Origin of the sequence: Pseudomonas sp. KNUC1026 (assembly GCF_021650705.1) — a bacterium.
Lineage (GTDB): Bacteria > Pseudomonadota > Gammaproteobacteria > Pseudomonadales > Pseudomonadaceae > Aquipseudomonas.
In genome coordinates, this window is the sequence record NZ_CP087138.1 from 2,285,398 (window position 1) to 2,343,068 (window position 57,671).

A 57,671-nucleotide genomic window follows, 5' to 3' on the forward strand; every position below is an offset into this window, starting at 1 on the left:
TCACGCCGCCGTATTCGACACCGCGCACGCGAATGCCGTCGGCACCATTGCCGGCGACTTCGCCGCTGATGACGTTGACGAAGCCATTGCCGGCCTTGCCGTCACGGTGCAGATCGATGCCGTCGCCGCCATTGCCAATGCTGTCGTTATCGGCCAGGGTCAACGGTTGGCCGCCGACCACCACATCGAGGCCGTTGCGGCCGTTGTTCACGGCGCGGTTGTCTTGCACGGTCGCGCCGGTCAGGTCGCTCAGGGCGAAGCCATCGAGGCCATTGCGCAGCGCGGTGTTATTGCCCAGGTACAAGCCCATGGCGCCGTGGGTGGCGGTGAACCCTGTGCCGCTGGCATCGTGCACGGTCACCCCATCGACGCGCAGGCTGCTGCCCTGCAGGCTCAACCCGGTCACATTGCCCTGGGTGTTAGCGCTATTGCCATCGATCTGCAGGTTGGACACCCCTGCGCCAGTCGCCGAACTCGAACCCACCGCCACCACCGACAGATCACCCTGCGAGCCATCGGCCAGCTTCAACGTGCTGGCACCCAGGCCAGAGTCGACCAGAGTCACGCCCGACAGCAGCTTCAGCGCAGCGCCGTCACCATTGCCATCGCTGACCAGCCAGGTGCCCTCGGGGACGACAACACGCCCGCCTCCGGCTGCGGCGGCTGCGTTGATCGCCTTCTGAATCGCCTGAGTGTCGTCGGTCTGGCCGTCGCCCTTGGCGCCATAGGCAGTGATGTCGTAGAGGGTGGGTGTCATCGGGTCGCTCCTGTAGGTTGATCAACCGCTTGAAGCGCTTGGACCTGAAGATTGTCGATTTGTTGACGCACAGGCGCAGGGTTCCGACGAAGGGTGTTGGGAACTTGGCGAAGCCTGCGTCGGCGGGGCGAGTTCCTAAACATCTGTAGGATTTTTCACTTCGACTCCCAGACCTGGAGATTGCCCTCGCGAGCTGCGCTAAGGTAGCGCCCTAGCCTCTCCTGTGAGTATCGCCATGCCCCCGTTGCAACGTATCACCTGGCTTGCCCGCGGTGCCCTCGCGCTGGTGTTCGCCTGGCATGGGCTGGTGCCCAAGATCCTGTTCCTCAGCCCCGGGGAGGTGCAGATGATCCAGGCTCATGGGCTGGCCGAACCGCGTTGGCTGGCGATGGGTTTCGGAGTGCTTGAGGTAGGCATCGCGCTGTGGCTGATCAGTGGGATTGCCCGGCGGCTATCGCTGCTGGTGTGTGCAGCGATGCTGCTGGGCCTGCTGGTGGATGTCGCCGTGGTGTTGCCAGGCCTGCTGGTGCAGGCGTTCAACCCGGTGAGCCTGAACCTTGCGTGCCTGGCCTTGTGTGCGGTGGTGTGGGTGGCCGAGGGGCACCGGCTCGGTGGCAGAGGCGCCATTGCGTCGCCCGGCTAGCCTGCCTCCCACGGATCAAGTGGGAGGGCGGCTTGCCGCGCGACAGGCGAGCAGCCCAGGTTCAGAAAAGGTGCTGCACTCGCTCCAGCACGCCACGGTCCATCTGGCCGGTGCGTACATGCAGGCTCACGTAGCTGGTGAGCATGTCGAGCTTGCTGTTGAGCAGGTCACGGCGGGCTTCGAACAGGCGCTGCTGGGCGTCGAGGATGTCGACGGTGGAGCGCACTCCGCCCTGGTAGCCTTTTTCGGTAGAGATCAACGCCTTCTGGTTCGATTCCACCGCACGCTGCAGCGCCTTGCACTTGGCGAAGCCGGCGACCACGCCCATGTAATCGGTTTCAACGTCCTCGGTCAGCTGCTGGCGCTCGGCGTCGTAGTCGGCCTGGGCGCCGGCGAGGTTGGCAGTGGCCTTGCGCACCGAAGCGCTGGTACTGCCACCCCGGTACAGCGGGATGTCCAGCGACAGGCCTACGTAGTAGCTGTCCTGGCGAGGTGAGAGTTCCTGATACTGGCTGTTCTCGCGGCGGCTCACCTGGGTAGTCAGCGACAACGTCGGGTAGTGCCCGGCGCGCTGGCTCTCGGTCTGGGCCTCGGCGACCCGCACCTGTGCTGCCCGCGCAGTCAGCTCGGGGCTGGCATTGCGCGCAAGGTTGGCCCAGTACTCGAGTGTGCGCTGGGGCTCCAGCGGAGTACTCGCCGGTGGCAGCTCTTGCATTGGCGCCACCTCGAAGACCGGCAACCCACCGCGCCCTGCCAAGGTGCGCAAGGCAGCGACGCGGTTGGCCTGGTTCTCGGCTTCCTGGGCTTCTACCAGGTCGAGGCGCGCCTGCGCTTCGTCGATGTCGGTCACAGCGCCCTGCCCGGCGGCGTACAGCCGTTTGGTCTGTTCAAGCAAGCCGCTGATCGCGGCCTTCTGCTGGCCAATCAGCTTGAGCTCGTTCTCGAGCCGAGCAACGATGAAGTAGGCCTTGCTGACCCGATCGAACAGCGACTGGCTGGCCACATCGTACTGGCTTTCCCCAGCGAGCCGCGCGCCTTGCCTTCCTGGTAAGCCGCCCAGCGGCCCTTGTCGTAGATCGGCTGCTGGGCAACCAGCGCCATGCTGTTGGACTGGTAGTCATCACTGTTGACGAATTCGGAGTCACTGCCGCCGTCTGTGCGGCCGCTGCGCCCGTAGCGCGAATTCAGCGAGACCTGCGGCAACAAGCCACCAAAACCGATCGCCTCTTCGTTTTGCGAAGCACGGTGAGCGAAGTCGGCGGAGCGCATCACCGGGTCATTGAGCCGGGAGGCGTCATACAGCTGGGTGAGCGTCAGCGGTTGCGGTTCGGCAGCCTGTACCGAGGCGCAGAACAGCGCCACGGCGATCCACAAGGTTCGCATTCATTCTTCCTTGAAAGCAGCCAGCAAACGCTCGCGCAACGGTTTCATGAGGTAGTTGACCAGGGTGCGCTCGCCGGTGACCACGGTCACGTCGGCGAGCATCCCCGGCTTGACCGGCAAGCCACTGTCGCGCAGCTTGGCCAGGCTGTCCGGCGGCAGCTCGACGCGGGCCGAGAAATACGGCTGGTGCGTCTGCTGGTCGACGAGCTGGTCGGCCGAAACGGTGGTCACCTTGCCCACCATCACTGGGGTATCCACGCGCTGCAACGCAGTGAAATGGACCTGCACCGGCAGCCCGGGCTTGAGCTTGTTGGCCATCATCGGCTGGAAGCGCGCGGTCACGCTCAGCGGTGAATCCAGCGGCACTACCGACATCAGCGCCTGGCCGGCAGTGGCGACACCGCCGATGGTGTGCACAGTCAAGTCCAGCACCTGGCCATCGACCGGCGCCCTGAGCGCGCCGTTGGCCACTTCGAATTCCAGCGCAGCGATCTGATCGGCGTAGCCGGAGGCCTGGGCGGTTATGTCGCTCAACTGGCTCTCGGCATCGCGGCGGAATTCCTGATCCTGTTGCAACAGCTTGAGCTTGTTCTCGTTCATCGACTGCTGGGTCTTACCGATGTCGCCGATGCTGGTGGCAAGTTGCCCGCCATCTGCGCCGAGTTGCGCTCAGCCTCGAACAGCTTGGCACGCGGCACGTAGCCGTCTTTGGCCAGGTCGCGCAGGCCCACCAGCTCTTCCTGCTGGAACTTGAGCTGCGTGCCGTAATTGGAGCGGACTTCCTGATAGGCCTTGAGCTGCTGGCCATCGGCATTGATCTGATGCTCGACGATGCCCTGGCGGCTCTTGAGCTCGGCGGCGCGGGCGGCGAAGAGGTTTTGCTGCAACGCCATCGCCGCCTGGGCGCGTGGGTCATCTTTCATTGCCAACAGCTCGGGTGGCCAGGTGATCTGGCTCTGGCGCAGGCGCTCTGCGGTCAGCCGGGCCTCCGTGGCGCGCGCGGTGATCAGCTTGCCGCGGTTCACGTCCAGTTGCGCCTGGGCCTGCACAGTATTGAGCTGCACCAGCAACTGGCCCTGTTTGACCAGGTCACCTTCGTTGACCAGGATCTTCTGCACCACACCAGCCACCAGGGGCTGCACGGTCTTGCGTTCACCGGCCACCACCACGGTGCCCTGGCCGACCACGCCCTGATCGAGCGGCGCGAAAAAAGCCCAGGCGAGAAACCCGCCCAAGGCGATGAGCAGAAACCACAGGCCACGCCGGGCAGTGCTGGCAGCATCGATGCTGGCCACCTCGCGGCTGGGCTTGGGCACTTCCACCAGAGGGCGTTTGGGGGCGAGATCAGCCATCCTGGCGGGCTCCTTTGATCACGGTTGGGGTTTGCTGAGGCGGCATCACCGCCTTGAGCACCTGTTCTTTCGGGCCATACAGCTGCTGGCGGCCGTTATTGAGCACCAGGATGCGGTCGACCACGCCCAGGATGCTCGGGCGGTGGGTAATCATCACCACGGTACTGCCGGCATTCTTTAGCGCGCGCAGGGCTTGCACCAGCGCCGCTTCACCGGCCTCGTCGAGGTTGGAGTTCGGCTCATCCAGCACAATCAGTTTGGGCATGCCGAACAGCGCGCGGGCCAGGCCCAGGCGTTGCTTCTGGCCGCCGGAAAGGCCAAGGCCACCCGGGCCAAGGCGGGTGTCGTAGCCATTGGGAAAACGCAGGATCATGTCGTGGATGCCGGCGTGGCGCGCCGCCTGGATGATCGGCTCGGCCGCCAGGTCGCCGAAGCGGGCGATGTTTTCCGCCACGCTGCCGTCGAACAGCTCGATGTCCTGAGGCAGATAGCCCAGATGTGGCCCGAGGTGCTCGGCGGCCCACTGGTCCAGTGGCGCGCCATCGAGGCGCACGGCGCCGGCGCTCGGGCGCCAGATCCCCACCAGCGCGCGTGCCAGGCTCGACTTGCCCGAGGCACTCGGGCCGATCACCGCGAGCACTTCGCCAGGCTGCAGCGCGAACTGCACCCCGCGCAGCACAGGCTCAGGCGCGCCGGGCGGGCCGATGTCCAGCTGTTCGACGCTGAGCGCACCGGTCGGCGCCGGCAACGGCAGCGGCGGCACACGCTCGGGCTCCTCATGGAGCAGTGCGGTGAGGCGGTGATAGGACTGGCGCGCACCAACGAAGGTCTTCCACGAAGCGATGGCTACCTCCACCGGCGCCAGCGCACGGCCCAGCAACAGCGACATGGCGATCATCATGCCGGCGCTGATCTGCCCTTCCAGCACCAGCAAAGCGCCGAGGCCCAACGACAGCGACTGCGCGGCGATGCGCACGAAGCGGGTCATGGCAGTGATGCGCGCACTGCGATCACTGGCGTCTGCCTGGGCACTGATCATGTGCTGTTGCAGGCTGTACCAGCGCTGGCGCAGCGCAGGCAGCAAGCCCATGGCCTGGATCACCTCGGCGTTCTGCAGAGTCGCGTTCACATAGTTGCCGGCCTTGGCGGAATAACCATTGGCTTCCATCAACAGCGGGCGGGTCGCCATTTCGCCCCACAGCGCCAGGCCGATCAGCAACAGTGCGACCACCATCGAAAGGATGCCGAACCAGGGGTGAAAGAGAAACGCGATGATCATGAACACAGGTAGCCATGGTGCATCCAGCATTGCCAGCATGCCTTGGCCGGTGATGAATTGGCGCAGTTGCGTCAGGTCGGTGAACACCTGGGCCGGGTTGCCATCGTGGGTGCGCAGGCTGCGGGCGAAGGTGGCGTCATACAGCCGCCCCGCCAATTGTTCGTCGATGCCGGAGCTCATACGAATCATCACCTGCCCCCGCAGCCATTCGATCAGGCCACTGATCCAGAACAGGCCCAGGGCAATCACCGTGAGCATGATCAGCGTCGTTTCATTACGGCTGGTGAGCACACGGTCGTAGACCTGCATCATGTACAGCGAAGGCACCAGCACCAGCAGGTTGATCACGCCACTGAAGATCGCCAGCGACCAGAACACCTTTCGGTAGGCCAGCAAGGCGGCATCGATGTCGTTGCGAGGGTCGAGGGAGAAGCGCATAGGGGCACCTGAAGTCCGAATCGGCACATGTGACCGTGGAAGTTCCGTTTCATTCCGCCATCATGGCGAAGTCCCATCACCGGCTCGAAATCGCCGGGGAACAACAGGTTGGCGGCCGAGAAGGCCCGAACGCGACCCTAACGCCATTGCACTGACGCAGCCAGATGCAGCCGACGAAGGGCGGCAAAGTTATGCAGCGGGGCGGCAAACGGTTGCCGGCCACGTCGCTCGAAAGGCCCGCAAACCCTTGCAGGGCTTGGCTTTGAAAGGTTGGCTCAGGCTTTGCTACAGGCTGCTGATCATCAAGGAGAACCGCGCATGAGCATTACCGATATCAGCAAGGTCCTGCGGGTCAGCAGCCTGACCGGAAACCGCAAAACGGACGACAACGACAGCACCACGGGCGCAACGGCAGAGTTCGCTGCATTGATGTCCATGACCCCGGCACAACGCATGCGGGCCCTGATTCTAGAGCAGTTGGGGCTGAGTGAAGATTCATTACGAAAAATGCCGGTTGATCAGCGCGCCCAGATCGAAAACAAGATCGCGCAGATCATGAAAGAGAAGCTCGGCATCAAGGATGAGCAGACGGCCAGCACTGCTAACGGCATCGAAACAGAAGCGGCCAGCACCAGTAGCACTGTGGTGGCGAGTGTGGCTGCGAGCGCTGGAAGTGGAGGCACCGCCAACGCCGGCAGTGACGGGAAGCCCGCCACCGACCAGGCAGAGCGCCTGCTGGCGATGATTCGGCACTCGGCGCTCGGTTGAGCGCCGCGCCCTTCAGGAAAGCTCTGCGCCTTCGAACCAGGCGAGCTTCTCGCGCAGGGTAACCACTTCGCCCACGATCACCAGCGTGGGTGCGTGCACTTCGTGCTCGGCCACCAGCGCCGGCAGGTTGCCCAAGGTGCCGGTGAACACCCGCTGGTGTGCGGTGGTGCCCTGCTGAATCAGCGCCGCCGGGGTATCGGCCGCGCGGCCATGGCGGATCAGCCCTTCACAGATCGCCGGCAACCCTACCAGCCCCATGTAGAACACCAGGGTCTGCGCCGGGGCGACCAGGTCACGCCACGGCAGGTCGGTGGTGCCGTCCTTCAGGTGGCCGGTGATGAAACGAACCGATTGGGCGTGGTCACGATGAGTCAGCGGAATGCCCGCGTAGGCCGCACAGCCGCTGGCCGCCGTGATACCGGGCACTACCTGGAAAGGGATGCCGTGGGCGGCCAGCTCTTCGATTTCCTCGCCACCACGGCCGAAGATGAACGGGTCGCCGCCCTTGAGCCGCACTACACGCTTGCCTTGCTGCGCCAGCTGCACCAGCAACTGATTGATCTCACCTTGCGGCACCGCATGCTCGGCGCGCCGCTTGCCGACATAGATGCGCTCGGCATCGCGGCGGCACAGGTCGATGATCGACGGCGCGACGAGGCGGTCGTACAGCACCACATCGGCCTGCTGCATCAGCCGCAATGCGCGGAAAGTCAGCAGGTCGGGGTCACCCGGCCCGGCACCGACGAGGTACACCTCGCCCGGCGCATGGGGCGGCGCGCCTTCGACACGTTCGGCGAGCAGCCGTGCGGCCTCCTCGGCCTGCCCGGCCAGCTGGCGATCCGCGACCGGCCCCTGAAACACCTCTTCCCAGAATGCGCGGCGCTGGTTGGTGTTCGGGATACAACTGCTTGACCCGGTCACGAAAACGCGCAGCCAGCGCCGCCAGCTCGCCGTAGCGCGCTGGAATCCACGCTTCGAGCCGAGCGCGGATCAGCCGCGCCAGTACTGGCGCGTCGCCGCCGCTGGACACCGCCACCACCAAGGGGGAGCGATCGACGATCGCCGGGAAGATCACCGAGCACAGCGCCGGCGCATCCACCACGTTGACCGGCACGCCGCGCCGGTGCGCCTCCGCTGAGACCTGTGCGTTGAGCTCGGTGTCGTCGGTGGCGGCGATCACCAGTTGGCAACCGTCCTGGTCCGCGTGCTGATAGCCCCGCAACACCCCGTGACCGCCCTGCTCGGCCAGCAACTGCGCCAGCTGGGGCTCGATCTCGGGTGCTACCACACGCAATCGCGCACCGGCATTGGCCACCAGGCGTGACTTGCGCAGCGCGATTTCACCGCCCCCGACGACCAGCACCTGGCGCCCGGCAAGGGCGTGAAACAACGGCAGGTATTTCATTCAGCCGATAACCTCGAGGCCGCCCATGTAGGGCTTGAGCACCTCGGGAACACGAATGCTGCCATCGGCCTGCTGGTAGTTCTCCAGCACTGCCACCAGCGTACGGCCCACAGCCAGGCCCGAACCGTTGAGGGTATGCAGCAGCTCAGGCTTGCCGGTTTCCGGGTTGCGCCAGCGCGCCTGCATGCGCCGCGCCTGGAAGTCCCCGGTGTTGGAGCACGAAGAGATCTCGCGATATTTGTCCTGGCTGGGGACCCACACTTCCAGGTCGTAGGTTTTCACGGCCGAGAAGCCCATGTCGCCAGTGCACAGGGCCAGCACCCGATAGGGCAGCTCCAGTGCCTGGAGCACGCGTTCGGCATTGGCCGTCAGGCTTTCCAGGGCTTCCATAGACTTGGCAGGCTCGACTACCTGAACCATCTCGACCTTGTCGAACTGGTGCTGGCGGATCATGCCGCGCGTGTCACGGCCCGAAGCGCCGGCTTCGCTGCGAAAGCACGGGGTGTGTGCGCAGAGCTTGAGCGGCAGCTCCTTGGCATCGACGATGCGGCCGGCGACCAGGTTGGTCAGCGACACTTCGGCGGTAGGGATCAGGTAAAGGTCGGCCTCACCTTCGCGAGTGATCTTGAACAGGTCTTCCTCGAACTTGGGCAACTGGCCGGTGCCTTGCAGCGCCGGCGCCTGCACCAGGTAAGGGGTGTAGCACTCTTCGTAGCCGTGCTCATTGACGTGCAGGTTGAGCATGAACTGCGCCAGCGCGCGATGCAGGCGGGCAATCGGGCCCCGCAGCACGGCGAAGCGGGCGCCAGACAACTGCGCGGCGCTCTCGAAGTCGAGCCAGCCGTTCTTCTCACCCAGAGCAACGTGGTCGAGGATCGGGAATTCGAAGGCAGCCGGGCTGCCCCAGCGGCGCACTTCGACGTTGCCCTCTTCATCAGCGCCCACCGGCACCGATTCGTCCGGCAGGTTGGGAATGCCCAGCACGATGGTATCGAGTTCGGCCTGGATCTTTTCAAGCTCCGCCTTGGCGGCGGTGAGCTCATCGCCCATGCGTTCTACATCAGCCATCAAGGGGGCGATGTCTTCACCGCGGGCCTTGGCCTGGCCGATGGATTTGGAGCGCGCGTTACGTTCGGCCTGCAGCTGCTCGGTGCGGGTTTGCACGGCCTTGCGCTGGGTTTCCAGGGCATCGAGGCGGGCAACGTCAAGGCTGTAGCCGCGGGTCGCGAGGCGAGCGGCGACGTCCTGAAGCTGGCCACGTAACAGTTTCGAATCGAGCATGTCGGTCTCTCGTGTGTTCATCAGGCCGGCACGCACGGGTGCCGGGAAAGGCTCAGGGTTTGCGCCGCTGGCGAGGGCTGGCGCGGTCGAGGGCGGCCAGGTGGCCGAGCTTTTCGCGAATCTTCAGCTCAAGGCCGCGGGGCACGGGTTGATAGTACTGCCGTGGGTCAAGATTTTCCGGAAAATAATCCTCGCCCGCAGCATAGGCGTCCGGTTCATCGTGGGCGTAGCGATAGTGTTCGCCATAGCCCAATTGCTTCATCAGCCTGGTCGGCGCGTTGCGCAGGTGCAGAGGCACTTCCCGAGAACCCTGTGCAGCGGCGTCACGCATCGCCGTATTGAAGGCGTTGTAGACCGCGTTGCTCTTCGGCGCGCAGGCGAGGTAAACGATGGCCTGCGCCACTGCAAGCTCACCCTCGGGGCTACCGAGGCGCTCCTGTACATCCCAGGCTGACAGGCACAGGCCCAAGGCTCGGGGGTCGGCGTTGCCGATGTCTTCACTGGCCATGCGCACCACCCGGCGGGCGATATACAGCGGGTCGCAGCCGCCATCGAGCATGCGCGCGAACCAGTACAGCGCCCCATCAGGGCTGGAGCCGCGCACCGACTTGTGCAACGCCGAGATCTGGTCATAGAACGCCTCGCCACCCTTGTCGAAGCGACGTCGCGTGTCGCCCAGCAGGCTTTGCAACAGCTCCAGCGGGATGGGCTCGCCGTCTTCGGCCAGGTCCGACGCATTTTCGAGCAGGTTCAGCAGGCGGCGGCCGTCGCCGTCGGCGGCTGCCACCAACAGCGCAAAGGCCTCGTCGCCCAGCGAGAGCTGGCGCTTGCCCAGGCCGCGTTCTTCATTGAGCGCACGGTCGACCAGGCGGCGCATGGCCGCTTCATCCAGGCTTTTGAGCACATCAGACTCGCGCTCGCGACAACAACGCGTTGTTCAGTTCGAACGAAGGGTTTTCGGTGGTCGCGCCAATGAAGATCAGCGTGCCATCCTCCACGTACGGCAGGAAGGCATCCTGTTGCGACTTGTTGAAACGGTGCACCTCATCGACGAACAGGATGGTGCGCCGGCCATACTGCGCGGCCTGTTGGCGAGCGATCTCCACCGCCTGGCGAATCTCTTTCACTCCGGCCAGCACCGCCGAAACGGTTTCGAAATGGGCATCGGACACCTTGGCCAGCAACTGCGCCAGGGTGGTTTTGCCCACACCCGGCGGCCCCAGAAGATCATCGAATGCAGTGCGCCCTGCTCCAGGGCCTCACGCAGCGGCTTGCCACGGGCGAGCAGGTGGTCCTGCCCCACGTACTCGTCCAGGTTGCTTGCGCGAAGCCGCGCGGCCAATGGCTGAGCCACCGGCGCGCTGCCGAACAGGTCCGCCACGGCGGGTTATTCCTGGATCACGTCGGCACCCTTGGGGATGTCGAAGGTGAACTTGCTTGCCGGGATCGCCTGGTTGGCCTGGATGCCGGTGAACAGGATGTTGGTGCGCTGGCCGACGTTGTCGATCAGCTGCATGTCGTTGATGGTGCCACGGCGGAACGACAGGCGCAGCGAATCGAACAAGGTGTCCTTGCTGCGAGGCTTGAGGGTGAAATCGATCACGTCGCCGGCTTGCCTGGAGGTGATGTCGAAGCTCTGGCTGATCTTGGAGGTGTCACCGGAAAGCAACAGCGCTGGCGTCTGGGTCAGACGCTGGTCGAGCTTCTTGATGGTCACCTGTTCCAGGTCCGGGTCCCACAAGGAGACTTTCTCACCGTTGGAGACCATCAGTTGCTCCTGCGGAGCGTCGGTATGCCAATAGAACAGGCCAGGGCGCTGCAGGGCCATCTGGCCACGGGTTTCCTGCAGTTGGGTGCCACTGCCGTCCAGGGTCAGCTGGGAGAAGTTACCGGTCAGGGTCTTGGACTGGTCGAGCAGTTGGGTCAGGGATTTGACCGCTTGCTCATCGGCCTGGGCAGCGGCGCTGCCGAGGGCGAGAGCCGAAACCAGCAACAGGCGAATCAGGCGCATGGAGTTCCTCAGGTGGAGCGTCAAGGTGAATGGCCCGCAGGTGGCGGGCCGGGAATCGAATCAATCGCGCATCTGCCCCGGCGCGATCACATCGCGGGAGCCGTTGCTGTTCATCGGCGTGACCACGCCAGCCATTTCCATGGCTTCGATCATCCGTGCAGCCCGGTTGTAACCGATCTTGAGCTTGCGCTGCACCGAAGAAATCGAAGCGCGACGGCTTTCGAGAACGAAGTTGACCGCTTCATCGTACAGCGGGTCGCTTTCGCTGTCGTCCCCGTCGCCACCACCGCTACCGCCGTCGAAGCCGCTGCCGGCCTCTTCGACACCATTGAGGATGTCGTCGTTGTAGTTCGGCGCGCCGCGTTGCTTCCACGCCTCTACCACACGGTGTACCTCATCATCGGAGACGAACGCGCCGTGCACCCGGATCGGCAGGCTGGTGCCCGGCGGCATGTACAGCATGTCACCGTGGCCAAGCAACTGCTCGGCACCGCCCTGGTCGATGATGGTGCGCGAGTCGATCTTGCTCGATACCTGGAATGCCATGCGCGTAGGGATGTTGGCCTTGATCAGGCCGGTGATCACGTCCACCGACGGGCGCTGGGTGGCCAGGATCAGATGGATGCCGGCGGCACGGGCCTTCTGCGCGATCCGGGCGATCAGCTCTTCGACCTTCTTGCCGACGATCATCATCATGTCGGCGAATTCGTCGACCACCACCACGATGGTCGGAAGCGTATCGAGCACCGGGGCTTCGTCATCCATGCTTTCACGGCGGTACAACGGGTCGGGGATGGACTGGCCCGCTTCCTCGGCGTCCGTGACCTTGCGGTTGAAACCCGCCAGGTTGCGCACGCCCATGGCTGCCATCAGCTTGTAGCGGCGCTCCATCTCGGCCACGCTCCAGCGCAATGCATTGGCGGCGTCCTTCATGTCGGTGACCACCGGGCACAGCAAGTGCGGGATGCCTTCGTAGATCGAAAGCTCGAGCATCTTGGGGTCGATCATGATCAGCCGCGCATCCTTGGGCGACGACTTGAACAGGATCGACAGAATCATTGCGTTCACGCCTACCGACTTACCCGAGCCGGTGGTACCGGCAACAAGCAGGTGAGGCATCTTGGCGAGGTCGGTGATGACCGGCTTGCCGCCGATGTCATGGCCCAGCGCCAAAGTGACCGGCGACTTGGCCTCGTCATAGGCGTTGGACTCCAGTACTTCGGAGAAGCGCACCATCTGGCGGTCATCATTGGGAATTTCGATACCGACGGTGGTCTTGCCGGGGATCACTTCAACCACACGCACGCTCATCACCGCCAGCGAACGGGCCAGGTCCTTGGCGAGGTTGGCGATGCGACTTACCTTCACGCCCGCGGCCGGCTGGATCTCGTAGCGGGTAATGACGGGCCCTGGGTGGATGGAGTCGACCGTCACCTCTACGCCGAACTCCTTGAGCTTGATCTCAAGCAGCTCACCGGTGCGCGCCAGTGCTTCGTTCGAGTATTGAACGCGCTTGACTTCTGCAGGGTCGAGCAGAGTCAAGGGCGGCAGGGTGCCTTCGAGGGATGCATCGAACAGCGGCGCCTGTTTCTCCTGCTGCACGCGCCTGCTCGGCTCCTCAGGCGTGCCAGATGACAGCGGCACGATCGGTGGGGTGTGCGGCCGCGGTGCGACGGCAGCGGCCGGTGTGATGGGCTTGGGGAGAAAGGTTCAGGCTCTGCCTCGTCGTCGTCCCATGGCGGCAGGATCGGCTCGATACGCGGCGGCTCACGCTTGACCGGCACAGGCACCGACACAGGCGCAGGGAGCGGTGCCGGTTGAGCGGCCCGCGGCTCGATGCGCGGCTCGGCACGCAGGGCCGGTGTTGCCTTCAGGGGCGGTTCTTCTTCGAAATCGAAATCCGGTTCGGCCTCGAAGACCGCCTTGCCGCGCTTGCCTGGCTTGGCCGCAGGCGCTTCAGGTGCCTCGGCCAGGCGCAATTGGGCAACCAGTTGCCGCCGCTCGGTGCGCGCAGCCCACCAGCGGCTGAACATGCCGGTGAACAGCTCCAGCAGGTCGAGGGTGATCTTGCCGGTGATGTCCATCACCTTGAACCATGACAGGTCAGTGAAGACGGTGAGGCCAAACAGGAACAGCGCGATGAACAGCAATGTGCTGCCCTGCACATTCAGCGCGCCACGTGCCAGGTCGCCCAGGCTTTCACCCAGGGCCCCGCCCGCAGCGGCCGGCAGGCCACTGGCTCCATGAAAATGAATGTGCGCCAGCGCAGCGCCGGAAAGCACGAGAAACACAAGGCCTATCAAACGCCATGAAAACAGCCAGCCACTCCACTGCCAGGGCTGGTGACGCTCGCGAAAGATCTGCCAGGTCTTGACCGCCAGCAGCAAGGGGAAGATGTAGGCGAAGTAGCCCAGGACCATGAACAGAATGTCGGCAGCGTAGGCACCGGCACGGCCGGCTGCGTTCTGCACCTGCAGGGCGTTGCTCGGGTGGCTGAAGCCTGGGTCGGTGGCGTCGTAGCTCAACAGCGCCATCCACAGGTACAGGCACAAGGCGCCCATGGCGATGAGCGCGCCTTCCTTGAGGCGGTAATGCAATTGCAGGCGCCAGGCTGGAAGCGGTTGGGAGGTTGCAGCGGTCGACTTCTTCAAAACAGGTGCGTTCCTGCGCACGGGGCGCTTAAGCGGATGAAAACAACGCCGCGGGCCGGGCGGCAACAATGTGAAGGCCGGGTACATTGTACGGGTTTGCCGAGCGCTTGCCACGGGCAAGGCCGCGAGCGCGAATTGGAGCATGCAAAACCTTGGATGACAAAGGCTTATGCCAGATATCTGCAACAATTTCTGAACCCGTCCGGCGTTGACCGCGTGCCCCTCGCTCAGTTCCGGCAGCGCTCGATGAAATCATTGCGTGCCACCACAGCCAACCGCGATACTGCCGCCCTCCCCTTCTGGCAGAGGCACTTACATGCTGACTTGGCTGGCCCGCGGCGACCTGGCTTTTCCTCCGGTCGAGCGAGCGCTGCGCGAACCCAACGGCCTGCTCGCCGCCGGCGGGGATCTCAGCCCACAACGGCTGGTCAACGCTTATCGCGCCGGCATCTTCCCCTGGTTCGAGCAAGGCCAACCCATTCTCTGGTGGTCGCCTGACCCGCGAACGGTGCTGCGGCCTGATGAGGTCCATGTTTCGCGCAGCCTGGCCAAGGTCATGCGCCAGGGCCGCTTCCAGGTCACCTTCGACCAGGCATTCGCCGATGTCATCACCGCCTGTGCCGCGCCCCGCGATTACACCGACCAGACCTGGATCACAGATGCCATGCGCCAGGCATACATTCAACTGCATGCGCTTGGCTACGCGCACTCGGTCGAAGTATGGGACGGCGAGCAGCTGGTGGGCGGGCTGTACGGCATGGCCATCGGCCAACTGTTCTTTGGCGAGTCGATGTTCAGCCGCGCCGACAATGCTTCGAAGTCGGTTTCGTGACGCTGGCGCGCCACCTGGCTGCTTCGGGGTTCGTGCTGATCGATTGCCAGATGCCTACTCGCCATCTGGAAAGCCTGGGCGCCGCGCCCATACCGCGCGCCCGCTTCGTCGAGCTGTTGCGCCAGCACATCGATGCACCGAGCATCGCCGGCTGGCAGCGCTAGGCGAACTTCCCGCCCACGGCTTACACTCAAAGCTGAACGCTTCATCCCGAGGGCCGATCATGACTGAGCTGGCGCGCCTTAAGTTCTATGCCACTCAACCGCACGCTTGCAGCTACCTGCCCGACGAACAGGCGACCACGCTGTTCCTCGACCCCAGCCAGCCTATGGACGCGAGTGTGTACGCCGACCTTTCGGAGATGGGCTTTCGCCGTAGCGGCGATCACCTTTATCGCCCCCACTGCCAACGTTGCAGCGCTTGCGTGCCCGCGCGCATTCCGGCTGAAGCCTTCGCACCCACCCGTGCGCAACGGCGAATTCTCAAGCGCAACGCCGATCTCACGGTGCACGAGCGCGCACCACGCTTTACCGAGGAATACTTCGACCTCTACCGGCGCTACATCGAGCAACGTCACGCCGATGGCGACATGTACCCACCCAGCCGCGAGCAATTTTCCACCTTCCTGGTACGGGAGCTGGCCTTCAGCCGCTTCTTCGAGTTCCGCCTGGCCGGAACGCTGCTAGCGGTCGCCGTCACCGACATCCTGCCCAACGGCCTTTCTGCCGTTTACACCTTCTACGAACCGGAGCAGGAACAACGCAGCCTGGGGCGCTTCGCGATCCTCTGGCAAATTGGCGAAGCCTTGAGGCTGGAGCTGGATGCGGTCTACCTGGGCTACTGGATAAAGAACTGCAAAAAGATGAACTACAAGACGCAATACCGGCCTATCGAGCTGCTGATCAACCAGCGCTGGGTCACTTTGAACTGAATACCTTGGCTAATGGTCAGTTTTCAGGCACAATACGCGCCACTTTTTGCCTGGCGCGGTTGCACCGGGCCATCAAAACACCGAGGGTTTTACTGCATGTCGAAAGAAGACAGCTTCGAAATGGAAGGCACTGTCGTCGACACCCTGCCCAACACCATGTTTCGCGTGGAGTTGGAAAATGGCACGTCGTTACCGCGCACATCTCTGGCAAGATGCGCAAGAACTACATCCGCATTCTCACTGGCGACAAGGTTCGGGTCGAGCTGACCCCATACGACCTGAGCAAGGGCCGCATCAACTACCGCGCCCGCTGACCATGCAGATGAAAACGCCCGGCTTCAAGCCGGGCGTTTTCATTGCGGGCGTAAAACACCGGGGCCCGAAAGCCCCGGCGATATCAGCTACGCCATTTCGACAGCGACCTCGAAGTCGAACGTCAACTCCCCAGCCTGCAGGTCCACGTGCACCGTGCCACCGTGCTCGGCCAGCTCGCCAAACAGAATTTCCTCCGCAAGCGGCCTCTTGATCTTGTCCTGGATCAAGCGCGCCATCGGGCGCGCACCCATTTGCGCGTCATAGCCCTTGTCCGCCAGCCAGGCACGTGCAGCGTCGGTGACCTCAAGCAGTACGCGCTTGTCCTCGAGTTGGGCCTGAAGCTCGGTAAGGAACTTGTCGACCACGCTCTTGATGACCTCGGTAGACAACCGACCGAACTGGATGATGGTATCCAGACGGTTGCGGAACTCCGGCGTAAAGCTTTTCTTGATCACTTCCATCGCGTCGGTGGAATGGTCCTGGTGCGTGAAGCCGATCGACGCGCGCGATGCGGTCTCTGCACCGGCGTTGGTGGTCATGATCAGTATCACGTTGCGGAAATCCGCCTTGCGCCCGTTGTTGTCGGTCAAGGTGCCGTGGTCCATCACCTGCAACAGCAGGTTGAAGACTTCCGGGTGAGCTTTTTCGATTTCATCGAGCAGCAGTACGCAGTGCGGCTGCTTGGTGATGGCTTCGGTCAGCAAACCACCCTGGTCGAACCCGACATACCCGGGCGGCGCACCGATCAGGCGTGAAACGGTGTGGCGCTCCATGTACTCGGACATGTCGAAGCGAACCAGCTCGATCCCCATGGCCTTGGCCAACTGCCGCGCAGCTTCGGTCTTGCCCACCCCGGTAGGGCCAGCGAACAGGAACGAACCTACTGGCTTGTCTGGAGCCTTGAGGCCCGCACGGGACAGCTTGATCGCTGTGGCCAACGAATCGATGGCAGCGTCCTGGCCGAACACCGTGAGCTTGAGATCACGCTCCAGGTTACGCAGCAGCTCCTTGTCGGAGGTGGTGACGTGTTTTGGCGGGATCCGCGCGATCTTGGCTATGATGTCTTCGACCTGCGGAACCTCGATACGCTTGACCCGCCGCTCGACTGGTTGCAGGCGCTGGTAAGCACCGGCCTCGTCGATAACGTCGATAGCCTTGTCGGGCATATGCCGGTCGTTGATGTAGCGTGACGCCAGCTCCGCAGCAGCGCGCAGCGCTTCATCGCTGTATTCGATTTCATGGTGCTGCTCGAAGCGCCCTTTCAGGCCACGCAGAATACCGATGGTGTCCTCGACCGACGGCTCGCTGACATCGACCTTCTGGAAGCGACGAGCCAAGGCGCGGTCCTTCTCGAAAATCCCACGAAACTCCTGGAACGTAGTCGAGCCGATGCAGCGGATCTCACCACTGGACAACAGCGGTTTGAGCAGATTGGACGCATCCATCACCCCGCCGGACGCGGCGCCTGCACCGATGATGGTGTGAATTTCGTCGATGAACAGAATCGCATGAGGCCGCTTGCGCAACTCACCGAGCAGCGCCTTGAAGCGTTTTTCGAAATCACCGCGATACTTGGTGCCCGCGAGCAGAGCACCAAGGTCGAGGGAATAGACCACGCTGCTGGCCAGAAGCTCTGGTACCTGGCTGTCGACGATTCGCTTGGCCAAGCCTTCGGCGATGGCGGTTTTGCCAACACCCGCCTCGCCTACCAGCAAGGGGTTGTTCTTGCGACGGCGGGCGAGGATCTGAGCGACACGCTCGACTTCGCTTTCACGGCCGACCAGCGGATCGATGCGGCCCTGACGCGCCTGCTCATTGAGGTTGCTGGCATAGGCATCGAGTGGATTGCTGGAACCTGAAGCTTCACCGCCTTCTTCGTCAGGCATCTCCTGATCCCCTTCTGGCTGATCGCCAGCACCCGGCACCTTGGAGATACCGTGAGCGATGAAATTGACCACATCGATGCGGGCAACGCTCTGCTGCTTGAGCAGGAACACTGCCTGGCTTTCCTGTTCACTGAAGATGGCTACCAGCACATTGGCGCCAGTGACTTCACGCTTGCCCGAACTCTGGACGTGGAATACGGCGCGCTGCAACACACGCTGGAAGCCAAGGGTAGGCTGGGTCTCGCGATCTTCATCGTGGACCGGGATCAGAGGTGTAGTGGAATCGATGAACTCTTGCAGATCATGCTTGAGCTTGTCGAGGTTGGCGCCGCAGGCCCGTAGTACGGTCGCGGCTGCCTCGTTATCCAACAAGGCCAGAAGAAGGTGCTCGACGGTCATGAATTCATGACGCTTCGAACGGGCCTCCTTGAAGGCCAGGTTGAGGGTGACTTCGAGCTCGCGGTTTAACATGGCTTCACCTCATACCCAAGTGGTCGGCGTTTAACCGTCCTTCTCGATTTCACAGAGTAGCGGATGCTGGCTTTCCCTGGCGTATTGATTGACCTGCATGGCTTTGGTTTCAGCGATATCCCGGGTATACACCCCGCACACTGCTCGCCCCTCGGTATGCACAGCAAGCATGACCTTGGTTGCGAGTTCGCGATTGAGGTTGAAGAAGGTCTCCAGGATCTCGACGACAAAATCCATCGGCGTGTAGTCGTCATTGAACAGCACCACCTTGTACATGGGCGGCGCCTGCAATAACGGCTTGGACTCCTCGACCGCGACACCGGCGCCGCCGTCCTCGTCGGACAGCGGATCGTCCTGATTTGAGGCCAGTCGAGTCGTATTGGTTGCATGCATGAAAGGACGATTCATCGTTAAGCGAGTTCAGGTAGTGGGTAGACGAGTGGTTCAGGGTCTAAATTCGGCCGCCGCCTGACCTTGACTATCGGCAAAACGGTGTTACAAACAGTAGAACCCACATTGGGGAATAAAGGTCCATGACGTCAAACAAAATTTTTTTGGCGCCAAGGACGGTTTGGATGATACCCCACTGGTGGGGTGCTTGCAGAGGGATATGGGTATGCTGAAAGGCAAAGTCAAGTGGTTCAACAATGCCAAGGGCTACGGTTTCATCAATGAGGACGGCAAGACCGACGATCTGTTCGCTCACTATTCGGCGATCCAGATGGACGGTTACAAGACCCTCAAGGCTGGCCAACCCGTGCAGTTCGAAATGCTTCAAGGGCCCAAGGGCATTCACGCCGTGAATATCCAGGCAGCCGCCGAAGCCGTTAGCGCCCCGGTAGAAATACGAGAGCAGGCTACCGCCTGATTCCGATGCTTCACTGAATACCGGCGTCGGCCGGTGCATCGCAGTCTGCGGGGTACCATCCCGGCCACTGCGTTGCTGCGCGTCAATTTCTCTTGCCCTCCGTTCTATTCCCGCCCTCTGTGCACACCTTCCGCCTTTGGTCTTGATGCTTAAGACGCAAGGTTTGATATACTGCGCCGGTGACCGCCGGGTCATAATGTCGCAGGGCGCAAGCCTCGCACCTCGCGCCAGCGCCCGCCGGCTCATTCGTTTCATCAGGTTTAGCCGCTATCACGGCCTGGCCACTTGACGCTCGACTGATGCACTCACCATCACCGCGAAGCGATCTCGACTTCCCACTGCGGCCCCGGCCTCATCCGGAAGCGCCTACCCTGCGCACCTCGAGTCGCCTGGCATGCTCAGCAAAAAGAGAGTTAACCCGTATGCCCACCCGTTCGAAAATCATCTACACCTTCACCGACGAAGCCCCTGCCCTGGCCACCTACTCCCTCCTGCCGATCATCGAGGCGTTCACCGCCTGCGCCGGCATCGAGGTCGAGACGCGTGACATCTCTCTGGCCGGCCGCATCCTGGCGAGCTTCCCCGAGCAACTGGGCGACAAGGCGGTGGGCGACCATCTGGCCGAGCTGGGCCAACTGGCTACCACGCCAGAAGCCAACATCATCAAGCTGCCGAACATCAGCGCTTCCGTGCCGCAGCTCAAGGCGGCCATCAAGGAGCTGCAAGCCAAGGGCTACAACGTGCCGGACTACCCGGACAACGCCACCACCGACGCCGAGAAAGACGCGCGCGCCCGCTACGACAAGGTCAAGGGCAGTGCCGTGAACCCGGTGCTGCGCGAAGGCAACTCCGACCGCCGCGCCCCGTTGTCGGTCAAGAACTACGCACGCAAGCACCCGCACAAGATGGGCGCATGGGCCTCGGACTCCAAATCGCACGTCTCCCACATGGACAACGGCGATTTCTACGGCAGTGAGCAAGCCGCGCTGATCGAGGCCGATGGCAGCGTCAAGATCGAACTGGTTGCCGCAGATGGCAGCAGTACCATCCTCAAGGAAAAAACCAAGGTCCTGGCGGGCGAGATCATCGACTCGGCAGTGTTGAGCAAGAACGCCCTGCGCGCTTTCATCGCCGAGCAGATCGAAGACACCAAGGCCAAGGGCGTACTGTTTTCCGTGCACCTGAAGGCCACCATGATGAAGGTCTCCGACCCGATCATGTTCGGCCAGATCGTCGAAGAGTTCTACGGCCCGGCGCTCACCAAGCATGCTGCAGCACTGCAACAGGCGGGCTTCAACTCCAACAACGGCATCGGCGACCTGTACGCCACCGTGCAGAAGCTGCCAGCCGACCAGCGTGAAGCCATCGAGTCAGACATCAAGGCTGTCTACGCCGACCGCCCGGCACTGGCGATGGTCAACTCCGACAAGGGCATCACCAACCTGCACGTGCCGAGCGACGTGATCGTCGACGCCTCGATGCCGGCGATGATTCGCGACTCCGGCCGCATGTGGAACGCTGCCGGCGAACTGCAAGATGCCAAGGCCATCATTCCTGATCGCTGCTACGCAACCATCTACCAGGCCGTTATCGAAGACTGCAAGCAGCACGGCGCCTTCGACCCCACCACCATGGGCAGCGTGCCGAACGTTGGCCTGATGGCGCAGAAGGCCGAAGAATACGGCTCGCATGACAAGACTTTCCAGGTTACCGCCGAAGGCGTTGTCCGCGTGACCGACACCAGCGGCAAGGTGCTGATGGAGCAAAAGGTCGAAGCTGGCGATATCTTCCGCATGTGCCAGACCAAAGACGCGCCGATCCAGGACTGGGTGAAGCTTGCCGTCAACCGTTCGCGCCTTTCAGCCACCCCTGCCGTGTTCTGGCTCGACCCTGCCCGCGCTCACGATGCGCAAGTGATCGCCAAGGTCGAGAAATACCTGAAGGACCACGACACCAGCGGCCTGGACATTCGCATCCTCGCTCCGGTCGAGGCCATGGCGCTGTCGCTTGAGCGCATTCGCGCCGGCAAGGACACCATTTCGGTGACCGGCAACGTGCTGCGCGACTACCTCACCGACCTGTTCCCGATCATGGAGCTGGGCACCAGCGCCAAGATGCTGTCGATTGTGCCACTGATGAACGGTGGTGGCCTGTTCGAGACCGGCGCTGGCGGTTCAGCGCCCAAGCACGTACAGCAACTGGTCGAGGAAAACTTCCTGCGTTGGGATTCGCTGGGCGAGTTCCTGGCGCTGGCAGCCTCGCTGGAGCACCTGGGCGAACTGAACGGCAACGCCAAGGCCAAGGTACTCGCCGCTGCGCTGGACAAGGCAACCGGCCAGTTCCTGGACAACAACAAATCGCCTTCGCGCAAAGTCGGTGGCATCGACAACCGCGGCAGCCATTTCTACCTGGCCACCTACTGGGCTCAGGCCCTGGCCGAGCAGAAGGACGACGCCGCCATTGCCGAACTGTTCACGCCGCTGGCCAAGGCCCTGGCCGACAACGAAGAGAAGATCGTTGCCGAGCTGGGCGCAGTGCAAGGTAAACCGGTCGACATCGACGGCTACTACTTTGCCGATGCGCAGGCTGCTGCCAAGGTGATGCGCCCGAGCGCCACCCTCAACGCTGCGATTGCCTCACTCAAGTAAGCGACCGCTGAACCAAAGCCCCGGCCCTGCGCCGGGGTTTTCTTTTTTGAAGGAGCCTTGTTCATGCACTGGCAACCCCATGTCACCGTCGCCACCCTGGTTCAGGACGGTGAACGTTTTCTGTTCGTCGAAGAACACAAGGCTGGGCGCGACGTGCTCAATCAACCGGCCGGGCACCTGGAGGCCAATGAAACCCTGCGCCAGGCTGCGCTTCGAGAAACACTCGAAGAAACCGGATGGGAGGTGGAGCTCACCGGTATCACCGGCATCTACCTTTACACCGCGCCCAGCAATGGCATCACCTACCAGCGGGTATGCTTCATTGCGCGGCCCCTGCGCCACCACCCTGAGCGCCCACTGGACACCGACATCCTGCGCACCCATTGGCTGACCCGCGACCAACTCGCGGCCGAGCCGAACCGCTGGCGCAGCGAACTGGTGCTGCGGTGCCTCGATGACTACCTGCAAGGTGGCCAGTATCCGCTTGAGGTCGTGCGCGACTAAGCGTTTTTCCATGGCGCTGCCGACCTGCTAGAATCCGCGTCTTTTCACCCCAGAGCCTCTCGCACATTCTATGTCCGCTTCCTCCCTTCCCGACCCGAAACACACCCGCGTGATCGTCGGCATGTCCGGCGGCGTCGACTCCTCCGTGTCCGCCTTGCTGCTGATGGAACAGGGCTACCAGGTCGAAGGGCTGTTCATGAAGAACTGGGAAGAGGACGACGGTACCGATTACTGCACCGCGCGCGAAGACCTTGCCGACGCCCAGGCCGTGTGCGACCGGATCGGCATCAAGCTGCATACCGCCAACTTCGCCGCCGAATACTGGGACAACGTCTTCGAACATTTCCTGGAGGAATACCGCGCCGGCCGCACGCCGAACCCGGACATCCTCTGCAACCGCGAAATCAAGTTCAAGGCCTTCCTGGACTACGCCCTGAGCCTGGGCGCCGACTTGATCGCCACAGGCCACTACGTGCGCCGCCGTGATCGCGAGGGGGTCACGGAGTTGCTCAAGGGCCTGGACCCGAACAAGGACCAGAGTTACTTCCTGCACGCCGTCGGCGGCGCGCAGATCGCCCGTACGCTATTCCCGGTCGGTGAGCTCGAAAAGCCCGCGGTGCGCGCCATCGCCGAACGGCACGGCCTGGCCACGGCCAAGAAGAAGGATTCGACCGGTATCTGCTTCATCGGCGAGCGGCGCTTCAGCGACTTTCTCAAGCAGTACCTTCCAGCGCAGCCGGGTGAAATCCACACGCCTGACGGCCAGGTGATCGGCCAGCACCATGGCCTGATGTACCACACCCTCGGCCAGCGCCAGGGCCTGGGCATCGGCGGCATGAAGGACGCAAGCGACGAGCCGTGGTACGTGGTTGCCAAGGATGTCGCACGCAATGTGCTGGTCGTCGGCCAGGGCAACGAGCACCCGCTGCTGTTCTCCCAGGCGTTGCAGGCCTCCACGATCTGGTGGGTCAACCCGCTGGATCTCTCGACACCTCGCCGGCTCACCGCCAAGGTGCGTTATCGCCAGGGCGACCAGGCATGCACCCTGGAACAAACCGCCCAAGGCTATCGCGTGAGTTTCGACGAGCCGCAGCGTGCGGTTACCCCTGGGCAATCGGTGGTGTTCTACGACGGCGAAATCTGCCTGGGCGGTGGCGTGATCGAATCGACCGAGGTCTCGCCATGAGCGGCTCGACTCAGGAACAGCTGATTGCGCTGGGCGGGGTATTCCACGCCGCCGTGCTGGTCGACCGAATCGCCAAGACCGGCCAGGTCGCGGAGGCAGACCTCGCCTGCCTGCTCGGCAGCCTGCTGGTGCGCGACCCCGAAGACACGCTGGACGTGTTCGGCGGCAGTGATCGGCAGTTGCGCGAAGGCTATGGGGCGCTGGCGGGCGCGCTGGAGCGAGACCCCGGTGCGCTGCAACGTGAACCTCTGCGTTACGCGCTGTCGATGATCGGCCTGGAGCGGCAACTGGCCAAACGCGGCGAGATGCTCGAACTTATCGGCCGGCGATTGCCCCAGATTCAGTCGCAGGTGGAGCATTTCGGGCTGGTTCACGAAAATGTGATCGCCGCCAGCGGCGCACTTTATCAAGACACCTTGAGCACCCTGCGCCAGCGCATTCAGGTGCAGGGCGACATGCGCCACCTGCAGCAGCCCAGCAATGCCTCCAAGATTCGCGCACTCTTGCTCGCCGGGATCCGCTGCGCGCGCCTCTGGAGGCAGCTTGGGGGCACACGCTGGCAGCTGCTGGTCAGCCGGCGCAGGCTGTTGCGCGAGCTGTATTCGGTGATGCGCCAGGGCGGCGCCTGAGCCCGCGCCCGTCCATTTCACAAGCATGGCCTGGCGGCTTCGTGTATGCTGTGCGCCCTTTTCGTAGCCCGACTGTCCGAGAACACCCCATGCAGCTTTCCTCGCTCACTGCGGTTTCCCCTGTAGACGGCCGTTATGCCGGCAAAACCCAGGCCCTGCGCACTATTTTCAGCGAATACGGCCTGATCCGCTTCCGTGCTCTGGTCGAGGTGCGCTGGCTGCAGCGCCTGGCAGCGCACCCGCAAGTGCCGGAAGTGGCCGCGTTCAGCAGCGAGGCCAACGCCCTGCTCAACGCACTGGCCGATGACTTCGCGCTGGAGCACGCCGAGCGTGTGAAGGAAATCGAACGCACCACCAACCACGACGTCAAGGCCATCGAATACCTGCTCAAGGAGCAGGCTGCCAAGCTGCCGGAACTGGCCAAGGTTGGCGAATTCATTCACTTCGCCTGCACCAGCGAAGACATCAACAACCTGTCCCACGCCCTGATGCTGCGCGAAGGCCGCGACACTGTGTTGCTGCCGCTGATGCGCCAGATCGCCAGCGCCCTGCGCGAGCTGGCCATCCGCTTCGCCGAAGTGCCGATGCTGTCGCGCACCCACGGCCAGCCTGCTTCGCCCACCACCTTGGGCAAGGAGCTGGCAAACGTGGTCTACCGCCTGGAGCGCCAGATCGCCCAAGTGGCAGCAGTACCGCTGCTTGGCAAGATCAACGGTGCGGTCGGCAACTACAACGCGCACCTCTCTGCTTACCCGGATATCGACTGGGAAGCCAATGCTCGCGCATTCATCGAAGGCGAGCTGGGGCTGACCTTCAACCCCTACACCACCCAGATCGAGCCGCACGACTACATCGCAGAGCTGTTCGACGCAATCGCGCGTTTCAATACCATCCTGATCGACTTCGACCGTGATGTCTGGGGCTACATTTCCCTGGGGTATTTCAAGCAGCGTACGGTGGCCGGCGAAATCGGCTCGTCGACCATGCCGCACAAGGTCAACCCGATCGACTTCGAAAACTCCGAAGGCAACCTCGGGATCGCCAATGCACTGTTCCAGCACCTGGCAAGCAAGCTGCCGATCTCGCGCTGGCAGCGCGACCTTACCGACTCCACCGTGCTGCGCAACCTGGGCGTTGGCTTTGCCCACAGCGTGATCGCCTATGAGGCCAGCCTGAAGGGCATCGGCAAGCTGGAGATCAACGCCGCTCGTCTTGCCGAAGACCTGGACGCCTGCTGGGAAGTGCTGGCCGAACCCATCCAGACGGTCATGCGCCGCTACAACATCGAGAACCCGTACGAGAAGCTCAAGGAGCTGACCCGCGGCAAGGGCATCAGCCCAGAGGCTTTGCAAACCTTCATCGACGGCCTGGACATGCCAGCCGCCGCCAAGGCAGAGCTCAAGCAGCTCACGCCCGCCAGCTACATCGGTAACGCCGCCGCACAGGCCAAGCGCATCTGACGCCTGCCTGCGCCTGACGCCCGGCCCAGGCCGGGCGTTTTTCATTGCGTTAAAAAAATTCCATTTTTCAATGGCTTGAATATGAATCATGACACTCCACTTGAACTGCTCGGCGGCCTGACTGCGAGCCAATTTCTGCGCGACTACTGGCAGAAGAAGCCCCTTCTGATACGCCAGGCCTTCCCTGATTTCCAGAACCCGCTGGAGCCCGATGAGCTGGCAGGGCTGGCGCTGGAGGATGAAGTTGAATCGCGCATCGTGCTCGAGCACGGCGCACACCCTTGGGAACTGCGCCGCGGCCCGTTCAACGAAGATACCTTCGGCAACCTGCCCGAAAAGGATTGGACGCTGCTGGTTCAGGCAGTCGATCAGTTCGTTCCCGAAGTGAACAGCTTGCTGGAACCGTTTCGTTTTCTGCCCACCTGGCGTATCGACGATGTGATGGTCAGCTATGCCGCACCTGGTGGTGGCGTGGGCCCGCATTTCGACAATTACGATGTGTTCCTGCTCCAGGGCCATGGCCGTCGCACCTGGAAGCTGGGGCAGATGTGCGACAACCAGAGCCCGCTGCTCGCGCACGCAGACCTGCGCATCCTCGATGGCTTCGAACAGGCCGACGAGTTCACGCTGGAGCCTGGCGACATGCTCTACCTGCCGCCGCGCCTGGCTCATTACGGCATTGCCGTGGATGAATGCATGACCTACAGCGTGGGCTTTCGCGCGCCCAGCGCCAGTGAAGTGCTTACCCATTTCACGGACTTTCTCGGCCAGTTCATTCCTGACGAGGAGCGCTACAGTGATGCAGACGCCCTCCCCGCTGTCGACCCGGGCATGATCCAGCAGGACGCACTGGTGCGCCTTAAAGAGCTCATCGCCCGCCACATGAACGATGACCATCTGCTGCTGACCTGGTTTGGCCAGTTCATGACCGAGCCGCGCTACCCCGAGCTGGTCAACGGCGAAGCACTGCCGCCCCAGGAGTTGCTGGATGCGCTAGCCGAGGGCGCAATTCTGATCCGCAACCCCAGCGCACGGATGGCCTGGGCGGAAATGGACGGGTACGTTACCCTGTTCGCCAGCGGCCAGAGTCGCCTGCTGGCACCGGAGCTGCGCGAGCTGCTCAAGCTGCTCTGCAGCGCGGATGCCCTGCATCAGGACAACCTCCAGCCATGGCTGGAGCATGACGAGGCTGTGGTATTGATTGCCCAGCTGATCGAGCAAGGAAGCCTGGGGTTTGCCATCGATGAATAAGATCAGCGTGCGAATTGCCGAATGGCACCGCGACTACAGCGACATCCGAAGGATTCGCGAAGCGGTGTTCGTGACCGAGCAGGCCGTTCCGGCCGAACAGGAGTGGGATGGCGAAGACGACAGCGCCGTGCACTTGCTGGCCTGCGAAGGCGACTTCGCCGTCGGTACCGCACGCCTGACTGCCTTGGGAGAGATCGGCCGCGTGTCGGTGCTCAGGGATTGGCGAGGGTTGAAGGTTGGCGAGGCGCTGCTGGCCGCGCTGATCGCCGAAGCTCGCCGGCGCGGCATCGAACAACCCAGGCTGACCGCTCAAGTGCAGGCCTGTGCGTTCTATGAGCGGCAAGGTTTCGAGATCATCAGCGATGAATTCCTCGAAGCCGGCATCGCTCACGTCGAGATGATCCTGCGTAGCTGACCGCAGCGCATGGCTGAGCCATACTTCGCCTAGCCCCTACGCGGAGTACCACAGCCATGCCGCTACGCCCCCTTCTCGCTGCCCTCGGCCTTGCCATCGCCTGCCAGGCCCAGGCCGCCACCCAGGTGCTGGACCTGCACTACCGCACCAGCACTGACATCCTCCCCATCGCCCAGCAGTTTCTTGGCAGGGATGGCAATGTCCAGGCCTATGGCAACCAACTGATCGTCAACGCAGAGCCTGATCGCATAGAGGCCCTCACCACATTGCTCGAACGTATCGACAGGCCAGCAAGGCGGTTGTTGATCAGCGTTGACACCACTGACAGCAATCATCAGGACGCCAGCGGCTACACGATCAACAATGGCGCCCAGGGCCGGGTGATTCGCTATGGCACCGCCAACCGCAGTGGCGGCGTGCAACAGGTGCAGGCCAGCGAAGGCGTACCCGCCCTTATCCAGATGGGCCAGAGCGTGCCGATCACCAACACCCGCACCGACAACTATGGCCGCGTGGAAACCGATACCCAATACCGCAACGTGACCCGCGGTTTCTACGTGACGGCCAGCGTGACGGGCAACGTTGTGCACCTTACCCTGAATACCAACAACGACAGCCTCAGCCAGGAACGGCCCGATGTCATCAACGTGCAAAGCACCGGCACCCAGGTGAGTGGGCCGCTGGGGCAGTGGATCACCGTGGCTGGCAACAATGGCTACAGCCAGGCCGATCAGAACGGCTGGGCGCAACGCTATGGCACCTCCGGGCGCGACGACATGACATTGCGCGTCAAAGTGGACGCACTCGAATAAAAACCGCGACTTACGGGCCTCCAACCGACTACCCGGTCATCTCCGACTTTCGTTGTAGTGTGTGTATTTTTCCACTACAAAACGTTTGACGTGCTTTTCCTCCCTAGGCATGATGGCCTCGCTCCCGCTGATCAGGGGCTCCGAAAAGGGGCCTCAGGTGCACTGGTCGACACCCTGACGAGTGCATCGCGTCTGCACGGCCCACAAGGCGGTCCGACGGGATGGCGACTGGAACGAAGTTGTCCCGAGGGACGGAAGCATCGAAGGGTTCTCCACGCAGGGCCCGGGCAATTTGAAGTGGTTTAGAACTGGCACTACATAGCTGCCGGCTCCACCTCCACGCCCATCGTTCGCCTCCCCTTCGCGACCCGCAGCGTCCAGCCTTCATCCTGCCGAACACGGACTCGACCTCCCTGTGGCGGAGCCAGGAGACTTTATCTACGACCTATGCGAGAGGGCTCATCCCATGGCACTGACACGCGAACAACAGATTGCGGCACTGGAACAAGACTGGGCACAGAACCCTCGCTGGAAAGGCATCACCCGCACCTACTCCGCCGCCGATGTAGTTCGCCTGCGTGGCTCGGTTCAACCCGAGCACACCCTGGCACGGCTCGGCGCCGAGAAGCTGTGGAAGATGGTGACTCAAGGCGCTCACCCGTCATTTCGCCCAGACAAGGATTTCGTCAACTGCATGGGTGCCCTCACCGGCGGCCAGGCCGTCCAGCAGGTAAAGGCAGGCATTCAGGCGATCTACCTGTCCGGCTGGCAAGTCGCGGCCGACAACAACTCGGCCGAGTCGATGTACCCGGACCAGTCTCTGTACCCGGTCGACTCTGTGCCAACTGTCGTCAAACGCATCAACAACTCGTTCCGGCGCGCCGACCAGATCCAGTGGAAAGCCGGCAAGAACCCTGGCGATGAGGGCTATATCGATTATTTTGCGCCCATTGTCGCAGACGCCGAGGCAGGCTTTGGCGGCGTGCTCAACGCCTATGAACTGATGCGTGGAATGATCGAGGCAGGTGCCGCAGGCGTTCACTTCGAAGACCAACTGGCTTCGGTGAAAAAATGCGGGCACATGGGTGGCAAGGTACTGGTACCGACCCAGGAGGCGGTGCAAAAGCTGGTAGCGGCCCGCCTGGCCGCAGACGTGGCCGGCGTGCCGACCATCATCCTCGCGCGCACCGACGCCAACGCAGCAGACCTGCTGACCAGCGACTGCGACCCCTATGACCAGCCGTTCGTGACCGGCCAGCGCACGCCTGAAGGCTTCTACAAAGTGCGTGCCGGCCTCGACCAGGCCATCGCCCGCGGCCTGGCCTACGCGCCGTATGCAGATATGGTCTGGTGTGAGACCGCCAAGCCCGACCTTGACGAGGCGCGCCGTTTTGCCGAGGCGATCAAAAAGGAGTACCCGGACCAGATCCTCTCCTACAACTGCTCGCCCTCCTTCAACTGGAAGAAGAACCTGGACGATGCAACCATCGCCAAATTCCAGCGCGAGCTGTCCGCCATGGGCTACAAGCACCAGTTCATCACCCTGGCTGGCATCCACAACATGTGGCACGGGATGTTCAACCTGGCCTACGACTACGCGCGCAACGACATGACTGCCTACGTGAAACTGCAGGAACAGGAGTTCGCTGATGCCCAGCGCGGCTACACATTCGTAGCGCACCAGCAGGAAGTCGGCACCGGCTATTTCGACGACATGACCACCGTGATCCAGGGTGGAGCCTCGTCGGTCACTGCACTCAAAGGCTCGACCGAGGAAGAACAGTTTCATTGAAGCTTCTAGCTTCTAGCGGGACCCTGAAGCCATGGCCCGGCGCTCGCCGACGCCATGGCTTTTTCTCAGATACACGTGTGAAACTTTGATCTACCCCAACGCAGACGAAAGAAGGATCGCTTATAAACGCCAGCGGTCTATATTGTTGGAAAGGAGTTTTACCAAACAACAATAATACTCATACGCGATTCATTATCATTTAAAGTTGTGCGTTTCCTTATCTCACCTCACCTGAACAGTCTCCACCCGACACGCTGCAACGCCCGTAATTCGCGGCCTGGGGCGGTCATAGCTGCAAGGAATGGGGGTAATGAGGTAAATTAATTTGATTAGGCAAATTTACTTGCAGCGGCTTTACTCATAGAATTCCGCCGATTGATTCGGCTGCGACATATAGTCACTGCGCTACTTTGACACAACCACAGAGTGAATCCGGCGCGCCGCCGGCTCTGTTAAGGACTACAGCATGACCCCTTCAGCAGGATTTCTGGCCCACAACTGGGGCTTTGCCATCTTCCTCCTGGGTGTAGCTGGGCTCTGCGCCTTCATGCTCCTTCTCTCAAGCATTCTGGGTAGCAAGGCCTGGGGCCGCGCAAAGAACGAACCGTTCGAGTCCGGCATGCTCCCGGTGGGCAGCGCCCGCCTGCGCCTATCCGCAAAATTCTATCTGGTCGCGATGCTGTTCGTGATCTTCGACATCGAAGCCCTGTTCCTCTTCGCCTGGTCCGTTTCGGTCCGTGAGAGCGGGTGGGCCGGCTTTGCTGAAGCTTTCATATTCATAGCAATTCTGTTGGCAGGTCTTGTCTACCTTTGGCGAGTAGGGGCGCTCGATTGGGCACCCGAAGGTCGTCGCAAGCGGCAGGCGAAGCTCAAACAATGAGGCTTTGGCAATGCAATACAACCTTACCCGTATCGATCCGGACGCTCCCAACGAGCAATATCCCATCGGCAACCGGGAAACCGTCGCCGACCCGCTAGAGGATCAGGTCCACAAGAACGTCTTCATGGGGAAACTCTCGGACGTGCTCAGTGGCGCAGTCAACTGGGGCCGCAAGAACTCTCTCTGGCCGTACAACTTCGGCCTTTCGTGCTGCTACGTGGAAATGACCACGGCTTTCACGGCGCCCCATGACATCGCGCGCTTCGGCGCCGAGGTGATCCGGGCTTCGCCGCGCCAGGCCGATTTCATGGTCGTGGCGGGCACCTGCTTCATCAAGATGGCGCCGATCATCCAGCGCCTGTATGAGCAGATGCTCGAACCCAAATGGGTAATCTCCATGGGCTCGTGCGCCAATTCCGGCGGCATGTATGACATCTACTCGGTCGTTCAGGGCGTGGACAAGTTCCTGCCTGTCGACGTGTACGTGCCCGGCTGCCCTCCTCGCCCCGAGGCATTCCTGCAAGGCTTGATGCTGCTGCAGGAGTCGATCGGCCAGGAGCGCCGCCCGTTGTCCTGGGTCGTGGGCGATCAAGGCATCTACCGTGCCGACATGCCTTCGCAACGGGAACAGCGCCGCGAACAGCGTATCGCGGTCACCAACCTGCGCACCCCCGACGAAGTCTGAACCGCGACTGCCAGGCGCCAATGCGCCTGCCTGCACGGGTTTCATTCTTTGACGTTGACCGAAAGCGACCAGAATCATGACAACAGCGGACACCGCTCTGTATATCCCGCCCTACAAGGCCGACGACCAGGACGTGGTCGCCGAGCTGGCCCAGCGTTTCGGGCCTGACGCATTCACCGCCCAGGCCACCCGCACCGGCATGCCGGTGCTGTGGGTTGCGCGTGCCCATCTCAAGGAAGTCCTGAGCTTCCTGCGAGGTGTGAGCAAGCCCTATTCGATGCTCTATGACCTGCACGGCGTCGACGAACGCCTGCGCACTCAGCGCCGCGGCCTGCCCGGCGCAGACTTCACCGTGTTCTATCACCTGCTCTCTGTAGAACGAAACAGCGACGTAATGATTAAGGTTGCCTTGCACGAAGGCGACTTGAACGTGCCCAGCGTTACCGGCATCTGGCCGAATGCTTCGTGGTACGAGCGCGAAGTCTGGGACATGTTCGGCATCAACTTCGAAGGCCACCCGCACCTGACGCGCATCCTGATGCCGCCTACCTGGGAAGGCCATCCGCTGCGCAAGGATTACCCTGCCCGCGCCACCGAGTTCGACCCGTACAGCCTCACCCTGGCCAAGCAAGAGCTCGAGGAAGAAGCCGCGCGCTTCAACCCCGAGGCCTGGGGCATGAAGCGCCACGGCGCCAACGAGGATTACATGTTCCTCAACCTGGGCCCGAACCACCCTTCGGCCCACGGTGCGTTCCGCATCATCCTGCAGCTCGACGGCGAAGAAATCGTCGATTGCGTGCCAGACATCGGCTACCACCACCGTGGTGCGGAAAAGATGGCCGAGCGCCAGAGCTGGCACAGCTTCATCCCCTATACCGACCGGATCGACTACCTGGGCGGGGTGATGAACAACCTGCCCTACGTACTGGCGGTCGAGAAGCTTGCTGGCATCAAGGTGCCGCAAAAGGTCGACACCATCCGCGTGATGCTCGCCGAGTTCTTCCGCATCACCAGCCACTTGCTGTTCCTGGGTACCTATATCCAGGACGTCGGGGCAATGACGCCGGTGTTCTTCACCTTCACCGACCGCCAGAAGGCCTACACGGTAATCGAAGCCATCACCGGCTTTCGCCTGCACCCGGCCTGGTATCGCATTGGCGGCGTTGCGCACGACCTGCCGCGCGGCTGGGACAAGCTGGTCAAGGACTTTGTCGAATGGCTGCCCAAACGCCTGGACGAATACGAGAAAGCCGCGCTCAAGAACAGCATCCTCAAGGGCCGCACCATCGGTGTTGCCCAGTACAACACCAAGGAAGCACTGGAATGGGGCGTCACCGGTGCCGGCCTGCGTTCTACCGGTTGCGACTTCGATTTGCGCAAGGCGCGCCCCTACTCGGGCTATGAGAACTTCGAGTTCGAAGTGCCGCTGGCGCACAACGGCGATGCCTATGACCGCTGCATCGTGCGCGTGGAAGAAATGCGCCAGAGCATCCGCATCATCGACCAGTGCCTGCGCAACATGCCCGAAGGCCCGTACAAGGCGGACCACCCGCTGACCACACCGCCGCCCAAGGAGCGCACCCTGCAGCACATCGAAACCCTGATCACTCACTTCCTGCAGGTTTCCTGGGGCCCGGTCATGCCGGCCAACGAAGCTTTCCAGATGATCGAAGCGACCAAGGGCATCAACAGCTATTACCTGACGAGCGACGGCGGCACCATGAGCTACCGTACCCGTATCCGGACTCCCAGCTACCCGCATCTGCAGCAGATCCCCTCGGTGATCCGCGGCAGCATGGTCGCCGACCTCATTGCGTACCTGGGCAGTATCGATTTCGTCATGGCCGATGTGGACCGTTGAGCATGAACAGCACGCTTATCCAGACTGACCGTTTCGCCCTGAGCGAAACCGAGCGCTCGGCCATCGAGCACGAAATGCACCACTACGAAGACCCGCGCGCGGCGTCCATCGAAGCCCTGAAGATCGTCCAGAAGCAGCGCGGCTGGGTGCCGGACGGCGCCATCCCCGCCATCGGCGAACTGCTCGGCATCCCTGCCAGCGACGTCGAAGGCGTGGCCACGTTCTACAGCCAGATCTTCCGCCAGCCAGTTGGGCGCCACATCATTCGCGTGTGCGACAGCATGGTCTGCTACATCGGCGGCCACGAGTCGATCGTCGGCCGCATCCAGACCGAGCTGGGCATTGGCCTGGGGCAAACCACCGCTGACGGCCGCTTCACATTGCTGCCGGTGTGCTGCCTGGGCAACTGCGACAAGGCACCTGCACTGATGATCGACGATGACACCTTCGGCGACGTCCAGGCGGACGGCGTCGGCAAACTGCTGGAGGGCTACGTATGACCCTGACCTCCTTCGGGCCGGCCAACCGCATCGCCCGTGCCCCGGAAACCCATCCACTTACCTGGCGCCTGCGCGAAGACGCAGAGCCGGTGTGGCTCGACGAATACCAGGCCAAGAACGGCTACGCAGCGGCGCGCAAGGCCCTGGGCGAGTTCGCCCCTGACGATATCGTGCAAGCGGTGAAGGACTCCGGCCTCAAGGGCCGCGGCGGTGCCGGCTTCCCCACCGGGGTGAAGTGGGGCCTGATGCCCAAGGATGAGTCCATGAACATCCGTTACCTGCTGTGTAACGCCGATGAGATGGAGCCCAATACCTGGAAAGACCGTATGCTCATGGAGCAGCAGCCACACCTGCTGATCGAAGGCATGCTGATCAGCGCCCGCGCACTGAAGGCCTACCGTGGCTACATCTTCCTGCGCGGCGAATACGTCACGGCCGCTGCGCACCTGAACCGCGCCATCGCCGAAGCCAAGGCCGCCGGCCTGCTGGGCGAGAACATTCTGGGCAGCGGCTTCAACTTCGAGCTGTTCGTGCACACCGGCGCCGGCCGCTATATCTGCGGCGAAGAAACCGCGCTGATCAACTCGCTCGAAGGGCGCCGCGCCAACCCGCGTTCCAAGCCGCCCTTCCCTGCCGCCGTGGGCGTGTGGGGCAAGCCGACCTGCGTGAACAATGTCGAGACCCTGTGCAACGTGCCGGCGATCGTGCTCAACGGCAACGACTGGTACAAGGGCCTTGCCCGCGAAGGTAGCGAAGACCACGGCACCAAGCTCATGGGTTTCTCCGGAAAGGTGAAAAACCCCGGCCTCTGGGAGCTGCCGTTCGGCATCACTGCCCGTGAACTGTTCGAGGATTACGCCGGCGGCATGCGCGACGGCTACACCCTCAAGTGCTGGCAGCCCGGTGGCGCCGGTACTGGCTTCCTGCTCCCAGAGCATCTTGAAGCGCAGATGTACGCAGGCGGCATCGGCAAGGTCGGCACCCGGATGGGTACCGGGCTGGCGATGGCGGTGGACAACACAGTCAACATGGTGTCGCTGCTGCGCAATATGGAGGAGTTCTTCGCCCGCGAGTCGTGCGGCTGGTGCACCCCCTGCCGCGACGGGCTGCCGTGGAGCGTGAAGCTGCTGCGCGCACTGGAGAAAGGCCAGGGCACTCGCGAGGACATCGACACCCTGCTGGGCCTGGTGAATTTCCTCGGCCCTGGCAAGACCTTCTGCGCCCATGCCCCTGGTGCCGTGGAGCCCCTTGGCAGCGCGATCAAATATTTCCGGGAGGAGTTCGAAGCAGGCGTTGCACCGCTCGCCACTCCCGGCTTCGGCCAGCCACGCCCGATACCGGCCGGCGCCTGAAGCACCGATGCAAAGGCGGAGCGTGCTCCGCCGCCTGCGCCTGAAGCCGCGATACGCGCCAGGCACAGAACAGGATTTCCATTAGCCTCGCCCGCTCACGCGGGCCAACGAAGACCTTTGAACCATGGCCACTATCCACGTAGACGGCAAAGCGCTCGAAGTCGATGGTGCAGACAACCTCTTGCAGGCATGTCTGTCCCTGGGCCTCGACATCCCCTACTTCTGCTGGCACCCCGCGCTTGGTAGCGTCGGTGCCTGCCGCCAGTGCGCGGTGAAGCAGTACAACGACGAAAACGACACGCGCGGCCGCATCGTCATGTCGTGCATGACGCCAGCAGCCGACAACACCTGGATCTCCATCGACGACGACGAATCCAAGGCGTTTCGCGCCAGCGTCGTCGAATGGCTGATGACCAACCACCCTCACGACTGCCCGGTTTGCGAAGAAGGCGGCCATTGCCACCTGCAGGACATGACGGTGATGGTCGGCCACAACGAGCGCCGCTATCGCTTCACCAAGCGTACTCACCAGAACCAGGAGCTCGGCCCGTTCATCGCTCACGAGATGAACCGCTGCATCGCCTGCTACCGCTGCGTGCGTTACTACAAGGACTACGCCGGCGGCACCGACCTGGGCGTTTACGGCGCGCACGACAACGTCTATTTCGGCCGCATCGAAGACGGCGTGCTGGAAAGCGAGTTCTCCGGCAACCTCACCGAGGTCTGCCCAACGGGCGTGTTCACCGACAAGACTCACTCCGAGCGCTACAACCGCAAGTGGGACATGCAGTTCGCACCCAGCATCTGCCATGGCTGCTCCAGTGGCTGCAACATCAGCCCGGGCGAGCGCTATGGCGAGCTGCGCCGCATCGAGAACCGCTTCAACGGCTCGGTGAACCAGTATTTCCTGTGTGACCGCGGCCGCTTCGGCTATGGCTACGTCAACCGCAAGGATCGCCCGCGCCAGCCTTTGCTGGGCCAGCAGAAGCTGACCCTGGACGATGGCCTGGACAAGGCTGCCGAACTGTTGCGCGGCCGCAACATAGTCGGTATCGGTTCGCCCCGCGCCAGCCTTGAAAGCAACTACGCGCTGCGTGAACTGGTGGGTTCGGCCCACTACTACACCGGTATGGAAGCCGGCGAACTGGCCCGGGTTCGCCTGGCGCTGGAAGTCCTGAAGAACAGCCCGCTGCCGATCCCGACCTTGCGCGACATGGAAGACCACGACGCCGTGTTCGTGCTCGGTGAAGACCTGACTCAGACCGCTGCCCGCGTGGCCCTGGCCCTTCGCCAATCGGTCAAGGGCAAGGCTGAAGCCATGGCCGAGGCCATGCGCGTGCAGCCCTGGCTGGACGCGGCCGTGCGCAACATCGGCCAGCACGAGCTCAACCCGCTGTTCATCGCCAGCGTCACCGATACCCGCCTGGACGACATCGCCGAAGCCTGCGTTCACGCAGCGCCGGATGACCTGGCTCGCATCGGTTTCGCCGTGGCTCACGCCATCGACCCGAGCGCACCCGCCGTCGCCGGCCTGGACGACGAAGCCAAGGGCTTCGCTCAACGTATCGCCGATGCCCTGCTGGCTGCCAAGCGGCCGCTGGTAGTAGGTGGTGTGTCACTGGGCTCCAGCGCGCTGGTGGAGGCTGCTGCCAACATCGCCAAGGCCCTGGCCGCACGTGCCAAGGCCGGCTCGCTGAGCCTGGTGGTGCCGGAAGCCAACAGCCTGGGCCTGGCCCTGCTGGGCGGCGACTCGCTCGACGCTGCGCTGCAACAGGTCATCGACGGCCATGCCGACGCCCTCGTGGTGCTGGAGAACGACCTCTACACCCGTACCGACCGTGCCAAGGTCGATGCTGCCCTGGCGGCAGCGAAGGTGCTGATCGTGGCCGATCATCAGATGACCGAAACCGCCGAACGCGCCCACCTGGTGCTGCCGGCGGCCAGCTTCGCCGAAGGCGATGGCACCCTGAGTCAGCCAGGAAGGCCGCGCACAGCGGTTCTTCCAGGTTTACGACCCCGCTTACCTTGATGCAAGCAACCTGATCCACGAAGGCTGGCGCTGGCTGCATGCCCTGCGCGCCACGCTGCTGGAACGCCCGGTCGACTGGACTCAGCTGGACCACGTCACTCAGGCCTGTGCCAACGCTGCCAAACCGTTGGCTCGTATCGTCGATGCTGCGCCTTCTGCTGCCTTCCGCATCAAGGGCATGAAACTCGCCCGCGAACCGCTGCGCTACAGCGGCCGCACCGCCATGCGCGCCAACATCAGCGTGCACGAGCCGCGTACCCCGCAAGACAGCGACACCGCCTTTGCCTTCTCCATGGAAGGCTATTCGGGCTCGGCCGAACCGCGCCAGCAGGTGCCGTTCGCCTGGTCGCCGGGCTGGAACTCGCCGCAAGCCTGGAACAGTTTCAGGATGAAGTCGGCGGCAGCCTGCGTGCCGGCGACCCGGGCGTGCGCCTGATCGAAAGCCAGGGCGACAACCTTGCCTGGTTCGAGGCGCCGCGCGCATTTGCACCGGCCCAGGGCACCTGGCAGGCCGTGCCGTTCTATCACCTGTTCGGCAGTGACGAGAACAGCGCCAAGGCAGCTCCGGTGCAAACGCGCGTTCCCGAGGCCTACGTGGCACTGGCCAAGGCCGAGGCCGATCGCCTGGGCGTGAACGAGGGCGCCCTGCTCTCGCTGAACGTCGCCGGGCAGGCCCTGCGCCTGCCGCTGAAAATCAATGAAGAACTGGGCGCAGGCCTGGTCGGGCTGCCCAAGGGCCTGGCCGGCATTCCTGCCGCATTCAGTGGCCTCTCGGTTGATGGCCTGCAGGAGGCAGCACAATGACCTGGCTTACCCCGGACCTGGTGGACATCATCATCCAGGTAATCAAGTGCATCGTCATCCTGCTCGCCGTGGTGGTCTGCGGCGCGCTGCTCTCGTTCGTCGAACGGCGCTTGCTGGGCTGGTGGCAAGACCGCTACGGCCCTAACCGCGTCGGCCCGTTCGGCATGTTCCAGATCGCTGCCGACATGCTGAAGATGTTCTTCAAGGAGGACTGGAACCCACCCTTCGTCGACCGAGTGATCTTCACCCTGGCGCCGGTGGTGGCCATGAGTGCGCTGCTGCTTGCGTTCTCGGTCATCCCGATCACCGCGACCTGGGGCGTTGCCGACCTGAACATCGGCCTGCTGTTCTTCTTCGCCATGGCCGGGCTTTCGGTGTATGCGGTGTTGTTCGCCGGTTGGTCGAGCAACAACAAGTACGCCCTGCTTGGCAGCCTGCGCGCCTCGGCGCAAACCGTGAGCTACGAAGTGTTCATGGGCCTGGCGCTGATGGGCGTGGTGGTGCAGGTGGGCTCGTTCAACATGCGCGACATCGTTGAATACCAGGCGCAGAACCTGTGGCTGATCATTCCGCAGTTCATCGGCTTCTGCACCTTCTTCATCGCAGGCGTCGCGGTCACTCACCGCCACCCGTTCGACCAACCCGAAGCCGAGCAAGAGCTGGCTGACGGCTACCACATCGAATACGCCGGCATGAAATGGGGCATGTTCTTCGTGGGCGAGTACATCGGCATCGTGCTGGTGTCGGCGCTGCTGGTCACGCTGTTCTTCGGCGGCTGGCACGGCCCGTTCAACATCCTGCCGCAGCTCTCGTTTCTGTGGTTCGCCCTCAAGACCGGTTTCTTCATCATGCTGTTCATCCTGCTGCGCGCGTCGATCCCACGCCCGCGCTATGACCAGGTGATGGAATTCAGCTGGAAGTTCTGCCTGCCACTGACCCTTGTAAACCTGCTGGTGACCGCCGCGATCGTGCTACTGCACGCCCCGGCCGGCGCGGTTCAGTGAGGAGAGACGCACATGTTCAAATATATCGGCAACATCATGAGCGGTACCTATACCCAGCTACGCAGCCTGGTGATGGTGTTCGGCCATGGTTTCCGCAAGCGCGACACGCTGCAATATCCCGAAGAAGCCGTGTACCTGCCGCCGCGCTACCGCGGCCGCATCGTGCTCACGCGTGACCCCGACGGTGAAGAGCGTTGCGTTGCGTGCAACCTGTGCGCGGTGGCCTGCCCGGTAGGCTGCATCTCGCTGCAGAAGGCAGAAACCGACGACGGCCGCTGGTACCCGGAATTCTTCCGCATCAACTTCTCGCGCTGCATCTTCTGCGGCCTCTGCGAAGAGGCCTGCCCGACCACCGCAATCCAGCTCACACCGGATTTCGAGATGGCCGAGTACAAGCGCCAGGAGCTGGTGTACGAGAAAGAAGACCTGCTCATTTCTGGCCCTGGCAAGAACCCGGACTATAACTTCTATCGCGTCGCGGGCATGGCGATCGCCGGAAAGCCGAAAGGCGCCGCGCAGAACGAAGCCGAACCGATCAACGTGAAGAGCCTGCTGCCTTAAGGACGAACGATGGAATTCGCTTTCTACTTCGCATCCGGTGTCGCGGTGCTGGCTACCCTTCGGGTGATTACCAACACCAATCCCGTGCATGCCCTGCTCTACCTGATCATCTCCCTGATCGCCATCGCGATGACGTTTTTCGCGCTGGGTGCGCCCTTTGCGGGCATCCTGGAAGTCATCGCCTACGCCGGCGCCATCATGGTGCTGTTCGTGTTCGTGGTGATGATGCTGAACCTGGGCCCTGCCCAGGCAGCGCAGGAAAAAGCCTGGTTCAAGCCCGGCATCTGGGCCGGCCCCATGCTGCTGGGCGTGCTGTTGCTGATGGAACTGGGCATCGTCTTGTTCAGCCATCCCAGCACCGCCGCCATCGGCACCACCACCGTAGACGCCAAGGCCGTGGGCATCAGCCTGTTCGGGCCTTATCTGCTGGTGGTCGAACTGGCTTCCATGCTCCTGCTCGCGGGCGTGGTCACGGCTTTCCACATCGGGCGCAACGAGGCCAAGGAGTAAGCCATGCCTGCCATTCCAATGGAACACGGCCTCGCCGTCGCCGGTGTGCTGTTCACCCTGGGCCTGGTCGGCCTGCTGGTGCGCCGTAACATCCTTTTCATGTTGATGAGCCTGGAAATCATGATGAACGCCGCCGCACTGGCGTTCATCGTCGCAGGCAGCCGCTGGGGGCAACCGGATGGGCAGATCATGTTCATCCTGGTGATCAGCCTGGCAGCCGCCGAGGCCAGTATCGGCCTTGCGATCCTGATCCAGCTGTATCGCCGCTTCCACACGCTCGATATCGATGCAGCCAGCGAGATGCGCGGATGAACCTACTTTTCCTGACTTTCGTCTTTCCACTGATCGGTTTCCTGCTGCTGTCGTTTTCGCGCGGGCGCTGGTCTGAAAACACCAGCGCTGCCATTGGCGTAGGCTCTCTGGGCCTGTCCGCCATCGTCGCTGCCTGGGTCATCTTCCAGTTCAACGTAAACCCGCCCGCCAACGGCGTGTACGTGCAGCACCTCTGGACCTGGATGAACGTCGACGGCTTCGCTCCGACCTTCACCCTGTATCTGGATGGCCTGGCTGTAACCATGCTGGGCGTGGTGGTCGGGGTGGGCTTTCTGATCCACCTCTTCGCGTCCTGGTACATGCGCGGCGAAAACGGCTACTCGCGGTTCTTCTCCTACACCAACCTGTTCATTGCCAGCATGTTGTTCCTGATCCTGGGCGACAACCTGCTGTTCATCTACTTCGGTTGGGAAGGCGTGGGCCTGTGCAGCTATCTGCTGATCGGCTTCTACTACAGCGAGCGCAAGAACGGCGATGCCGCCATGAAGGCCTTCATCGTGACCCGCATCGGTGACGTGTTCATGGCCATCGGCCTGTTCATCCTGTTCCACCAATTGGGCACGCTGAACATCCAGGAACTGCTGGCGCGGGCGCCGGGCCACTTTCAGGTGGGCGACTTCTGGATCGTGCTGGCAACGCTGATGCTGCTGGGCGGTGCGGTCGGTAAATCCGCTCAACTGCCGCTGCAGACCTGGCTGGCGGACGCGATGGCCGGCCCTACCCCGGTGTCGGCACTGATCCATGCCGCGACCATGGTGACCGCCGGTGTCTACCTCATCGCCCGTACTCACGGCCTGTTCGAACTGGCGCCACAGGTTCTGCACCTGGTGGGCATCGTAGGTGCCGTCACGCTGGTGCTGGCGGGCTTCGCGGCCTTGGTACAAACCGACATCAAGCGCATCCTTGCCTATTCGACCATGAGCCAGATCGGCTACATGTTCCTGGCCCTGGGTGTAGGCGCCTGGTCGGGCGCGATCTTCCACCTGATGACTCATGCTTTCTTCAAGGCGCTGCTGTTCCTCGCCTCCGGTGCTGTGATCGTCGCCTGCCACCACGAGCAGAACATCTTCAAGATGGGCGGCCTTTGGAAGAAGCTGCCGCTCGCGTACGCCAGCTTCATCGTCGGCGGTGCCGCACTGGCTGCCCTGCCGATCCTGACTGCCGGCTTCTATTCCAAGGACGAAATCCTCTGGGAAGCCTTCGCCAGTGGCCATACCTACCTGCTTTACGCAGGCCTGGTGGGCGCATTCATGACCTCGATCTACACCTTCCGCCTGATCTTCATCGCCTTCCATGGCGAAGCCAAGACCGAAGCTCACGCCGGCCACGGGATTTCCCACTGGTTGCCGTTGGGCGTGCTGATCGTGCTGTCGACCTTCATTGGTGCCTGGATTCACCCACCGCTGGCGGGCGTACTGCCTGAAAGCGTCGGCCATGCCGGTGGTGAAGCGCAGCACAGCCTGGAAATCGCCTCGGGCGCTATCGCGCTGGCAGGTATTCTGCTGGCAGCCGTGCTGTTCCTCGGCAAACGCCGCTTCGCGACCGCCGTGGCCAACAGCGGCCCGGGCCGGCTGTTGTCGCGCTGGTGGTTCGCTGCGTGGGGCTTCGACTGGCTCTACGACAAGCTGTTCGTCAAGCCGTATCTGCTGATCTGCCATGTGCTGCGCAAAGACCCTCTGGACAAGACCATCGGCCTGATCCCGGCCATGGCCAAGGGTGGGAACAAAGCCATGAGCCGCAGCGAAACCGGGCAGTTGCGCTGGTACGCAGCCTCCATTGCCTTCGGTGCCGTGCTGGTGATCGGCGCTGTTGTCGCGGCGGCGGTGTGACCATGAACCTTGCGAATTTGCTTAAGGAATCGACCCTGTCATGATTTTGCCCTGGCTGATCCTGATCCCCTTCATCGGCGGCCTGCTGTGCTGGCTGGGTGAGCGCGGTGCCGCCACCCTGCCACGCTGGATTGCGCTGCTGACCATGGCCCTCGAATTCGCTCTGGGCCTCTGGCTCTGGGCGACCGGGGACTACACCCTGGCCCCTGCTCCTGGCGCTGCGCCGGCCTGGAGCCACGAGTTCCATCTGAGCTGGATCCCGCAACTGGGCATCAGCGTTCATCTGGCGATGGATGGCCTGTCGCTGCTGATGATCCTGCTCACCGGCCTGCTCGGCATGCTCTCGGTGCTCTGCTCCTGGAAAGAGATCCAGCGCCACGTCGGCTTCTTCCACCTCAACCTGATGTGGATTCTGGGCGGCGTGATCGGTGTGTTCCTGGCCGTGGACCTGTTCCTGTTCTTCTTCTTCTGGGAGATGATGCTGGTTCCGATGTACTTCCTGATCGCACTGTGGGGCCACAGCTCGTCGGACGGAAAGCGCACGCGCATCTACGCCGCGACCAAGTTCTTCATCTTCACCCAGGCCAGTGGCCTGATCATGCTGGTGGCGATCCTGGGCCTGGTGCTGGTGAACTACAACCAGACCGGCGTGCTGACCTTCAACTATGCCGACCTGCTCAAGGCCAGGCTGCCCGAGGGCGTGGAATACATCCTCATGCTGGGCTTCTTCATCGCGTTCGCGGTGAAGCTGCCGGTGGTGCCGCTGCACTCCTGGTTGCCTGACGCTCACGCCCAGGCGCCTACGGCCGGTTCCGTAGACCTGGCGGGCATTCTGCTCAAGACCGCGGCCTACGGCCTGCTGCGCTTTGCGCTGCCGTTGTTCCCGCATGCTTCCGCCGAGTTCGCGCCGATCGCGATGGCGCTTGGCCTGGTCGGGATCTTCTACGGGGCCTTCCTGGCCTTCGCCCAGACCGACATCAAGCGCCTGATCGCCTACTCCAGCGTCTCGCACATGGGCTTCGTGCTGATCGCCATCTACTCGGGCAGCCAGCAGGCGCTGCAAGGCGCTGTGATCCAGATGCTGGCTCACGGCCTCTCGGCGGCTGCGCTGTTCATTCTGTCCGGCCAGCTCTACGAGCGCATGCACACGCGTGACTTCCGTGAGATGGGCGGGCTGTGGGCACGCATTCCGTACCTGCCGGCGATCAGCCTGTTCTTCGCAGCCGCTTCGCTGGGCCTCCCGGGCACCGGCAACTTCGTTGGCGAGTTCCTCATTCTGCTGGGCAGTTTCAAGGTTGCTCCCTGGGTGTCGGCCATTGCCACCTCGGGCCTGGTGTTCGGCTCGGTCTACTCGCTGATCATGATTCACCGTGCCTACTTCGGCCCGGCGAAGAAAGACACCGTGCTGGCCGGGATGGACGCGCGAGAAATGACCATGATCCTGGGCCTTGCGGCGCTGCTGGTGTGGCTGGGGGTTTACCCGCAGCCGTTCCTGGACACCACTGCGGCGACCGTCGCTGGGGTTCAGCACTGGTTCGCCTCGGCATTCACTCAACTCGCTTCGGCCCGGTAAGAGCGCTATGGAACTGACTTCACAACACTTTCTGGCCCTGCTACCGCTGTTGATCACCAGTGCCACCGCAGTGGTGGTGATGCTGGCGATCGCCTGGCGGCGCAACCACTCGATGATCTTCCTGCTGTCGGCAGCCGGGCTGAACCTGGCCTTGCTGTCGATCCTGCCGGTGCTGAAGATCACGCCGATCGCAGTGACTACATTGCTGCAGGTAGACAACTTCGCCTGCTTCTACATGGCACTGATACTCATCGCCACGCTGGCTTGCGTCACCCTGGCACACGCCTATCTGGGTGAAGGCGCTGCCGGTGCCGGCTACCCGGGCAACCGCGAGGAGCTGTACCTGCTGATCATCCTGGCTGCCGCGGGCGGCCTGGTGCTAGTAATGGCGCAGCAACTGTCGTCGCTGTTCATCGGCCTGGAGCTGCTCTCGGTACCCACTTACGGCCTGATCGCCTATGCCTTCTTCAACAAGCGTTCACTGGAGGCTGGCGTCAAGTACATGGTGCTGTCGGCCGCTGGTTCAGCGTTCCTGCTGTTCGGTATGGCGCTGGTGTATGCCGATGCTGGCAGCCTGTCGTTCAGTGCCATCGGCACCGCGCTGGCAGCCACTGGCCAACCCAGCGGCCTCGCGCAGCTTGGCCTGGCGATGATGGTGGTAGGGCTGGCGTTCAAGCTGTCCCTGGTGCCCTTCCACCTCTGGACGCCGGACGTGTACGAAGGCGCGCCTGCGCCGGTGGCCGCGTTCCTGGCAACTGCCAGCAAGGTGGCTGTATTCGCCGTGCTGGTCCGCCTGTTCCAGCTTTCGCCGTTGGCCTCCAGCGGCATGATCTACACCGTGCTCGCCGTGATTGCCGTACTGTCGATCCTGGCTGGTAACCTGCTGGCAATGATGCAGAGCAACCTGAAGCGCCTGCTGGGTTACTCCTCCATCGCTCACTTCGGTTACCTGCTGATTGCCCTGGTGGCCAGCAAGGGGATGGCGCTGGAAGCCATCGGTGTCTATTTGGCCACCTACACCCTCACCAGCCTGGGTGCCTTCGGCGTGATCACGCTGATGTCTTCGCCTTATGACGGCCGCGACGCTGATGCGCTGTTCGAGTACCGCGGGCTGTTCTGGCGTCGCCCGTACCTGACGGCAGTGCTGACGGTGATGATGCTGTCGCTGGCAGGCATCCCGCTCACGGCCGGCTTCATCGGCAAGTTCTACGTGATCGCCACTGGCGTTCAGTCGCAGCTGTGGTGGATGGTCGGCGCATTGGTCATCGGTAGCGCCATCGGCGTGTTCTACTACCTGCGCGTGATGGTGACCATGTACCTGCGTGAAGCCGACGCGCCGCGCCGCGACGCACCGCTGAAATGGGAACAGCGTGCCGGTGGTGTGATGCTGCTGGCTATTGCAGTGCTGGCGTTCGTGCTGGGTGTCTACCCATCGCCGCTGGTGGAGCTGGTCAAGCATGCGGGCTTTCACCTGATGGGTTGACCTAGCCCGAATGCAGCGGCCTGGGTCGCTGTACTGCCGCACGACAAGCCCCCGCCATGAAGCGGGGGCTTGTCTTTCAGAGCGCATAGAGCGGGTACTGGCCAGCGTTGCAGGCCCTTCTATCCTGCCTCTACATTGGCGCTATCACTTAAACTGATCCGCACCTTTGAACGCAGGACGCAGTCCGCGTCGAGGCTTTCATCCATAAGCTCCCCCTCCACAATGCTCAGCGACTGGCACCGCACATTGGCGACTCGCTCGACCCGGATGTCGACCGTGCAATCGATTAGTGTGTGGGTGTCTATCAGCTCATCTACAAGCTCGCCATTGACAATGCTCACGCAACCTGAACCCGGCATTGCATGGTTGACCTGCCCGCACTGGTGCCTATGCAGGCTGGCGCCAGATTGTGATGCGATGAGCTCACCCTGGGCCAACATCAGGCTCGCCTCAGGTGTGGCGAGCAGTACATTGGCGCAATTTGACAGGCTGATGGCAATATGCGCCCCGGGTGCAATCGGACCCTGTACAAGCGGCCCGATCAGCGCTGGGCCAACCAATTGGCAGGGATAGCCCAAGGTAAGGTTTGCGCTGTTGCTGATCGTGATCGTTATCCGCGCATCTGCACCAACCTCGCCTAGCAGGGTCGGAAGCAAAGGCAGCGTCGGGGCCGCTTGATCGCTCACCATCCACACAAGGTTGGCGACCTGGTGAATGAAGATCTCCACTTGATCTCCCCGCGCGACCCGAAGAGGTACTTCGAAAAGATGGGGACGGGCTGGCCCGCCGTTACGGGCGTAGAACATTCCGGATCGGGTGGTCATAGTGCGCTCCAAAAGCCTGATAATGCCAATCAGGCCTGTCACCACCGGGTAACCCTCTACTACCTGCGCTATAGAAGCGGCTAACTGAAACAGCCGCAGGCAACGCCAGTTTCAATTTTTTCAAGCCGCCGACACGATCAACCGTCTGGGTAGCAACGGCGTACAAGGGCGAGGGTCAGCCTCAGTTGTGTCGCTGGCCAGGCTAGCGACGCTTGAAGGCTTGCAGGTCAGGCATGCGGCGGCTTGAGCGGCGAAGGTGCCGGGCTTGCGTACTGCGGCTTGAGGTGCCCGTCCTGATCTAGCAGCCAGGCATCGAGCACCTCTCGAACCACCGGCCCCGCCACTCTGCCACCGGCCTCGCCGTTCTCGATCATCACCGCTACTACGATCTGCGGTTTCTCAGCCGGAGCGAAGCCGACGAACAGTGCGTTATCGCGGTTGCGCTCGGCGGTCTTGTTGCGGTTGTAGCGCTCGCCCTGGCGAATCGCGACCACCTGGGCAGTGCCGCTCTTGCCGGCAATGCGGTACTGCGCATTGACCGCTGACTGGCGGGCGATGCCGCGCGGATCGTGCAGCACAGCCTGCATGCCGCGGTTGACCTGCTCCCACTCATTAGGGTCATGCAACACGATATTGGGCATCGGGTTGCTGTCCACCGGCGGTTGCCCGCCGATGGTCTGCGCCAGGTGCGGGCGGTGCCACACACCTTTGCTCGCGATCAGCGAGGTGGCCTGGGCCAGTTGCAGCGGGGTCACTTGCATGTAGCCCTGGCCGATACCGAGGATCAGCGTTTCACCGGGGAACCAGGGCTGGCGGCGGGTTGCACGCTTCCATTGCTCCGAAGGCATCAGGCCCGGCGCTTCTTCGAACATGTCCAGGGAAACCTTCTGCCCGATGCCGAAGCGGCTCAGATAATCATGCAGCCGGTCGATGCCCAGGCGATGCGCGGTTTCATAGAAATAGACATCGTTGGAACGCATGATCGCCGAGTACAGGTCGACCCAGCCGTCACCGGCGCGGTTCCAGTTGCGGTATTTGTGATCGTAATTAGGCAGCTGGTAGTAGCCAGGGTCGAAGATCCGTGTGCCGGCATTGATCACGCCGCTGTCAAGGCCTGCGACGGCCACCTCTGGTTTGATGGTCGAGCCAGGCGCATAGAGGCCGCGCAGCACGCGGTTGAACAGCGGCCGGTCGATCGAATCCCGCAGCGCGGTGTATTGCTTGAAGCTGATGCCGGTTACGAAGAGGTTGGGGTCGAAGCCCGGTTCGCTGACCATGGCCAATACCTCTCCAGTATTGGGGTCGAGCGCAACAATAGCGCCTCGGCGGCCGTCCAGCGCCTTTTCCGCAGCGCGCTGCAGGTTGATATCCAAACTCAGAGTGATGTTCTGGCCCGGCACCGGATCGGTGTGGCGCAGCACCCGCATCACCCTGCCCTGCGCGTTGGTTTCGACTTCCTCGAAGCCTACGTGGCCGTGGAGCTGAGGCTCATAGAAGCGCTCCACGCCGGTCTTGCCCACCGACTGAGTGCCGCGGTATTCGGTCTGGTCAAGGGTCTTGGCTTCGTGTTCGTTGATACGCCCTACATACCCAAGGGAATGGGCGAACAGCTCGCCCTGAGGGTACTCGCGCACGAATTGCGCATCCACATCCAGCCCGGGCAGGCGAAATTGGTTCACCGCGATGTCGGCGATCTGTTCCTCGGTCAGTTCGTACATCAAAGTGACCGGCTCGAAGGGGTGGCGCGAGCGCTTGAGGTCCTTGTCGAAGTCGTGGCGCTGCTCATCGGTCAGGTGCAGGATCTGCGCGAGGTTGTCCAGCACCTGGGCGACCTGCGCGCTGTTCCCGGCGCGTTCGCGGGTGAGCGTCAGGTTGAAACTGGGCCGGTTGTCGGCGAGCACCACGCCATTGCGGTCATAGACCAAACCGCGCTCGGGCGCGATGGGCAGCACGTGAACGCGGTTGTTCTCGGATACCGTGGAGTGGTAGTCGTACTGGATGACCTGCAGAAAGTACAGCCGCGCCACGAGGCTCAACGCCAATGCCAGCACCAGCAGGCCGCACACCAGCAGCCTCCGGTTGACGAGGCCTTTTTCTTTCTCGTGGTCTTTAAGGGGAATCGGGTTGGGCATGGGTACCGTTCAAGCCGTGCACCTTCGCCCGGCGCCGCTGCTCAAGGCAGCGCCACCCCTGGCGAACACGCAAAGCCGGGAATGTTAAACAATGGGCCGGGGCGGCTCAAGGCAACCGCGCCGGCCTGGGGTGAGGATTTCTTCAGGCTCAGGGCAGGATCAGCGGCTTGCGCTGCTCTGAGAACAGGCTCCAGGTCGAGACGAACAGTGACGCGATGAGCGGGCCGATCACCGAAACCGTTCAGGCCGAAGACCGACAGCCCTCCCAAGGTCGACACCAGCACCAGGTAGTCAGGCAGGCGCGTGTCCTTGCCCACCAGAACAGGCCGCAGCAGGTTGTCGACCAGGCCGATCACGAACACACCGAATACCGCCAGCGTGATGCCCTTCCAGGCCGGCCCGCTGAGCATGAAATACAGCGCCACCGGGCCCCAGACAACGCCGGCGCCCACCGCTGGGAGCAACGAGAGGAACGCCATCAGCACCGCCCACAACAGCGAGCTGGGGATGCCCAAGGCCCAGAACATCACCCCACCCAGTGCGCCCTGGATCATGGCGACCAGCATATTGCCCTTGACCGTTGCCCGCACCACACGGGTGAACTTGAGCTGCAGGCGGCGCTTTTGATGCTCGGCCAGTGGAACGGCGCTGCGCAGGCGGCGGATAAGGTCCGGGCCGTCACGCAGGAAGAAGTACAGCAGGTAAAGCATGACGCCGAAGCCCACGATGACCTCGAACGTTCCCTGGCCGACGTAGAAGGCCTGGCTGGCTAGGACCTGGCCTCCGGCACTGGCCCATTGGGTCACTCGCTCGCGCAGGCCATCGAGGTTGCCCAGCCCCAGGCGGTCCACAAGATGCTGCATGGATGGCGGTAGCGCCTGCCGGGCCTGGTTTACATAGCCGGCGATGTCCCACTGACCGCTTTCGATGCTTTTGTAGACAGCCGCACCTTCCTGCACCAGTAAAGCGCTGATGATGATCATCGGCAGTACTGCCACTACCAGGCAGATGGCGAGGGTCGCGAGTGAAGTAACGTTGCGCCGCCATTTGAAGCGCTGCGCCAGGCGCCGCTGAATGGGCGTGAAGAGGATACCGAGGATGATTGCCCAGAACACTGCGCCGTAGTACGGCAGCATGATCCAGATAAAGGCAAGGGTGACCAGCACCACCAGCAGCAGGAGGGTTTTTTTCTGCAGATTCGCGTCGTTGTTCATGCAAGGCCTGTGTTCACCGGTGGGCGCCTGCATGGCGCCCTTGGCTTAGTCCACAGGCGGCCAGGCAAAGTTGCCCGGCCGTGACGATCAGATCCTGAACTGGCGCACCAACCGGCCCAGGCCATCGCCCAGGGCTGCAAGGCTACGCGAGGCAGCAGCGCTCTGCTGGGTCTCGTCGGCCACCTGGTCAACGGCTTGCGCAATCTGATGAACGCTGCGGTTGATCTCTTCAGCGACGGCCGTCTGTTCCTCGGCAGCGCTGGCGATCTGCGCGTTCATGCTGTTGATGGTTGCGATCAGCCCGCTGATGGCGTCCAGCGACTGGCCGGCAAGGTTGGCTTTGGCCGAAGTGCCATCACCGGCCTCGCTGGAACGGCGCATGGCCGCCACGGCGTCTTCGGTACCGCGCTGCAGGCGGTCGATCATGCCCTGGATTTCCTGAGTGCTCTGCTGAGTGCGGCTGGCAAGGGCACGCACCTCATCGGCCACAACAGCGAAGCCACGGCCGGCCTCCCCGGCGCGCGCAGCCTCGATGGCAGCGTTGAGTGCCAGCAGGTTGGTCTGCTCGGCGATCGAGCGGATCACGCTGAGCACACCGACGATCGATTGCACATCGCTCTGCAGGCTGTCCAGGGAGGCGCCGCTGCTGCGGATATCGCTGACCAGCGCGTGAATCTGCTGCACGCTGCCATCCACCACCTGGCGTGCCTGCTGGCCTTCGATGTCGGTCTGGTGGGCCGCTTGAGCAGCGTTCTGCGCGCTGTGGGCCACTTCCTGGGCGGCACTGGACATCTCGTTGATCGCTGTGGCGACCTGATCGGTTTCCTGGCGCTGCCGCTGCATGGCCTGTTCGGCGCGTTGGGCCTGGCTATCGACTTGCCCGACCAGGCTAGTCAGTTGGCCGGTCATGTCTGCTATCTGCCGAACCAGCGTGTGAATCTTGTCCACGAAACGGTTGAAGGAGCGGCCCAGATCGCCGATTTCATCGTGACCTGTATCGGGCAGGCGGCGGGTCAGGTCGCCCTCACCTGCTGCGATGTCGTCGAGGTTGGCTTTCATTGCCAGCAGCGGCTTGAGCAGGGTGCGGGCCAACACCAGGCCGGCGATCCCGATCACCACCAGCACCACTGCGGCGATACCGATGATGCTCAGCAGCATGTCACGCTGGCGCGCATCTACCTCCTTCTGAAGCTCCGCAACCTGAGCATCGATACCGTCGATGTTCACTGCGGTACCGAATGCCATGTCCCATTTGGGCAAGTAGTAGCTGTAGGCAAGTTTGGGCACCAAGGTCGAAGTGCCGGGCAGAGTCGAGGAGTAGGTTATGTAGTGGCTATTGTCCTTGGCGACATCGACAAGGCCTCGGTTCACGTAAACACCGTTGGGGTCCTTGGCATCGCTGAAGCTTTTGCCTACGCCCTCGGCACTGCTGCCCTTGAACAGGCGGACAGCCTTGGAGTCGTAGCCGAAGAAATACCCATCCTTGCCGTAGGTGACTTGCGACAACATCTTGATCGCTTGGTCACGGCTGGCAGTGTCGCCCTGGCTGGCTGCATCGTAGATGGGCTTGATAGTGCCCAATGCGATATTGACGTAATCCTGCAGCGTGCCGCGCGCGTCATTGAGCAGGCGCTCGCGCGTCTGTTCGACTTCGCGCTTGGCTTGCTGCTGCAGCAGGAACACCGAAAAAAGGCTGATCACGACAGCGAAAATCAGTACAGGCAAGATCGCCAACGACAGGACTTTGCCTTTCAGGCTCAGGCGCATGGGAAACTCTCAAAGCAGGGGGCTGGAATGCCTTGGTATCGGCCAGCCTTCATAAAGGTTTAATGACGTTCGACCACAACCTCCACCCGCAGGCCGCCCCACTCGCTGGTGGCCAGGCTCATCTGCCCACCCCAGGCTTCGACGATGTCGCGCACGATACCCAGCCCCAGGCCATGGCCCTGCACTGCTTCATCCAGGCGCTGCCCTCTTTCCAGCACGTGCTGGCGCCTTCAGGCTCGATGCCAGGGCCATCGTCCTCGACCAGGATACAAAATCTGCCGGCTTCAGCGCGGATGGTCAGGCGCACGCAGGCGTCAGCCCATTTGCACGCGTTATCCAGAAGGTTACCCAGCAGTTCGAGAACATCTTCGCGATCACGCGGGAGCACCAGCGTTGGTTGTGCGTGAACTTCAAGGTCCAGATGCTGGCCGTGAATCATCGCCAGGGTCTGCATCAGGCCAGGCAGTTCCTGGTCGCAATCGAAGCGAGCACCGGGCAACGCATCACCGGCCAGCCGCGCCCGGTTCAGCTCACGGCCCAGGCGTTGCTCGATGATCTCCAATTGCTTGGTGACCAACTGCCGAGCATCAGGCGCGGCAAGCCGCCCGCTGTCTGCGAGGTGGAGCAGCACCGCCAGGGGTGTTTTCAAGGCATGCCCAAGGTTGCCGACGGCATGCCTGGCGCGCTTGAGGCTGTCTTCGGTGTGGGCCAGCAGGTGGTTGATCTGTTCGATCAGCGGCTCGAGCTCCAGAGCGCCCCCTGGGTCCAGCTCACGTCGCTGGCCGTCACGCAGTTGTGCGATCTGCCGGCGCGCGCGCTCCAGTGGTCTAAGCGCACGTTTGACCGTGTAGCGCTGCAGCAGCAGGATGACCAGCAGCGCCAGTGCGCCAATCCCCAGCCCCAGCTGGCGCATGTGCGAGAAGCTTTGCCTGATGGGTGAGTAGTCCTGGGCGACGATGATCGCTACCGGCTGGCCCAGCCGCCGATAGTCCGCCCTGAGTACCAGCAGCCACTGTTGATCCGGCCCCGTAACGAGTTCATCGTGCAACCCGGGTTTGGCGGGGCTGGGCAGGTCGGCATCCCATAACGAGCGTGAGCGAAACGTCTGTTCGGGCGAATCGATCTTGAAATAACGCCCGGACAAAGGCCGATCATAAGCGGGCAGCAGGCGGTCCTGATTCAGTTGCAGGCCAGCAGGGCCTTTGTGCAACGCAATCAGCAGGTTTTCCGTTTCACCGCGCAGCCCGCTTTCCAGATACCGCTGCAATCCCTGCTCGAACAGCCACAACGTGACCTGTGCAGTCACCAGGCCCACGATGACCAGCACAGCCACGAGGCCCAGGCTCAAACGAGCCTGTATCGACCTCACACCCCCTCTCCGGTGAATCGATAGCCCTGGCCACGGCGCGTTTCGATCACCGTGCGGCCCAGCTTGCGCCGCAGGTGGTTGACGTGCACTTCCAGCACATTCGAGTCACGTTCGTTGGCACCGTCGTATAGGTGGTCTGTGAGCAGGGATTTGGATAGCACGCGGCCAGGATGAAGCATGAAATAGCGCAAGAGTCGAAACTCTGCGGTAGTGAGCGTAATGCTTTCATGCCCACGCCAGACACTCTGCTGCCCTTCGTCAAGGCGCAAGCCGGCCGCATCGAGGGTCGGCTGGTTGGGCAGCCCTTTGGCACGGCGAAGCAGGGATTGCAGGCGCAGGATCAGCTCGTCCGGGTGAAAGGGCTTGGTCAGGTAGTCGTCTGCCCCTGCTCGCAAACCCTCGATACGCTCCGCCCAGGAGTCGCGCGCGGTAAGCACCAGCACAGGCGTGGACAACCCTTGCGCGCGCCACTGTTGCAGCAACTCAAGGCCAGGAATGCCAGGCAAACCAAGGTCCAGCACGATGATGTCGTAGGGCTCCACGGCACCCTGGTGCAGGGCATCCCGGCCATCGGCCAGCCAATCGATGGCATAGCCCTGCCTGGCCAGTGTCGGCTGCAGCTCATCGGCCAGGGGCACGCTGTCTTCGACCAGTAACAGGCGCATCAGTCGTCTTCCTCGTCTTTGAGCAGGTGCCCGGTTGCTGCATCCAGCTCGATCTCGCGTACCGCACCCGACGCTGTCAACAGCTCCACCTCATAGATGTAGCGGCCATGATCGCGCTCAAGCTCGGCTTCGAGCAGCCGGGCACCGGGGTAGCGAGCCATTGCACTCGCCAACAACTGCTCCAGTGGCAAGATTGCGCCTTGCTGACGCAGTTTCAGCGCTTCGTCCTGGCCCAGATCGTGCGCTGACAACACGCTGGAGCATAGCGACAGCCCTACGGCCATCACACGTTGAAAGTGTCGGTGCATTAGAACTGCTTCCGAGAGGCATTGAACGTCAAAGGTAAACGCACTGGCTTAAGCACACCTGAATCCGCCCTGCCCCACCGCAGTTTTAGCGGGTACACTGGCCCTTTGTTTGACCATAGGAATGGCGTTAGCGTGGAAATCTTCAAAGAGTTCACCTTTGAATCAGCTCATAAGCTGCCCAATGTACCGGCCGGCCATAAATGTGGCCGCCTGCACGGTCATTCTTTCAAGGTGGCTGTGTACCTGAGCGGGCCGGTGGACCCTCATACAGGCTGGATTCGAGACTTCTCCGAAATCAAGGCTATCTTCAAGCCCATCTACGAACAGCTGGACCACAACTACCTCAACGACATCCCCGGGCTCGAGAACCCTACCAGCGAGAATCTATCGATATGGATCTGGCAGCAGCTCAAGCCACTGTTGCCTGAGCTGTCGAAGGTACGCGTGCATGAAACCTGTACCAGCGGGTGTGAATATCGCGGTGAATAGGTGAGCTGCCAAGGATGGCGCTCCCTAGGCTCTGTATGAAATGTATTCCGGCGAAGGCCAGGCAAGGCGAAAACAGGCGAGGAAGCGGAGTTTACTGGTTGTAAATGAGCATTCCGAGCCTGTTTTCAACGCAGCATGGGCGAGCTGGGATGCATTTCGTACAGAGCCTAAGCGTATGGCCGACACATGTTCACATGATCGACGGTATGACGTTTAGCCCGTCGAGTGCATCCAGTATTTGCAGTACCCGATCTTTAACGGACATGTCCCCCTCAAGCCTCAGGACGGGACAAGTACGCACGGACAGCCACTCCTGATGCCTGGCCAAGCTCCGTCCAGGAACGCCGCCCTCATCATACTGAGCTGCCCAAGCCAGAAATTCCGGATTTGCTTGACCGAACCGGCTTACTTCTCGACGTATCAATCTTTCGAGCCTGAGCTCAACAGGAAGATAAAGGAACACCACAAGATCAAATTCGTTCTCAAGCGGCTGACCCCAACCCATTATTGATCCGGCAACTATGGCACGGCCATGAGAGCGCATCTCTTGTAGCAAACGCTCTCCTCGCTGCGCTTTGTCTGCCAGATGTTGATACGGCGGGTTACTCGACAGCCACAGAAAATCATCTGCTTCCAGGTGAGGTGTGCTCAGTTCCTTTGCTAAAGCACCCGCTAAGGTTGAGGTGCCGGTACCTGCCGCGCCTGTAATCAAGATGTAACGTGCCGTCTCGTTAGTCATTTCGCTTTAAGCCACTCTAAGACAAGTTTGCCATCTCCGATACATTAACAGTGCCCCACTGATGCGGCAGCAGCCGTTCGATCTCACTCGCCTTCTGCGTCGGCAACCGCATATTGGTTCAGGCGGCGCGCCGCCAGCCAGATACCCACGCCATCGTGCACCGGTACTTTCATTCGATCAGCGCGGCGGTTGGCGAACAGATAAACCCAGTGCGGCTTCGCCGTACCGAATACGGCGACCACACGGGCCAGCGCCATGTCCGGGCAAGCGCGCATATTCATGGGCTCAGTGGCGAGCCAGATGGCGTCAATGCGGATCATTGCGAGAGGCTGCGGATGAAGCGGGCACATCCCTCCGGGTCGACCGAGCGCTTACGGCGCTCCTCTCGATTCACCTTCAAAAGATCATTTTTCTGATGCTTGGAAAAGACAAAACCCCAATCGTTTTCACGATTGGGGTTCTGCGGGTTTGAATCTTGACGATGACCTACTCTCACATGGGGAAACCCCACACTACCATCGGCGATGCGTCGTTTCACTGCTGAGTTCGGGATGGGATCAGGTGGTGCCAACGCTCTATGGTCGTCAAGAAATTCGGTAGCTGCCGCGCCTGGGCGTTGCAGCGAATTCAGGTATGTGATGGTTGTGTGTATCGGTGCGCATTTTCGGCTGTGTCGCTTCACCACCGCATCTGCGCTTTGGCAGATTGCTTGGGTGTTATATGGTCAAGCCTCACGGGCAATTAGTATGGGTTAGCTCAACGCCTCACAGCGCTTACACACCCCACCTATCAACGTCGTAGTCTTCGACGGCCCTTCAGGGGATTCTGGATCCCAGTGAGATCTCATCTTGAGGCAAGTTTCCCGCTTAGATGCTTTCAGCGGTTATCTCTTCCGAACATAGCTACCCGGCAATGCCACTGGCGTGACAACCGGAACACCAGAGGTTCGTCCACTCCGGTCCTCTCGTACTAGGAGCAGCCCCTCTCAAATCTCAAACGTCCACGGCAGATAGGGACCGAACTGTCTCACGACGTTCTAAACCCAGCTCGCGTACCACTTTAAATGGCGAACAGCCATACCCTTGGGACCGGCTTCAGCCCCAGGATGTGATGAGCCGACATCGAGGTGCCAAACACCGCCGTCGATATGAACTCTTGGGCGGTATCAGCCTGTTATCCCCGGAGTACCTTTTATCCGTTGAGCGATGGCCCTTCCATACAGAACCACCGGATCACTAAGACCTACTTTCGTACCTGCTCGACGTGTGGGTCTCGCAGTCAAGCGCGCTTTTGCCTTTATACTCTACGACCGATTTCCGACCGGTCTGAGCGCACCTTCGTACTCCTCCGTTACTCTTTGGGAGGAGACCGCCCCAGTCAAACTACCCACCATACACTGTCCTCGATCCGGATGACGGACCTGAGTTAGAACCTCAAGGTTGCCAGGGTGGTATTTCAAGGTTGGCTCCACGCAAACTGGCGTTCACGCTTCAAAGCCTCCCACCTATCCTACACAAGCAAGCTCAAAGTCCAGTGCAAAGCTATAGTAAAGGTTCACGGGGTCTTTCCGTCTAGCCGCGGATACACTGCATCTTCACAGCGATTTCAATTTCACTGAGTCTCGGGTGGAGACAGCGCCGCCATCGTTACGCCATTCGTGCAGGTCGGAACTTACCCGACAAGGAATTTCGCTACCTTAGGACCGTTATAGTTACGGCCGCCGTTTACCGGGGCTTCGATCAAGAGCTTCGCTTGCGCTAACCCCATCAATTAACCTTCCGGCACCGGGCAGGCGTCACACCCTATACGTCCACTTTCGTGTTTGCAGAGTGCTGTGTTTTTAATAAACAGTCGCAGCGGCCTGGTATCTTCGACCAGCCGGGGCTTACGCAGTAAATGCTTCACCCTGGCCGGCGCACCTTCTCCCGAAGTTACGGTGCCATTTTGCCTAGTTCCTTCACCCGAGTTCTCTCAAGCGCCTTGGTATTCTCTACCCAACCACCTGTGTCGGTTTGGGGTACGGTTCCCGGTTATCTGAAGCTTAGAAGCTTTTCCTGGAAGCATGGCATCGACCACTTCGCACTCTAGGAGCGCTCGTCATCAGCTCTCGGCCTTGAACACCCGGATTTGCCTAAGTGTTCGGCCTACCACCTTAAACTTGGACAACCAACGCCAAGCTGGCCTAGCCTTCTCCGTCCCTCCATCGCAATAACCGGAAGTACAGGAATATTAACCTGTTTTCCATCGACTACGCTTTTCAGCCTCGCCTTAGGGACCGACTAACCCTGCGTCGATTAACGTTGCGCAGGAAACCTTGGTCTTTCGGCGTGGGAGTTTTTCACTCCCATTGTCGTTACTCATGTCAGCATTCGCACTTCTGATACCTCCAGCAAGCTTCTCAACTCACCTTCACAGGCTTACAGAACGCTCCTCTACCGCGTCACCTAAGTGACACCCGTAGCTTCGGTACCTGGTTTGAGCCCCGTTACATCTTCCGCGCAGGCCGACTCGACTAGTGAGCTATTACGCTTTCTTTAAAGGGTGGCTGCTTCTAAGCCAACCTCCTAGCTGTCTAAGCCTTCCCACATCGTTTCCCACTTAACCAGGATTTTGGGACCTTAGCTGACGGTCTGGGTTGTTTCCCTTTTCACGACGGACGTTAGCACCCGCCGTGTGTCTCCCATGCTCGGCACTTGTAGGTATTCGGAGTTTGCATCGGTTTGGTAAGTCGGGATGACCCCCTAGCCGAAACAGTGCTCTACCCCCTACAGTGATACATGAGGCGCTACCTA

The 57,671-nt window shown here is 62.1% G+C and carries 39 protein-coding genes, 2 rRNA genes and 11 pseudogenes (2 of these 52 only partly in view); 29 read left to right on the plus strand and 23 right to left on the minus strand.

Features of this window, described 5'->3' with window-relative positions:
- On the minus strand, nucleotides 1-757 hold the start of the coding sequence (locus LN139_RS10560; RefSeq protein WP_236359845.1) for a M10 family metallopeptidase C-terminal domain-containing protein. It extends 1,775 nt beyond the left edge of the window; the window shows 757 of its 2,532 coding nt (coding positions 1-757); its start codon is at nucleotides 755-757; its stop codon lies beyond the left edge, outside the window.
- 235 nt (nucleotides 758-992) lie between these two features.
- On the opposite strand from LN139_RS10560, the gene LN139_RS10565 reads away from it, so the two are divergent.
- Nucleotides 993-1,400, plus strand: coding sequence for a DoxX-like family protein (locus LN139_RS10565; protein ID WP_236359846.1), 408 nt, complete (start codon nucleotides 993-995; stop codon nucleotides 1,398-1,400).
- 61 nt (nucleotides 1,401-1,461) lie between these two features.
- Here LN139_RS10565 and LN139_RS24815 read toward each other — a convergent pair.
- From LN139_RS24815 to LN139_RS10585, 3 genes and pseudogenes are all read right to left on the minus strand, one after another.
- Nucleotides 1,462-2,783, minus strand: a pseudogene (locus LN139_RS24815) (TolC family outer membrane protein).
- Nucleotides 2,784-4,135, minus strand: a pseudogene (locus LN139_RS10580) (HlyD family type I secretion periplasmic adaptor subunit).
- Nucleotides 4,128-5,852 carry a type I secretion system permease/ATPase gene (locus tag LN139_RS10585; protein ID WP_236359847.1) on the minus strand — a complete coding sequence of 575 codons (1,725 nt, stop codon included), beginning with the start codon at nucleotides 5,850-5,852 and terminating at the stop codon, nucleotides 4,128-4,130. Before LN139_RS10585 ends, LN139_RS10580 begins: the two are co-directional and overlap by 8 nt.
- Nucleotides 5,853-6,170: 318 nt before the next feature.
- Between LN139_RS10585 and LN139_RS10590 the strand changes: the two genes are divergently transcribed.
- A complete protein-coding gene (locus LN139_RS10590; protein ID WP_236359848.1) occupies nucleotides 6,171-6,620 on the plus strand; it encodes a hypothetical protein in 450 nt (149 codons plus the stop codon).
- Between the two features lie 12 nt (nucleotides 6,621-6,632).
- Here the strand turns inward: LN139_RS10590 and cysG are convergent.
- The 5 genes and pseudogenes from cysG to LN139_RS25635 form a co-directional block, all read right to left on the minus strand.
- Nucleotides 6,633-8,025 (minus strand): annotated as a pseudogene (gene cysG / locus LN139_RS10595) (siroheme synthase CysG).
- Nucleotides 8,026-9,306 carry a serine--tRNA ligase gene (gene serS, locus LN139_RS10605; RefSeq protein WP_236359850.1) on the minus strand — a complete coding sequence of 427 codons (1,281 nt, stop codon included), beginning with the start codon at nucleotides 9,304-9,306 and terminating at the stop codon, nucleotides 8,026-8,028.
- 52 nt (nucleotides 9,307-9,358) lie between these two features.
- Nucleotides 9,359-10,687: pseudogene (locus LN139_RS10610) on the minus strand (replication-associated recombination protein A).
- A gap of 6 nt (nucleotides 10,688-10,693) precedes the next feature.
- Nucleotides 10,694-11,317, minus strand: coding sequence for an outer membrane lipoprotein chaperone LolA (lolA, locus tag LN139_RS10615; RefSeq protein WP_236359851.1), 624 nt, complete (start codon nucleotides 11,315-11,317; stop codon nucleotides 10,694-10,696).
- Between the two features lie 60 nt (nucleotides 11,318-11,377).
- Nucleotides 11,378-13,968 (minus strand): annotated as a pseudogene (locus LN139_RS25635) (DNA translocase FtsK 4TM domain-containing protein).
- Between the two features lie 316 nt (nucleotides 13,969-14,284).
- Between LN139_RS25635 and aat the strand changes: the two are divergent.
- From aat to infA, 3 genes and pseudogenes are all read left to right on the plus strand, one after another.
- Nucleotides 14,285-14,964, plus strand: a pseudogene (aat, locus tag LN139_RS10625) (leucyl/phenylalanyl-tRNA--protein transferase).
- Nucleotides 14,965-15,023: 59 nt separating this feature from the next.
- Nucleotides 15,024-15,731 (plus strand): arginyltransferase, encoded by a 708-nt coding sequence (locus LN139_RS10630; RefSeq protein WP_236359852.1) that lies wholly within the window; start codon nucleotides 15,024-15,026, stop codon nucleotides 15,729-15,731.
- A 96-nt stretch (nucleotides 15,732-15,827) separates the two neighbouring features.
- A pseudogene (infA, locus tag LN139_RS10635) lies at nucleotides 15,828-16,045 on the plus strand (translation initiation factor IF-1).
- Nucleotides 16,046-16,132: 87 nt separating this feature from the next.
- Here the strand turns inward: infA and clpA are convergent.
- Together clpA and clpS are read right to left on the minus strand one after the other, a co-directional pair.
- The gene (gene clpA, locus LN139_RS10640) at nucleotides 16,133-18,403 is read right to left on the minus strand and encodes an ATP-dependent Clp protease ATP-binding subunit ClpA (protein ID WP_236359853.1); all 2,271 of its coding nucleotides are present in this window, start codon (nucleotides 18,401-18,403) and stop codon (nucleotides 16,133-16,135) included.
- Nucleotides 18,404-18,433: 30 nt separating this feature from the next.
- Nucleotides 18,434-18,796 (minus strand): ATP-dependent Clp protease adapter ClpS, encoded by a 363-nt coding sequence (clpS, locus tag LN139_RS10645; RefSeq protein ID WP_236359854.1) that lies wholly within the window; start codon nucleotides 18,794-18,796, stop codon nucleotides 18,434-18,436.
- Nucleotides 18,797-19,013: 217 nt separating this feature from the next.
- Here clpS and cspD point away from each other — a divergent pair, with 217 nt between their 5' ends.
- The 23 genes and pseudogenes from cspD to nuoN all read left to right on the plus strand — a co-directional run bounded on the left by cspD (nucleotide 19,014) and on the right by nuoN (nucleotide 45,372).
- Complete coding sequence (cspD, locus tag LN139_RS10650) at nucleotides 19,014-19,271, plus strand: cold shock domain-containing protein CspD (protein WP_329611034.1); 258 nt, start codon at nucleotides 19,014-19,016, stop codon at nucleotides 19,269-19,271.
- A gap of 422 nt (nucleotides 19,272-19,693) precedes the next feature.
- On the plus strand, nucleotides 19,694-21,919 hold the full coding sequence (locus LN139_RS10655; protein WP_236359856.1) for an NADP-dependent isocitrate dehydrogenase: 2,226 nt from the start codon (nucleotides 19,694-19,696) through the stop codon (nucleotides 21,917-21,919).
- 63 nt (nucleotides 21,920-21,982) lie between these two features.
- Entirely contained in the window at nucleotides 21,983-22,423 is a 441-nt protein-coding gene (locus LN139_RS10660; protein WP_236359857.1) for an NUDIX hydrolase, read from the plus strand.
- 70 nt (nucleotides 22,424-22,493) lie between these two features.
- On the plus strand, nucleotides 22,494-23,609 hold the full coding sequence (gene mnmA / locus LN139_RS10665) for a tRNA 2-thiouridine(34) synthase MnmA (protein WP_236359858.1): 1,116 nt from the start codon (nucleotides 22,494-22,496) through the stop codon (nucleotides 23,607-23,609).
- Nucleotides 23,606-24,238, plus strand: a complete 633-nt coding sequence (hflD, locus tag LN139_RS10670) for a high frequency lysogenization protein HflD (protein ID WP_236359859.1) — start codon at nucleotides 23,606-23,608, stop codon at nucleotides 24,236-24,238. Before mnmA ends, hflD begins: the two co-directional genes overlap by 4 nt.
- Nucleotides 24,239-24,327: 89 nt before the next feature.
- Entirely contained in the window at nucleotides 24,328-25,698 is a 1,371-nt protein-coding gene (purB, locus tag LN139_RS10675; protein ID WP_236359860.1) for an adenylosuccinate lyase, read from the plus strand.
- Between the two features lie 81 nt (nucleotides 25,699-25,779).
- Nucleotides 25,780-26,949 carry a ribosomal protein uL16 3-hydroxylase gene (locus LN139_RS10680; RefSeq protein ID WP_236359861.1) on the plus strand — a complete coding sequence of 390 codons (1,170 nt, stop codon included), beginning with the start codon at nucleotides 25,780-25,782 and terminating at the stop codon, nucleotides 26,947-26,949.
- On the plus strand, nucleotides 26,942-27,364 hold the full coding sequence (locus tag LN139_RS10685; RefSeq protein ID WP_236359862.1) for a GNAT family N-acetyltransferase: 423 nt from the start codon (nucleotides 26,942-26,944) through the stop codon (nucleotides 27,362-27,364). Before LN139_RS10680 ends, LN139_RS10685 begins: the two co-directional genes overlap by 8 nt.
- 56 nt (nucleotides 27,365-27,420) lie before the next feature.
- On the plus strand, nucleotides 27,421-28,176 hold the full coding sequence (locus tag LN139_RS10690) for a secretin N-terminal domain-containing protein (RefSeq protein ID WP_236359863.1): 756 nt from the start codon (nucleotides 27,421-27,423) through the stop codon (nucleotides 28,174-28,176).
- Nucleotides 28,177-28,642: 466 nt separating this feature from the next.
- Nucleotides 28,643-29,968 carry an isocitrate lyase gene (gene aceA, locus LN139_RS10695; RefSeq protein ID WP_236359864.1) on the plus strand — a complete coding sequence of 442 codons (1,326 nt, stop codon included), beginning with the start codon at nucleotides 28,643-28,645 and terminating at the stop codon, nucleotides 29,966-29,968.
- Nucleotides 29,969-30,434: 466 nt separating this feature from the next.
- Nucleotides 30,435-30,848: an NADH-quinone oxidoreductase subunit A gene (locus tag LN139_RS10700; RefSeq protein ID WP_097086242.1), complete on the plus strand. Its 414-nt coding sequence runs from the start codon at nucleotides 30,435-30,437 to the stop codon at nucleotides 30,846-30,848.
- Between the two features lie 10 nt (nucleotides 30,849-30,858).
- Nucleotides 30,859-31,533 carry a NuoB/complex I 20 kDa subunit family protein gene (locus LN139_RS10705; RefSeq protein WP_236359865.1) on the plus strand — a complete coding sequence of 225 codons (675 nt, stop codon included), beginning with the start codon at nucleotides 30,859-30,861 and terminating at the stop codon, nucleotides 31,531-31,533.
- Nucleotides 31,534-31,609: 76 nt separating this feature from the next.
- The gene (nuoC, locus tag LN139_RS10710; RefSeq protein ID WP_236359866.1) at nucleotides 31,610-33,394 is read left to right on the plus strand and encodes an NADH-quinone oxidoreductase subunit C/D; all 1,785 of its coding nucleotides are present in this window, start codon (nucleotides 31,610-31,612) and stop codon (nucleotides 33,392-33,394) included.
- 2 nt (nucleotides 33,395-33,396) lie between these two features.
- Nucleotides 33,397-33,894, plus strand: a complete 498-nt coding sequence (gene nuoE / locus LN139_RS10715) for an NADH-quinone oxidoreductase subunit NuoE (RefSeq protein ID WP_236359867.1) — start codon at nucleotides 33,397-33,399, stop codon at nucleotides 33,892-33,894.
- On the plus strand, nucleotides 33,891-35,246 hold the full coding sequence (gene nuoF / locus LN139_RS10720; RefSeq protein ID WP_236359868.1) for an NADH-quinone oxidoreductase subunit NuoF: 1,356 nt from the start codon (nucleotides 33,891-33,893) through the stop codon (nucleotides 35,244-35,246). The genes nuoE and nuoF overlap by 4 nt, the downstream gene beginning before the upstream one ends.
- A 124-nt stretch (nucleotides 35,247-35,370) precedes the next feature.
- Nucleotides 35,371-38,079, plus strand: a pseudogene (nuoG, locus tag LN139_RS10725) (NADH-quinone oxidoreductase subunit NuoG).
- The gene (nuoH, locus tag LN139_RS10730; RefSeq protein WP_236359869.1) at nucleotides 38,076-39,083 is read left to right on the plus strand and encodes an NADH-quinone oxidoreductase subunit NuoH; all 1,008 of its coding nucleotides are present in this window, start codon (nucleotides 38,076-38,078) and stop codon (nucleotides 39,081-39,083) included. Before nuoG ends, nuoH begins: the two are co-directional and overlap by 4 nt.
- 12 nt (nucleotides 39,084-39,095) lie before the next feature.
- Nucleotides 39,096-39,644, plus strand: coding sequence for an NADH-quinone oxidoreductase subunit NuoI (nuoI, locus tag LN139_RS10735; RefSeq protein ID WP_236359870.1), 549 nt, complete (start codon nucleotides 39,096-39,098; stop codon nucleotides 39,642-39,644).
- Nucleotides 39,645-39,653: 9 nt separating this feature from the next.
- Complete coding sequence (nuoJ, locus tag LN139_RS10740) at nucleotides 39,654-40,154, plus strand: NADH-quinone oxidoreductase subunit J (protein ID WP_236359871.1); 501 nt, start codon at nucleotides 39,654-39,656, stop codon at nucleotides 40,152-40,154.
- A gap of 3 nt (nucleotides 40,155-40,157) precedes the next feature.
- Nucleotides 40,158-40,466: an NADH-quinone oxidoreductase subunit NuoK gene (gene nuoK, locus LN139_RS10745; protein ID WP_097086221.1), complete on the plus strand. Its 309-nt coding sequence runs from the start codon at nucleotides 40,158-40,160 to the stop codon at nucleotides 40,464-40,466.
- On the plus strand, nucleotides 40,463-42,316 hold the full coding sequence (gene nuoL / locus LN139_RS10750) for an NADH-quinone oxidoreductase subunit L (RefSeq protein WP_236359872.1): 1,854 nt from the start codon (nucleotides 40,463-40,465) through the stop codon (nucleotides 42,314-42,316). The genes nuoK and nuoL overlap by 4 nt, the downstream gene beginning before the upstream one ends.
- A 40-nt stretch (nucleotides 42,317-42,356) precedes the next feature.
- A complete protein-coding gene (gene nuoM / locus LN139_RS10755) occupies nucleotides 42,357-43,889 on the plus strand; it encodes an NADH-quinone oxidoreductase subunit M (RefSeq protein WP_236359873.1) in 1,533 nt (510 codons plus the stop codon).
- Nucleotides 43,890-43,896: 7 nt separating this feature from the next.
- Nucleotides 43,897-45,372 carry an NADH-quinone oxidoreductase subunit NuoN gene (nuoN, locus tag LN139_RS10760; protein WP_236359874.1) on the plus strand — a complete coding sequence of 492 codons (1,476 nt, stop codon included), beginning with the start codon at nucleotides 43,897-43,899 and terminating at the stop codon, nucleotides 45,370-45,372.
- 119 nt (nucleotides 45,373-45,491) lie between these two features.
- Here nuoN and LN139_RS10765 read toward each other — a convergent pair whose 3' ends face one another.
- From LN139_RS10765 to LN139_RS10795, 8 genes and pseudogenes are all read right to left on the minus strand, one after another.
- On the minus strand, nucleotides 45,492-46,196 hold the full coding sequence (locus tag LN139_RS10765; RefSeq protein WP_236359875.1) for a hypothetical protein: 705 nt from the start codon (nucleotides 46,194-46,196) through the stop codon (nucleotides 45,492-45,494).
- A gap of 227 nt (nucleotides 46,197-46,423) precedes the next feature.
- On the minus strand, nucleotides 46,424-48,328 hold the full coding sequence (mrdA, locus tag LN139_RS10770) for a penicillin-binding protein 2 (protein ID WP_236359876.1): 1,905 nt from the start codon (nucleotides 48,326-48,328) through the stop codon (nucleotides 46,424-46,426).
- 148 nt (nucleotides 48,329-48,476) lie between these two features.
- Nucleotides 48,477-49,542: pseudogene (locus LN139_RS10775) on the minus strand (AI-2E family transporter).
- Between the two features lie 87 nt (nucleotides 49,543-49,629).
- Complete coding sequence (locus LN139_RS25640) at nucleotides 49,630-50,451, minus strand: methyl-accepting chemotaxis protein (protein WP_442964429.1); 822 nt, start codon at nucleotides 50,449-50,451, stop codon at nucleotides 49,630-49,632.
- Between the two features lie 36 nt (nucleotides 50,452-50,487).
- A pseudogene (locus LN139_RS25645) lies at nucleotides 50,488-51,309 on the minus strand (cache domain-containing protein); the annotation flags it as partial.
- Nucleotides 51,310-51,368: 59 nt separating this feature from the next.
- Nucleotides 51,369-52,678 (minus strand): annotated as a pseudogene (locus tag LN139_RS10785) (sensor histidine kinase).
- The gene (locus LN139_RS10790) at nucleotides 52,675-53,343 is read right to left on the minus strand and encodes a response regulator transcription factor (RefSeq protein WP_236359878.1); all 669 of its coding nucleotides are present in this window, start codon (nucleotides 53,341-53,343) and stop codon (nucleotides 52,675-52,677) included. Before LN139_RS10790 ends, LN139_RS10785 begins: the two are co-directional and overlap by 4 nt.
- On the minus strand, nucleotides 53,343-53,651 hold the full coding sequence (locus LN139_RS10795; protein WP_236359879.1) for a PepSY domain-containing protein: 309 nt from the start codon (nucleotides 53,649-53,651) through the stop codon (nucleotides 53,343-53,345). Before LN139_RS10795 ends, LN139_RS10790 begins: the two co-directional genes overlap by 1 nt.
- 132 nt (nucleotides 53,652-53,783) lie before the next feature.
- Here LN139_RS10795 and queD point away from each other — a divergent pair, with 132 nt between their 5' ends.
- Nucleotides 53,784-54,140 (plus strand): 6-carboxytetrahydropterin synthase QueD, encoded by a 357-nt coding sequence (queD, locus tag LN139_RS10800; protein ID WP_236359880.1) that lies wholly within the window; start codon nucleotides 53,784-53,786, stop codon nucleotides 54,138-54,140.
- A 190-nt stretch (nucleotides 54,141-54,330) separates the two neighbouring features.
- On the opposite strand, the gene LN139_RS10805 is transcribed toward queD, so the two are convergent.
- The 4 genes from LN139_RS10805 to LN139_RS10820 all read right to left on the minus strand — a co-directional run.
- Nucleotides 54,331-54,879 carry an AAA family ATPase gene (locus LN139_RS10805; RefSeq protein ID WP_236359881.1) on the minus strand — a complete coding sequence of 183 codons (549 nt, stop codon included), beginning with the start codon at nucleotides 54,877-54,879 and terminating at the stop codon, nucleotides 54,331-54,333.
- Between the two features lie 83 nt (nucleotides 54,880-54,962).
- Nucleotides 54,963-55,199, minus strand: a complete 237-nt coding sequence (gene tnpB, locus LN139_RS10810; protein ID WP_236359882.1) for an IS66 family insertion sequence element accessory protein TnpB — start codon at nucleotides 55,197-55,199, stop codon at nucleotides 54,963-54,965.
- Nucleotides 55,200-55,352: 153 nt separating this feature from the next.
- Nucleotides 55,353-55,468: ribosomal RNA gene (rrf, locus tag LN139_RS10815) — 5S ribosomal RNA — on the minus strand.
- Nucleotides 55,469-55,599: 131 nt separating this feature from the next.
- Nucleotides 55,600-57,671: ribosomal RNA gene (locus LN139_RS10820) — 23S ribosomal RNA — on the minus strand; it runs 817 nt beyond the window's last position.

Bases quoted from the DNA above. Each gene is read 5' to 3' on its own strand.
- LN139_RS10565 (WP_236359846.1), top strand. From the start codon at position 993: ATGCCCCCGTTGCAACGTATCACCTGGCTTGCCCGCGGTGCCCTCGCG.
- LN139_RS10585 (WP_236359847.1), bottom strand. From the start codon at position 5,852: ATGCGCTTCTCCCTCGACCCTCGCAACGACATCGATGCCGCCTTGCTG.
- LN139_RS10590 (WP_236359848.1), top strand. From the start codon at position 6,171: ATGAGCATTACCGATATCAGCAAGGTCCTGCGGGTCAGCAGCCTGACC.
- serS (WP_236359850.1), bottom strand. From the start codon at position 9,306: ATGCTCGATTCGAAACTGTTACGTGGCCAGCTTCAGGACGTCGCCGCT.
- lolA (WP_236359851.1), bottom strand. From the start codon at position 11,317: ATGCGCCTGATTCGCCTGTTGCTGGTTTCGGCTCTCGCCCTCGGCAGC.
- LN139_RS10630 (WP_236359852.1), top strand. From the start codon at position 15,024: ATGACTGAGCTGGCGCGCCTTAAGTTCTATGCCACTCAACCGCACGCT.
- clpA (WP_236359853.1), bottom strand. From the start codon at position 18,403: ATGTTAAACCGCGAGCTCGAAGTCACCCTCAACCTGGCCTTCAAGGAG.
- clpS (WP_236359854.1), bottom strand. From the start codon at position 18,796: ATGCATGCAACCAATACGACTCGACTGGCCTCAAATCAGGACGATCCG.
- cspD (WP_329611034.1), top strand. From the start codon at position 19,014: ATGGGTATGCTGAAAGGCAAAGTCAAGTGGTTCAACAATGCCAAGGGC.
- LN139_RS10655 (WP_236359856.1), top strand. From the start codon at position 19,694: ATGCCCACCCGTTCGAAAATCATCTACACCTTCACCGACGAAGCCCCT.
- LN139_RS10660 (WP_236359857.1), top strand. From the start codon at position 21,983: ATGCACTGGCAACCCCATGTCACCGTCGCCACCCTGGTTCAGGACGGT.
- mnmA (WP_236359858.1), top strand. From the start codon at position 22,494: ATGTCCGCTTCCTCCCTTCCCGACCCGAAACACACCCGCGTGATCGTC.
- hflD (WP_236359859.1), top strand. From the start codon at position 23,606: ATGAGCGGCTCGACTCAGGAACAGCTGATTGCGCTGGGCGGGGTATTC.
- purB (WP_236359860.1), top strand. From the start codon at position 24,328: ATGCAGCTTTCCTCGCTCACTGCGGTTTCCCCTGTAGACGGCCGTTAT.
- LN139_RS10680 (WP_236359861.1), top strand. From the start codon at position 25,780: ATGAATCATGACACTCCACTTGAACTGCTCGGCGGCCTGACTGCGAGC.
- LN139_RS10685 (WP_236359862.1), top strand. From the start codon at position 26,942: ATGAATAAGATCAGCGTGCGAATTGCCGAATGGCACCGCGACTACAGC.
- LN139_RS10690 (WP_236359863.1), top strand. From the start codon at position 27,421: ATGCCGCTACGCCCCCTTCTCGCTGCCCTCGGCCTTGCCATCGCCTGC.
- aceA (WP_236359864.1), top strand. From the start codon at position 28,643: ATGGCACTGACACGCGAACAACAGATTGCGGCACTGGAACAAGACTGG.
- LN139_RS10700 (WP_097086242.1), top strand. From the start codon at position 30,435: ATGACCCCTTCAGCAGGATTTCTGGCCCACAACTGGGGCTTTGCCATC.
- LN139_RS10705 (WP_236359865.1), top strand. From the start codon at position 30,859: ATGCAATACAACCTTACCCGTATCGATCCGGACGCTCCCAACGAGCAA.
- nuoC (WP_236359866.1), top strand. From the start codon at position 31,610: ATGACAACAGCGGACACCGCTCTGTATATCCCGCCCTACAAGGCCGAC.
- nuoE (WP_236359867.1), top strand. From the start codon at position 33,397: ATGAACAGCACGCTTATCCAGACTGACCGTTTCGCCCTGAGCGAAACC.
- nuoF (WP_236359868.1), top strand. From the start codon at position 33,891: ATGACCCTGACCTCCTTCGGGCCGGCCAACCGCATCGCCCGTGCCCCG.
- nuoH (WP_236359869.1), top strand. From the start codon at position 38,076: ATGACCTGGCTTACCCCGGACCTGGTGGACATCATCATCCAGGTAATC.
- nuoI (WP_236359870.1), top strand. From the start codon at position 39,096: ATGTTCAAATATATCGGCAACATCATGAGCGGTACCTATACCCAGCTA.
- nuoJ (WP_236359871.1), top strand. From the start codon at position 39,654: ATGGAATTCGCTTTCTACTTCGCATCCGGTGTCGCGGTGCTGGCTACC.
- nuoK (WP_097086221.1), top strand. From the start codon at position 40,158: ATGCCTGCCATTCCAATGGAACACGGCCTCGCCGTCGCCGGTGTGCTG.
- nuoL (WP_236359872.1), top strand. From the start codon at position 40,463: ATGAACCTACTTTTCCTGACTTTCGTCTTTCCACTGATCGGTTTCCTG.
- nuoM (WP_236359873.1), top strand. From the start codon at position 42,357: ATGATTTTGCCCTGGCTGATCCTGATCCCCTTCATCGGCGGCCTGCTG.
- nuoN (WP_236359874.1), top strand. From the start codon at position 43,897: ATGGAACTGACTTCACAACACTTTCTGGCCCTGCTACCGCTGTTGATC.
- LN139_RS10765 (WP_236359875.1), bottom strand. From the start codon at position 46,196: ATGACCACCCGATCCGGAATGTTCTACGCCCGTAACGGCGGGCCAGCC.
- mrdA (WP_236359876.1), bottom strand. From the start codon at position 48,328: ATGCCCAACCCGATTCCCCTTAAAGACCACGAGAAAGAAAAAGGCCTC.
- LN139_RS25640 (WP_442964429.1), bottom strand. From the start codon at position 50,451: ATGACCGGCCAACTGACTAGCCTGGTCGGGCAAGTCGATAGCCAGGCC.
- LN139_RS10790 (WP_236359878.1), bottom strand. From the start codon at position 53,343: ATGCGCCTGTTACTGGTCGAAGACAGCGTGCCCCTGGCCGATGAGCTG.
- LN139_RS10795 (WP_236359879.1), bottom strand. From the start codon at position 53,651: ATGCACCGACACTTTCAACGTGTGATGGCCGTAGGGCTGTCGCTATGC.
- LN139_RS10805 (WP_236359881.1), bottom strand. From the start codon at position 54,879: ATGACTAACGAGACGGCACGTTACATCTTGATTACAGGCGCGGCAGGT.
- tnpB (WP_236359882.1), bottom strand. From the start codon at position 55,199: ATGATCCGCATTGACGCCATCTGGCTCGCCACTGAGCCCATGAATATG.